This window comes from Mesorhizobium sp. AR02, assembly GCF_024746835.1.
GTDB lineage: Bacteria > Pseudomonadota > Alphaproteobacteria > Rhizobiales > Rhizobiaceae > Mesorhizobium.
Window position 1 is genome coordinate 6029956 of record NZ_CP080531.1, and the last position, 55960, is coordinate 6085915.

Below are 55960 nucleotides of genomic sequence, written 5' to 3' on the forward strand. Positions count from 1 at the left end.
CATCGCCGTCGGCGCGGCAATCGCCGGCCATGTCTATAATTTCTGGCAGGACAAGACCAATGCGCTCGGCCTGTGGCGCCGCACGACCGTCGCTTCCTACAAGACCGAGAAGCCGGTCTGGGAAACGATCATCGACTTCGACCAGCTTGCGGCGAAGGAGGGGGTAAAATGGGTGTTCAGCGGCGCCAGCCGGCTCTACCCGGACTTCAGCCGCTGCCTGCTGTCGATGTCGCCGGACGGCGGCGACGCCAGCGAGATGCGCGAGTTCGACATCGAAACCAGATCGTTTATCGAGGGCGGGTTTCGCGCCCCGGCCTCCAAGTCGAGTTTCGGCTGGCTGGACAAGGACACGGTCATCGTCTCGGCGGCCTTCGAGGAAGCCGACAAGACCGAGTCCGGCTACCCACGTGTGATCAAGCTCTGGAAGCGCGGCACGACGCTGGAGGAGGCGAAGCCGATCTTCGAGGCGCAGAAAGAGGATCTCGCCGCCGGAGCCGGCGTCGAGTTCGACGGCGAGAAGCGTCACGTGTTTCTGGCGCGTGCGATCAATTTCTTCGCGTCGCACAGCTTCCTGCATCTCCCGTCTGGTGAAAACAGGCGCATTCCGCTGCCCGACGACGCCACCGATACATCGCTTTTCAAGGACCAGTTGGTGTTCGGCGTGCGCACGCCATGGACGGCGCCGGACGGCACGGTGTGCCAGCCGGACGGACTCTATTCACTCGATTTCGCGCACTGGATCGAAACCGGCAGTTTTGGCGCCATCGAAACCCTGTTGGCGCCGGCCTATCGGGTGTCGATCGCCGGCATTGCCCGCACGCAAGACCGGCTGTTCATCGGCCTGATGGACAATGTGCGCGGCAAGGTCGTCGTCTGCGAGCGTAGGGATGGCGCCTGGTCGATGAAACCGGTCGCGCTGCCTGAAAACGGCACTGTCGGCATCAGCCATGCCGAGCATTTCGGCTCAAGCGTGTCCTTCTCCTTCACGGATTTCCTGACGCCGAGCTCGATCATCTGGTCTGACGACAATGGCGAGACGCTCGCCACCGTGAAGTCGCAGCCGGCGCGTTTCGATGCCGCGCCACTGATCTCGGAGCAGTTCGAGGCGCGCTCGAAGGACGGCACGATGATCCCTTATTTCGTCGTCAGGCGGCGCGACCAGAAGGGACCGGTGCCGACGCTGCTCTATGGTTATGGCGGCTTCGAGGTACCATTGCTGCCCGGCTATGCCGGCGTGCGCGGCAGGCTGTGGCTGGAGAAGGGCAACGCCTATGTCCAGGCCTGCATCCGTGGCGGTGGCGAGTTCGGCCCGGCCTGGCATCAGGCGGCGCTGAAAGGCAATCGCCAGAACGGTTATGATGATTTCGCCGCGGTGGCCGAGGACGTCGTCAGGCGCGGCATCGCCACAGCAAGCTCGCTCGGTATCCAGGGCGGCTCGAATGGCGGCCTGCTGACCGGCGTTTCCCTGACGCAGCACCCGGAGCTGTTCGGCGCCGTCATCATCGAGGTGCCGCTGCTCGACATGCTGCGTTACACCGAATTGCCGCCCGGCGCCTCATGGATGGCCGAATATGGCGATCCGTCGAAGCCGGAAGACGCAAAGTGGCTGTCCGCCTATTCGCCGTACCAGCACGTCCGGGTCGATGCGGCCTACCCGCCGATCCTTCTGACGACTTCGACCGCCGATGACCGCGTCCATCCCGGCCATGCGCGCAAGATGGCGGCACGCCTGCAGGAGGCAGGCCATGCCAGGACGCTGTTCTTCGAGGAGACCGAAGGCGGGCATGGCGGGCGTGGCGACCGCCGGCCGCAGGCGGCGCAGACGGCGATGAAATATGTCTTCCTGCAGCGGGCACTCAGCGCCAAGGCATAGACGTATTCCGTCATGGGCCAAGCAAAGGGTGGTTCACCTCGGCCAGCCTTTGCTCTAAGGTGCCTTCCATGGCTCCTGCTATGACCTTTGTCTGCACGTTCGGGGTCGCGGTGACACCGTCACCGCGCACGCTGCGTGCGGAGCTTTTGCGGCTGTGCGCCCGCATCGGTTATTCGCCGCCTGCCATCCTCTGACGAATTCGCCCCGGCGCCAGCCGGACTGAATCCAGAGGAAAGATCCAGACATGACCTATCAGAATTATTCGCTGAAGCAGCTTCAGCAGATCGACGCCGCGCATCATCTGCATCCCTTCACCGACCACAAGGAATTGCGCGAGGCGGGTTCCCGCATCATCACCCACGCCAATGGCCCGTTCATCTACGATTCCGAAGGGGCCGAACTGCTCGACGGCATGGCCGGCCTGTGGTGCGTCAACATCGGCTATGGCCGCGACGAACTGGCCGAGGCCGCCTATGCCCAGATGAAGGAACTGCCTTACTACAATTCCTTCTTCAAATGCTCGACGCCGACGCCGGTGCTGCTGTCCAAGAAGCTGGCTGAAATCGCGCCACGCAACGTCAACCAGGTGTTTTATGGCTCCTCCGGTTCGGAGGCCAATGACACCGCATTGCGTCTTGTCCGCCACTACTGGGTGCTGGAGGGCAAGCCGGAGAAGAACCGCATCATCTCGCGCAAGATGGCCTATCACGGCTCGACCATCGCCGGCACTTCGCTCGGTGGCATGGATGCCATGCACAAGCAACTGAATGGGGCCGTGCCCAACATCGTCCATGTGATGATGCCCTATGCCTATGAACTGGCGCTGCCTGGCGAAAGCGATCATGATTTCGGCCTGCGCGCGGCCAAATCGGTCGAGGACGCCATCCTCGAAGCCGGCGCCGACAAGGTCGCGGCTTTCATCGGCGAGCCGGTGATGGGTGCGGGCGGCGTCAAGATCCCGCCGGCCAGCTACTGGCCGGAAGTGCAGCGCATCTGCCGCAAATACGATGTGCTGCTGATGCTCGACGAGGTCATCACCGGCTATGGCCGCACAGGCGAGTGGTTCGCCGCCCAGACATTTGGCATCGAACCCGACACCATCACCACGGCCAAGGCGCTGACCTCAGGCTACCAGCCGCTGTCGGCACTGCTGGTCGGCGACCGCATCACCTCGACGCTGGTCGAGAAGGGCGGCGAATTCAACCACGGCTACACCTATTCCGGGCACCCCGTGGCCTGCGCCGTGGCCTTGAAGAACCTGGAGATCATCGAGCAGGAAGGGCTGGTCGACCGCGTCAGGAACGACACCGGGCCTTATTTCGCCAAGGCCCTGCAGGAGCGCATTGCCGGGCATGACCTGGTCGGCGAGGTGCGCTCGATCGGTCTGATGGGCGCGATCGAGATCGTCAAGGACAAGGCGACCAAGGAACGGTTCCTGCCGTCGGGAAGTGCCGCGGTGACGGTGCGCGATCATGCCATCGCCAACGGCATGATGCTGCGCGCCACCGGCGACACGATGATCCTGTCGCCACCGCTGATCTGGACCCGCGACACGATCGACATGGCCTGCGAGCGGATCGGCAAGGCGCTGGATCTGGCACAGGCAGATTTGCGCAAGCGCTAAGAGCGAACCTCGACCGGGCGTTCTTCAAGGGACGCCCGGCCTCGAGAAACATGCTGCCGCGATGGGGAACAAACTTCATCCTCCGCGCGTAGTGTGTGAGGCAGCGGCCGGCCTGGCTGCGACAAGGGGTTCATTTCCATGAGAAAAACCGGCAAGAGCCGACGCGCGCAAGAAGCAGCCAGCATCGGCGCGGATCTGATGCTGGCGCCGCTGGTGGCAATGATGCGCCTGCCGCTGATGGCAATGGACGCCGGCAGCAGCCAGCCCTGGGGCACCGAAATCGCGCGTGCTGTGAACGAGAAGACCGCGGCAATCGCCGAGGGCGCATTCGCGGCGCAGATGTCCTTCCTGCAGTCGACATTGCGGTTCTGGCCGGAAGTCCTTTCCGGTCGAACGCCGTCGCTGTTTAACGGCGTCGCGGCTGAACGGTCGATGAGCGCTGCGCTGAAGCCGGCCAGCCGCGCGGTGAAGGCGAATTTTCGCCGGCTTTCGTCAAAGGCGTGAATTGGGCGCTGCGGAACTTTGATTTTGCGCATTGTCGGGATCATGCGCTAGAACCGATCGGCAGGCGCACCGATGGGGGACATCATGGCCGGACAACCGCTCAACCAGCCGGCTGAAATTCCGGCCGAGCTCGATCGCTGGAACTGGGGCGCCTTCTTCCTCAACTGGATCTGGGGCATAGGCAACAGCACCTTCATCGCGCTGTTGATGTTCGTCCCGCTGGTCAACATTGTTATGCTCTTCGTGCTGGGCGCCAAGGGCAGCCGTTGGGCGTGGCAGAATGTTTCCTGGCGCGATGCCGAACATTTCCGCAGGGTCCAACGCAACTGGGCGATCGCCGGGTTCATTGTCTTCGTGGTCGGGCTTGTCGGCATTGCCGCCGTGGTCGGCATCGTCCCTCGTCTGCTGAAGAGCAGCGACGCCTACCGGCTAACCATGGAGACGGTGCGCGCCGATGACCGCGTCAAGACGGCCCTCGGTGACGATGTTGACGCCGGTTATTGGGTGCTTGGCAGCGTCCAGACCGGTTGGAACGGCTCGGGCGACGCCCAGCTCAGCATTCCCATCCATGGCAGCCACGGATGGGGTTGGGTGATGTCGCATGCCGTGCGCAGCGCAGGAAAATGGAACCTGCGCCTGCTTGTCGTCATGGCGGGAGGGGCACCAATCGTGCTGGTCGATGAGGACCATTTCGCCAGTCCAGATGCGGTAACCAAAATATAATCGGACGACGCAGCAATAGTTCCAGAAACGCAAAAACCGCGCTCCATCGGGAACGCGGCTTTGCCAGATACGCATGGCGTTTCGCTACGCAAACACTTGGCGAAACTTACGGGCTCCGGTACGCGAGACCTGATCCGGAGCGCCGGGCGGATGCGATATGTCCGCCTCGCAATCCGTTTTATAGGGACATCGTTACCGCAGAGTTATCGAGAGCTTAAGCAAATCTAAATTTGCGGCTTTTCGGCCGGACGGATCCGGAAAAGCCCATTAAATCCGTCGGTTACGCTGGGTTACCCCTGAGAAAATTAATTATGCCGGAGAAATCGGCGCCGCCATGCCCCTGGGCGTTGAACAGGGCGTAGAGCTGCGCCGCCTCGGCGCCGAGTGGGGTCACCGCGCCCGCGCCAAGTGCTGCTTCCTGGGACAATTTCAGGTCTTTCAGCATAAGTGCCGCGGCAAAACCCGGTCTGTAATCCCTGTTGGCGGGCGAAGTGGGCACCGGGCCGGGCACCGGGCAATAGGTGGTCAAAGACCAGCACTGGCCTGACGAGGTCGAGGCGACATCGAACAGCGCCTGATGCGACAGGCCGAGCTTTTCCGCCAGCACGAAGGCTTCGGCGACGCCGATCATCGAAATGCCGAGGATCATGTTGTTGCAGATCTTTGCCGCCTGGCCGGCACCGTCGCCGCCGCAATGGACGATGCGGCCGGCCATCGGCTTCAGGATCGGCTCGGCGACGGCGAAGGCATCGTCGGAGCCACCGGCCATGAAGGTCAGCGTTCCGGCCGCGGCACCGCCGGTGCCGCCGGAAACGGGTGCATCAATCGATAACAGGCCGTGCTTTGCGGCTGTCGCATGCGCCTTGCGCGCTGATTCAACGTCAATGGTCGAAGAATCAATGAACAGCGCGCCCTTTTTTGCCTTGGGCGCGATGTCCTCATAGACCGACAGCACGTGCTTGCCCGCCGGCAGCATGGTGATCACCACATCCGCGTCTTTCACGGCGGCTGGCGCGTTGGCCATGACGACGATGCCGTGCTCGCGCGCGACCGTCAAATTCTCTGGCATCAAGTCGAAGCCATGCACCGTATGGCCTGATTTGACGAGGTTGGCTGCCATCGGATTGCCCATGTTGCCAAGGCCGATGAAGGCGATCGTCGTCATTGTCTCACTCCCAAGTTCTTGCTGACTCTCGACTTCTTGCTGGCTTCAGCGGCCGATCAGGGCGCGGGCGATGATGACGCGCATGATCTCGTTGGTGCCTTCGAGGATCTGGTGGACGCGCAGGTCGCGCACCAGTTTCTCGATGCCGTAGTCATGCAGATAGCCGTAACCGCCCAGCAATTGCAGCGCGTCGTTGGCGACGTTGAAGCCGGTGTCGGTGACGAAGCGTTTGGCCATTGCTGACCATTTGCCGGCATCCGGCGCCTTGCGGTCGAGTTTGGAGGCTGCCGCATAGAGGAAGATACGCGCCGCCTGCAGCTCGGTCTCCATGTCGGCCAGCCTGAACTGCAGCGCCTGGAACTGATTGATCTTGGAGCCGAAGGCCTTGCGTTCGGCCGTGTAGGACAGCGCCTTGTCGAGCGCCGACTGGGCGCCACCCAGCGAACAGGCGGCAATGTTCAGCCGGCCGCCATCGAGGCCGGCCATGGCGATGCCGAAACCGGCGCCTTCACCCGACAAGAGGTTTTCCGCCGGCACCTTGCAGTCCTCGAAAATGACCTGCCGGGTCGACTGCATATGCCAGCCCATCTTGTGCTCGTTGGCGCCAAAGGAGAGGCCGGGCGCATCTTTCGGCACGACGACGGTGGAAATGCCTTTCGGTCCATCTGCGCCGGTGCGCACCATGACGGCATAGATGTCGCTGTCGCCGGCGCCAGAAATGAACTGCTTGGTGCCGTTGAGGATATAGTCACCGCCGCTCTTCACCGCGCGCGTCTTGAGCGCCGCGGCATCCGAGCCGGAGCCCGGCTCGGTCAGGCAAAAGCTCGCCAGCCATTCCATAGAAGTCAGCTTCGGCAGGAAGCGCTGGCGCTGCTCCTCATTGCCGAAGCGGTCGATCATCGAGGCCACCATATTGTGGATCGAGATGAAGGACGAAAAGCCCGGATCGGCATGCGACAGCGCCTCGAAGATCAGCACGGCGTCGAGGCGGCCGAGGGCGGAACCGCCGACGTCGTCCCTGACATAGATGCCGCCGAGGCCGAGCGGTCCGGTCTCGCGAATCACATCGGCGGGAAAGTGTTTCCGGCGATCCCAGTCGAGCGCATTCGGCGCGACGCGGTCGGCGGCGAAGGCCTGCGCCATCTTCTGGATGGCGCGCTGCTCCTCGTTGAGTTCGAACTGGCTGGTGCTCGCATCGACCGCGGCGTCCATGGCGTTCTCTCCCTATGTGCCAGCTAGCCCGCTGGCCTGTCGTTTTTGGCTTTGCGCGGGCATCAATCTAGACCAATGATGCCGCCGCGCAACCCGATCCCTGCGGAGCAGTTGTGCGTCAATGCATGTCCGGAGCGAGATGTGACGACAAAATTCGATGAACTGTTGGGACGGCTCCACGCCTATCTCGCTTCTATAGACAATGCCCTGGTACGCGACGCCGTGGCGCGGATCGGTTGGGACATGCCGGCCCGTGCGCTGGAGCCGCGTCCGCTCGGCTGCCTGCGTCATCTCGATCGTGCAGTAGACTTGGCGCCGACGGCTGCGAAACCGTTGGTGCAAGTGCTGGCGGAGCAGCGCAACGAATTGCACTGGGGGCAGACCTACACCGAGGCGGATTTCGGCAAAACCTTCATCGACAATTACGGCTGGCTGGAAGTGTTCGGAACGCGCGGCCATTTCGCCGATGACGCGGTGGCGGCCGGGCTGCTGATCCTTGGACCTGATATCGTTTATCCTGATCACCACCATGTCGCCGAGGAGATCTACATTCCTTTGACCGGCGGCACCGAATGGCGCATGGGCGAGGGCGGTTTTCGCAAGCGGGAGGCCGGCGAGGTCGTGCACCACGCCTCGAATGTCAACCACGCCATGCGAACGGCTAGGGAACCATTGCTGGCGCTCTACATCTGGCGCGGCGGGCCGCTGGCGCAGAAATCCACGATCACCGGAACCGCGACGCAGGGCCGGAACTGATGGCCAAGGCGATCATGCTGCAAGGCACGGGGTCGGATGTCGGCAAGACGGTGCTGGTCGCCGGCTTGTGCCGCGCCGCGAAAAAGCGCGGCCTGAAGGTGCGGCCGTTCAAACCGCAGAACATGTCGAACAATGCCGCGGTCGCCGACATTCCCGGCGACAACAACCATGGCGGCGGCGAGATCGGCCGCGCGCAATGGCTGCAGGCGATCGCTTGCGGCGTGGCGCCATCGGTCCACATGAACCCGGTGCTGCTCAAGCCGCAGACCGATGTCGGCGCGCAGGTCATCGTCCAGGGCAAGGTGTTCGGCGAGGCGCGGGCGCGCGACTACCAGGCACTGAAGGGCCGGCTGATGGACGCCGTGCTGGACTCCTGGGCGAAGGTGGGCGAGGGCGCCGATCTGGTCATCGTCGAGGGGGCCGGCTCGCCGGCGGAAATCAACCTCAGAAACCGCGACATCGCCAATATGGGTTTTGCCACGCGCGCCAATGTGCCGGTGGTGCTGGTCGGCGATATCGATCGCGGCGGCGTCATCGCCTCGGTCGCCGGCACGCATCTGATCCTGCCGGAAGAAGACCGGCGCATGATCGTCGGCTATCTCATCAACAAGTTTCGCGGCGATGTTTCGCTGTTCGATGACGGTTTGAAGGCGATCGAGAAATTCACCGGCTGGCGCTGTTTTGGCGTCGTGCCGTGGCTGAAGGCGGCGGCGCGGCTGCCCTCGGAGGATTCGGTGGTGCTGGAGCGGCTGGCGTCCGGTGAGGCGCGTGCGCTGAAGGTGGTGGTGCCGATGCTTGGCCGCATCGCCAATTTCGATGATCTCGATCCGCTCAAGGCCGAACCGCAGGTCGAAGTGGTGTTCGTGCCACCCGGCAAGCCGCTGCCGGCCGATGCCGGGCTGGTGGTCATTCCAGGCTCGAAGTCGACGATCGGCGATCTCATAAAGTTCCGCGAGAATGGCTGGGACCGGGATCTTGCCGCGCACCGCAAGCGCGGCGGCCATGTCGTCGGCATTTGTGGCGGCTATCAGATGCTTGGACGCACGGTGCGCGATCCCGACGGCATCGAAGGCAGCGTCACCGAAGCCGAAGGGCTTGGCCTGCTCGATATCGAAACGGTGATGGAGCCGGAGAAGATGGTGCGCAATGTGAGCGCCCGCTCGGTCCAATTCGACCTGCCGCTCGAAGGCTACGAAATCCATCTCGGCCGCACCACCGGCCCGGACACGATACGGCCGTCGGCGATCATCAATGGTGTCGCGGACGGCGCGATCTCGGCCGATGGCAAGGTGTCGGGCACCTATATGCATGGCCTGTTCGGCGCCGACGGCTTTCGCGGGAAATTTTTGGAAAGCCTTGGCATCAAGGGTGGCGGCATCAACTATCGCGCCGACGTCGAACAGGCGCTGGACGACGTCGCGGCCGAGCTGGAGAGCCACCTCGACTGCGACGCGATTTTTGGGCTGGCGCGGTGATTTTACGGCGCTAGTGATTAGCAGGGAGCACCCATCGCTTCGTCATCCTATGGCGAAGCAAGGAGCGAAGCGACGCGGCGCAGACCATAGGATCCATGCCGCGACTTCGAAGCGTTGCTTCGGTGCAGAATTCTGCACCGCTGCACCCCACGACTGAGGTAGCGGCATGGATCCCAGGGTCTCCGCGACGCCGCTACGCGGCTGCTCCGCCCTAGGATGACGAAGTTGGGAGGCTTCGGCCAATCATCGATGAAGGTTCGCCGAAACGAATGATGTTCAGCCCTTGTCTCCCGCCTTCGGCCAGTAAGTGCCGAACGACCAGACGCTGCCTTCCGGATCGCGGCAGATGAATTCGCGGCTGCCATAGTCGCGGTTCGTCAATTCCTGGATGATGGTAGCGCCGGCTTTCCTGGCCTTGGCATAGGCGGCATCGGCATCGTCGACGGCGATATAGATCGACTTGCCGCCGCCTGTGCCGGGTTCGCCGACCATCTTGCCGTAGTCGTCATCGCGCGTGCTGCCCAGCATGATCATCGAGGCGCCGAAGACCAGTTCGGCATGGTGCACGACATCGCCTTCGCCGTAGCGGGCGCGGACGCTGAAGCCGAAGGCTTCGCAGAGCCAGTCGATCATTTTCGCCGCGTTTTTATAGCGCAGGGCAGGGTAGAGGCGGGGGGCTTCGTTGCTGGTGGTCATGTTGATCTCCTTCAGTGGGGTTGGTCGATGCCCCAATCTGGGCGAAGGCCGTTCCAGCGTCTTGAAGAAATGTTACCTGCTGAGAAGTGCCGTTGGCGTCTCGCCGGCAAAGTCGCGGAACTCCCGCACCAGATGCGCCTGGTCGGCATAGCCGCAATCGGCGGCGATATCGGCCCAGTCGGCCGTCGGCTGCCGCGACAGGCCGAGCGCCCGGTTGAAGCGGACGATGCGCGACAGTGTTTTCGGGCCGATGCCGGTCGCGTCGGTGAATTTTTCGGCGAGGTGTTTGCGGCTCCAGCCCAGTCTTTCAGCGATCGATGCAATCCGGGTCCGGCCACCTGATGTGATGATGCGGTCATAGGCCCAGGCGATTTCGAGCGGCGTTTCGGCGGTGCTCGCAAGCCGGGTGGTAACGAAGGCTTCGGCCAGATCGAAACGCGTCGTCCAGTCCGGCGCGTTGCCAAGCTGTTCGCGCAGTGCCATGCCCTCGGCGCCCAGCACGTCATCGAGGACGACCATGCTGTCGGTCAGTTCGCTCATCGGCAGGCGGAAGAAACGGCGTGCCCCAAGCGGGGTGAAGTTGATCTGCACACAGCAGGCAGCGCCGAAGGATTCGATCATCACCGGCCCTGCAAAAAGGCCGGCGGCGAAACTGGCGAAGCGGTCATTGTCGCCGGGCGCCTTGCCGAGGCCGATGGCGAAGGGCTCGGCGAAGCTGATCACCAGCGGCACCGTCAGCGAGGCGTATTCGACATTGCGGAAATGGCCGACCGCGATTTCACGATAGCCGCAAATGTCGGTGATGATGCCATCAAGCGCAGGATCGGGAAGGCGCCGGCGCATCTCGAAGCGCCCTGCGATGGAGCGATCCTGTTCCTTCCGGCGCTGCGTCTCGATCGGCATTGGCCATCCTTCCGCCGAGATAAATCTATCAGCCGTCGGCCGGAATCAAAAGCGCCCGGCTTTTTTGGCCGGGCGCTCTCTGTCCCCACTTCAAGGGAAACTTGTCAGGCGCCGCGCATCAGGCAGCCGGCGGCGAGCACGATGTAGGCAATGAGAACGATCCACACCGATGCGAGCGGGATAAATGCGAGAACGCCAAGCGCGGCGAGAATGCCGATAATGGCGATGACAAGGGAAATGATGAAAACAATCTGGGTAGGCGCACTGAGATTCATGCGTGGCTCCTCCAACATGATTCGAACAGCGTCATTGTAACAGGCGCGTGATCACACACCAATCATGACACGCAGCGGGTTGGCCGGATCGGCCAGCAGTTTCACCGCCAGCGCCACGCAGACGATCACCAGCAGCGGCTTGATCAGTTTGGCGCCGATGCGCATGGCCAGGCTGGCGCCGACGCGGGCGCCGAGGAACTGGGCAACGCCCATCATCAGGCCGATCTTCCAGGAGATGACGCCGACAGCGGCAAAGACGATGAAGCCGCCGATGTTGGAGGCGAAGTTGAGCAATTTGGTGTGCGCCGTCGCCTTGAGCACGCCGTGGCCGGCAAGGGCGACGAAGGCCAGCATATAGAAGGAGCCGGCGCCGGGGCCGAACAGGCCATCATAGAAGCCGATGGCCGGCACCAGGGTCAGCCCGAACAGGAATGGCGACAGGCGCTCGGCTCGATCGACATCGTTCATGTTGGGCTTGAGCGCGAAATAGAGTGCAATGGCGATCAGCACCAAGGGCAGCAGGGCGCGCAGGAGATCGCCGGGCACGATCGTGGCCAGCAGCGCACCGATGGCACTCCCCACAAGTGCCAGCAGCGCCGAGGGCAATTGCCGGCGGAGATCGACATGGCCCTTGGAGGCATAATGGATGGTCGCCGATCCGGAGCCGAACATGCCTTGCAGCTTGTTGGTTCCAAGCGCCGCGACCGGCGAGAAACCGGCAAGCAGCAGTGCGGGGATGGTGATCAGCCCGCCGCCGCCGGCGATCGAATCGACAAAGCCCGCGGCAAAGGCGGCGAAGGCGAGCATGGTGATTGTCTGGGTGGTGAGGGCGATCATCTGATGTGCGGAGACGTCCGGTCGGCGGGATAACGGCGTTCGACCACGACCGCCCTGTTTGCGCAAGGCCGATTCCGCGCTACCTCTATCCAAGCGCATCGCGCTTGGATTTTCATTTGTGCGCAGTTAACCCGGAAAGAGACCCTGATGGCATTCGCATTGCTGGACCAGATACGCTCGATCTTCGACGGCGACCCGGGCGTGCGCAAGGTTGCGGACGATCCAGTCCTGTCGGCGGAACTTCTGATGCTGTTCCGCATGATCCTGGCCGACGGGACGGTCAGCGAGAGCGAGATGGTTGCCTTCCGGCGCATCTGCAAGGACGCCTTCGGCATTCCGGAAACCAGCATCGACGCGGTCATCGAATATCTCAACGAGTTCGGCTACGAGACCAATGGCTCGCAGGCGATTGCGCTGTTTCGCGATCTCGACGTCGAACGCCGCAAGCAATTGGCCCAGCATATGGCGGAGATCGCCAAGGCGGATTCGCAATTGGCCGAGAGCGAGGTGCGCCTCTTGCGCCGCACGCTCGACCTGCTCGATATCAGTCCCGTCGATGTGGTGAAGCCGGAAAGCTGAGGCCTTGCGTGGATAGCGAATCGCCGAAGCTTGGGGGTATCTGAGTGAGCTTTGCCGACAGCTACCTAGGACAATTGCGGGCGTTGATCGGGGATCGCCTGGTGCTCATGCCTGGCGCGCGCATCGTCATCGAGCGTGCCGACGGTTGCATCCTGTTGCAGAAGCGGACCGATTTTGGTTTGTGGGGCCTGCCCGGCGGCAATGCCGAGGAAGGCGAGGGGCTGGAAGCGGTGGTGATCAGGGAGGTCATCGAGGAGACCGGACTGGTCGTCAGCGACGTCGAGCCGTTCGGGTTCGGCTGCGACCCGGAATATGAAACCTTCCAATTTCCGAATGGTGACCGCACCCAGTTTTTCGCGCTGATGTTCTACGCGCGCTCGTTTGAAGGCGAGCCGGCCGTCACCGACGACGAGAGCAGCGCCGTCGGCTGGTTCGCTGTCGACGGCTTGCCCGAAATGCTGCCCAACATGGCGCGCAGCATCGAGGCCTATCTCCGGTTCAAGGCTACCGGAAAATTCCAGATGATTTGACCTGCATTCTTCGACAGGATTGCTGGTGACGTCCAGGTGCTCCACGAACGTTCACGGCGGCGTTCACCCCTGTGTCACCCGCCCATCTTCGTCAGTTCGTCCTTCGCCTGCGCACTCCAGCGTGCGGCACGCTTCAAAAACGCGACCGCCTTGGCCTTGTCCGCTTCGTAGCCTCCTCGACCCTCCGCCATGTCATGGGCGAGGGCGACAACGGCGTCTTCGTTGCCTTGATCAGCCGCCAGCTTGTAAAGGCGTGCCGCCTCACGCGAATCTTGTGGCAACCCGCCTTTGCCGTCCTCGTAGAACCCGCCGAGGTCGTACAGCGCGTATTTGTTGCCAGCATCGCTGGCCTGCCTGAAGAGCCGGGCAGCCTGCTTGTCGTCCTTCGGCAGGCCGTAGCTGCCCCGCTCATAGGCCTTTGCCGCGAAGTCCCACGTCTGGGGATCGTCGCCGGCCGAGGCTTTCTGGATCAGTCGCAGCGCCTCTTCCGGGTTCGTCGACAGGCCGCCTTTGCCCCTGAAATACATCCTTGCGAGATCAAACGCTGCCTGGGCGCTGCCGAGCGCCGCCGCCTGGTGCCAGAGCTGGACGACGTCTGCTTGCCTGTCTTCAGCCAGGCTCAACGGCAGGCCGAGCGCATGGAGTGCGTCCGCGTCGCCGGCGTCGGCTGCCTCCTTGATGAATTGGATCTGCGCTTCGCGGGGGTCGGTGGCGAAGGTCGTATCCGCGAACAGGTCGCGGCGCTGCGACTTGGCTTCCGTGGCGTCCGACGCCATCGCCTTTTCCAGAAGGAGGATGGCCTGCTTGCTGTCCTGTTGGAAACCATCGCTGCCGTGCCAATAGAAGGCGGCCAACGCGACCTGCGCCGCGGGATAGTTCTGGTCCGCGGCGCTCTTATGGCTTCGGCCGGCCAGTGCCATTTCATCGGCCGACGACGACCCGACACTCCCGCTCGCTTCATGCGCCCGGCCGAGGTTGAAAAGCAGGCGCGGATTGTTCGGGTCGGCGGCCAGCGTCTTTTCGCAAGCCGCGATGGCGTCGACCGCTTCGATCCCGTAGAGGCCAATCCCCGTGCCGACCCGATTCGGATCGGTGGGCGAGCCCGCAAGACGGTCGCACTCAGTCGGTTGATCGGCAAAGGCCGCCCGCGCCATCAGCAATCCGAACACGCCGGCGACAATCATTCGACGCGACCGCATGGAGCCTCCTGCTTGTTTGGTTCTCCAAACCATATTTGGATTTTTGCGCTTGGTATATGCGTTGCGAGCGAGGTTTGTGGGGCCTTTACCCCTGTTCCTGCATCCGTTTCGCGATTGCCCTGTGCAGGTCCGGCGCGGCGGTAACCAGCGCCCTGGCGGCCTCGGACTGCGGATGGTCGAGCACCTCGTTCGTCTTGCCGCGCTCGACGATCTTGCCGTCATGCATGACCAGCACCTCGTCCGTGATGGCGCGGGCGACGGTCAGGTCGTGGGTGATGAAGAGATAGGCGATGCCGAGTTTCTGGTTGAGCTCGGCGAACAGATCGAGGATTTGCGCTCGGATCGAGACATCGAGCGCCGAGACCGGCTCGTCGGCGACGACCAGTTTCGGACGAGTGATGATGGCGCGGGCGATCGACAGGCGCTGGCGCTGGCCGCCGGAAAACTCGTGCGGATACTTGTCCATGTCGCGCTGGTCGAGGCCAACCTCATGCAGCGCCTGCGCCACCATCTCGCGGCGCTCGGCACGCGTCGGCTTGTTGTCGAGCACATGCAAGGGTTCGGCGACCAGTTTCTCGACCTTCTGGCGCGGATCGAAGGAGCCATAGGGATCCTGGAAGACGACCTGCATGTCACGCCGGGCTGGCTTCAATTCGGCTTCGCTCTTGCCGGTGATGGTCTCGCCGCGAAAGCGGATCGTGCCCGAGCTTGGCCGGTCGAGCGCCAGGATCATGCGGGCAAGCGTTGACTTGCCGCAACCGGAGCGGCCGACCAGCGCTACCGACTGACCCGGCGCCATCGACAGAGAGACATCGTCGACGGCGCGGATCGGTGCGGCGCGTCTGAACAGAGAGGTGCGCCGGCCCGGATAATCGCGCGTCACGCCTTCGACCTCAAGCAGCGGCTTGGCCGATCCGGCGGCGTGAACCTTGGCACGTGCCGGCACATGCATCGAGGCCTGCGCCAGCTGGCGCGTATAGGGGTGGAGCTGTTCGGACAGTGTGCGCGCAGTATCGCCGGCCTCCATCACCTCGCCATGGCGCAGGATGGTGATGCGGTCGGCCATCTCGGTCACGACGGCGAGGTCGTGCGAGATCAGCAGCAGGCCCATGCGGCTCTCCGCGACGAGGTCGCGCAAGAGGTCGAGGATCTGCGCCTGCAGCACCACGTCGAGCGCGGTCGTCGGTTCGTCGGCGATCAGGAGCTTCGGCTTCAGCGCACAGGCGATGGCGATGACGACGCGCTGGCGCTGGCCGCCGGAGAGTTCATGCGGATAGCGCGATAGCGGGAATTTTGCTTCGGGCAGGCCGACGCGGTCGAGCATTTTTCGCGCCCGCTCTTCAGCCGCCGCGCGCGTGGCCTTGGTGTGCCAGCGTATGCCTTCGGCGACCTGCTCACCGACGGTCTTGACCGGATTGAGCGCCGTCATCGGCTCCTGGAACACCATGCCGATGTCGTCGCCGCGCAGCGCGCACATCTGGTCCTCGGTTGCCGCGAGAATGTCGATGCCATCGAAGGTGACGCGACCGGTGGCGCGCGCGGCGTGCGGCAGGAGCTGCATCATTGTCAGTGCGGTCATCGACTTGCCGGAGCCGGATTCGCCGACCAGTCCCATCACCTCTCCGGGCTCGACGGAGAGTTCGATGCCTTTCAGGATCGGCGTGTCGCCGATCGCCAGCGACAGGTTCTCGATCTCCAGCAGGCTCATCGCTGCCGCCGCGATTTCGGGTCGAGGATGTCGGCGATACCGTCGCCGAGGAGATTCAGGCCGAGCACGGTGATGACGATCGCCATGCCGGGAAAGATCGCCATCCACGGCGCCACCACCATGCGCGTCTGCGCGTCGAACAGCATGCGGCCCCAGCTCGGCATTGGCGGCTGAGCGCCGAGGCCGAGATAGGAAAGCCCGGCCTCCGCCAGGATGCCCAGCGCGAACTGGATGGTGCCTTGCACCAGCAGCAGCGTAGCGATGTTGGGCAGCACATGTTCGATCGATATCTGCGTGCTGCTTTTTCCCGCGGCGCGCGCGGCAAGGATGAACTCACGCGGCCAGATCGCCAACGCGCCGGCGCGGGCGACGCGGGCAAAGACCGGGATGTTGAAGATGCCGATGGCGATGATGGCGTTGACGGCGCCGGGTCCGAAAATGGCTGTTATCATGATCGCCGACAGCAGCGCGGGGAAGGCGAAGACGAGATCGTTGATGCGCATCAGCGCCTCGTCGACGAGGCCGCCGCGCGCCGCGGCGAAAGCGCCGAGCGGCACGCCGACTCCCATGCCGATGCCAACCGCGACCAGCGCCACCGCGATCGAATTGCGGGCGCCGACCATGATCATCGACAGGATATCGCGGCCGAAATGGTCGGTGCCGAACCAGTGCGCCAGCGAGGGGCCTTGCGTCTTGTCCGCTATGACCAGCTTCGTCACGTCGTAAGGCGTCCAGATATAGGAGATGACAGCCATCGCCAGGATCAGCAAGGTGATGACGAAGCCGGTGACGAAAGCCGTGTTCCGGAACGCCTTGGCCAGGATGCCACTGAGCGTCTCCTCGGGGATGTCGATGTGCAGCGTCATTGCCGGCTTCTCAGGCGCGGATCGACGACCGCATAGGAAAGGTCGACGACCAGGTTGACGGCAATGACGGCGGCGACCAGCAGCATGACGACACTTTCGACGACGATCAGGTCGCGCTGGGTGATCGCCTGGAACACCAGCCGGCCGAGGCCGGGCAGATAGAAAACATTCTCGATGATGATGGTGCCGGCGAGCAGGAAGGCGAATTGCAGGCCGAGGATGGTCAGCACCGGGATCATGGCGTTGCGCAGCGCATGCCGCCACAGGACAGTGCGGTAGGGCAGGCCCTTGGCGCGGGCGGTGCGGATATAGTCCTCGTTCAGCACCTCGATCAGCGCCGAGCGTGTGACGCGCGCCAGGATCGCCGCCTGCGGCAAGGCAAGCGCTACCGCCGGCAGCAGCAGCGATTTTAGCGCAGGCCAGATGCCAGCGCCCCAGCCGGGAAAGCCGCCGGCCGGGACCAGCCGCAGCCAGACGGCGAAGACATAGATCAGCATCAGCGCGAACCAGAAATTGGGCACGGCGACGCCGAGCTGTGCCGCGCCCATGGAAATCGTGTCGCCGGCCCGGCCGCGCCGGCTGGCGGAAAACAGGCCGACGGGAATCGCGATGAGGGTGGAGAGCGCAAGCGCGATCAGTGCCAGCGGCAGAGACACGGCAAGCCGTTCGCGCACGAGGTCGATGACCGGTACCGAATAGGTGTAGGAGCGGCCGAAATCGAGGCTGAGCAGGCCGCCGGCCCAGTGCAGATAGCGCAGGGCAAGCGGCGCGTTGAGACCCATCTGGTCGCGCAGGAGTTCCACCTGGTCGGCGCTGGCATTCATGCCCAGCATCAGCCGCGCCGGGTCGCCGGGGAGGATTTCGAGCACGGCGAACACCACGATGGAAGCCAAGACCAGCGTGGCGAGGGAGATGGCCAGGCGCTTGAGGAGATAGGCGGTCATGGACGCCCGACGCTGGTCGCGTCGTCATCCTGGGGCGAAGCAGGAGCGAAGCTCCGTCGCGGAGACCCTGGGATGCATGCCGTGAGGGAGTTCGAAGAGTGCGACGGTCCAGAACCAGCGTCGCCTCTTTCTGTCTTCACTGCGAAGTCTCCCAAATTCAGCACCGCAGGGGCGCTCATAAGTCACGGAATGGATCCTAGGGTCTGCGCAGTCGCTGCGCGCCTGCTTCGCCCTAGGATGACGAAACGAACCTCACTCGCTCCACTTCACCTTGGTCAGGTCGTTGGCGGGGATCGGCGCGTTTTCCCACAACCCTTGCAGCTTGGCGTCCCAGACCCCGACCTTGGGCAGTTCGTAGAGGAAGCCGACCACGGCATCGTCGGCCAGGATCTTTTGCGCCTGGGCATACAATTCCTTGCGTTTGGCCTCGTCGGACGTCAGTTCCAGATCGGCGATGACCTTGTTGAAGGCAGGGTTGTCGTAATTGAAGTAGTAGTCCTTGCGCGCGTAGATATCGATGTCGTTCGGCTCGGTATGGGAGACGATGGTCAGGTCGTAGTCCTTCTTGGTGAATACCTGGTCCAGCCACTGCGCCCACTCGACGGGGATAATCTCGAGGTTGATGCCGACGTCGCGGAGCTCCGAGGCGATGATCTCGCCGCCGAGCCGCGCATAGGACGTCGGCGGCAGCTTCAACGTGGCCTTGAAGCCGTTCTCCAGTCCTGCCTCCTTCAGCAGTTCCTTGGCCTTGGCCACGTCGTGCGGATAGCGGCCGGTGAGGTCGACATAATATTTATTGGCCGGCGACATATGTGAGCCGATCGGCAGGCCGAGCCCAGCCGAGGCGCCGTCGATAATCGCCTTGCGGTCGAGCGCATAGGAGATCGCCTGCCTCACCTGCAGCTTGTCGAAGGGTGGCTTCTTGTTGTTGATGGACAGGATGGTCTCGCCTTCGGTCGCGCCGACCACGACCTTGAAGCGCGGATCATCCTTGACCTGAGAGACGCTGTCGGGATCGAAGAAGGGGAAAGCCTGTATATCGCCGGAAAGCAGCGCCGGCACCGCCGCTGCGGCATCGGGAACGATACGGAACTCGACCTTTTCGAGGAAAGCAGGAGCGCCCCAGTAATGATCTGATTTCACCAGGGTGATCGATGAACCCTTGGCCCAGCTTTCGAACTTGAAGGGGCCGGTGCCAACAGGCTTTTCCTTGTTGGTGTCGGCGGATTTCGGCGACACAATCACCGCGTCGCCCCAGCCCATATTGTAGAGGAACGAGCCCTGCGGATGGGTGAGCGTCACCTTCACGGTGGCAGGGTCGACCACTTCGACCTTGTCGATGGCGGCAAACAGCTGTTTTTGCGCGTTGATTGAGTTTTCCGCGCGGGCACGGTCGAGCGAGAACTTCACGTCGTCGGCGCTGAAATCGGTGCCGTCGTGGAATTTCACGCCGGTGTGCAGCTTGAAGGTGTAGACCTTGCCGTCATCGGAAACGGTCCAGCTCTCAGCCAGATCCGGCAGGACTTCGCTGTTCGGGCCGATTCGGGTCAGGCCCTCGAACACATTGGCGTAGGTGACCTCCCTGATTGCCGCGGCCGCTCCCGCCGTCGGGTCGAGATGCGGAGGTTCAAGCGGGATGCCGATGACAAGATCGGTCCGGGCGGCAAACGCCGAGGTGGCGGTTGCGAACGCCAGCACGGCAGCGGCCAGAAGGGTCTTCCAAAGTTTCATCGCTGAACTCCCCATGTGCTCAAATGCTTAAGCCGGCGGATAGAAGCGTGATTTCGCGCGGGAGTAAATTGCGTTTCGTGCTGTCGCGCCGCGCCAGGAGAAATGTTTTTGCGCCGCAGGCCGCTCATCCAGTTGTGCCGCGCAGCAGCACGTTGAGGCCGATCGCCATCACCTTGGCCGATTCCACCATGTCCTCTATGCCGACCCACTCGTCCGGCCGGTGGGCGAGGTCGAGAATGCCGGGTCCATAGGCGATGCAGTCGTAGATATGGCCGATGCGGGCTATGTGCTTCTGGTCATAGGTGCCGGGCGAGATGACGTAGTCGGGCTCGCGGTCGAAGATCGCATGAATGCCTTGCGCCACCGCCTTGACCACCGGCGCATCGCGCTCGGTCATCAGCGGCAGCACTTCCATCAGGTCGCGGATCTCGTAATCGAATTTTTTGCGCTCGCGCTTCAGCCGCTCGAGAATACCGGTCACTTCGCCTTTGACCGTGGCGAGATCTTCCTCGAGCAGGAAGCGGCGGTCGATGGTCAGCCGGCAGGAATCGGGCACGTTGGGCGAGGGCAGGCCGGGCCGGAAATCCTCTGTCTGGCCGCCATGGATGGAATTGATGTTCATGGTCGAGCGTTTTGCGCCTTCGGGCACGACCGGCATGCGCGTCATCTTGCGGTCGAGCGCCGGGAACAGTTCGTCCTCGAAGGCCTGCAACACGGCACCCATATGGCGCACCGCATTGTCGCCGAGAAACGGCATCGAACCGTGCGCGATCTCGCCCTTGGTCTCGATCTCCGCCCACCAGACGCCGCGATGGCCAAGGCAGATGCGGTCCTTGTTCAGCGGCTCGGGGATGATGACGTGGTCGACCCTGGGTTTGGAGAAATAGCCGAGCCTGGCCAGATGGGCGACGCCGCCGAAACCGCCCGATTCTTCATCGACCGTGCCGGATATTTCGATGGCGCCGGGAAAGTCGGGATAGACGTCCATGAAGGCTTCGGCCGCGATGATCGAGGAAGCCAGGCCACCCTTCATGTCGCAGGCGCCGCGGCCATAGACCCTGCCGTCTTTGACGACACCGGCAAAGGGATCGACGGTCCAGCCGTCACCGGCCTCGACCACGTCGATATGCGAATTGAAGTGGACGCAGGCGCCGGGTGACCGGCCGTCGAAACGGGCCACGACATTGACGCGCGGGTAGCGATCGGTGTCGCCGGGCGTGCCTTCGGCGCGGATGAATTCGATCTCAAAACCACGCTTCTTCAGCCGCGCGCCGATAAATTCCGCACATGGCCGGTAGGCTTCGCCGGGTGGATTGATGGTCGGGAACCGGATGAGGTCGGTGGTGAGCGCGACGACATCGTCGCGCCTATCATCGATTGCTTTCAGGAGTCTCTCGTTCATCGGGAGAGTTGAGCAGCGATCGACGTTGCATTGCAAGCCCACCGGCAATCAAGTCCCTGCGACGTGTCGTTACGGCAACTATCGCGGGAAATCGTTCAAATTCGCTGCTTTGGATTGGCGAATTGATCAAGGAGTGTGTGCTATTTGTTCACTGCCATTAAAAAGGTGAAAAACAACGTGATGGCAAGCAGGCAAGGGGCAATCAAAGGGGTTTGATCGCATGAAGAAGTTCTTTCTCGTGGCAGCGGCGATGTTGGCAACCGCGCTGTTTGGTACGCCGTCCGCAAGTTACGCGGCGATGTTGGAAGCGAATATCGACGTGTCGTCGCAGACGATGACGGTGCGGTACGGGTCGGAGGTTTATCGCTGGGTCGTGTCGACCGCGCGTCCGGGCTATTTCACGCCGCGTGGCACTTACCGACCGCAGCGGACCGCGCGGATGTGGTATTCGCGCAAATACGACATGTCGCCGATGCCCTATTCCGTGTTCTTCCATGGCGGCTACGCCATCCACGGGACGGGCGCCGTCAGGCAGCTCGGCCGTCCGGCCTCGCATGGCTGCGTGCGGTTGCACACCGCCGATGCCGCGACCTTCTATTCGATGGTGCGGGAAGTGGGCTTCGGCAACACGCGCATTGTCGTCACCAACTAGTTTCCGCGCGAATTCTCGTTGCCGGGCCCGAGCCCGGCGCGAGACTTTCTACTGGCGGCTACAACAATCGGCCAGGTTCTACCTGTTCCGATACAGACGGCTATTGCCGAGGGATAAGCGGTGTGCTTTCCATGCCATTGCCTGACTGAGGACAATCAGCAGTACCGGGCTTTGAATTATTAGGGTTCGCTTAAATATTGCAGGCGGTCAATCGGTTCGCCGGGAAACTTGCCATTGCGTGCCGTTTGCCGGAATTGACAGATGCATCCCCAGCCAGAGATGGACGATCGTCTTCCCAGTCGGCCCGCCGGGGTGCTCATTCTCGGTGGGGCGCACGGTACTCTAGCGCTAGCCAGGAGCTTCGGCGTTCAGAAAGTGCCTGTCTGGCTGGTGAGCAACGACACCCCGTTGCCCAGCTTTTCGCGATATGCCCACCGGACAATGACGTGGCCCGGTCCCGATGACAGTGATGCCGTTGCCTTCCTGCTCGATCTGGCCAAGGTTCAGCGGCTTGACGGCTTTCTGCTGATCGCCGGCGGAGACCCGGAAGTTCGTTTCGTATCGCAGTCGATCGATCGGCTGTCCGCCGTATTCGACGTGGTGCTGCCGCCATGGCAGCAGCTGAAATGGGTTTGTGAAAAGCCGCTTCTCTACCGCCGGGCGCGCGAACTGGGGCTTGCCGTTCCACTGACCTATGAGATCACGTCGCTCGAGCAGGCAACGGCAGCCGAACTTCGCTTTCCCGTGATCCTGAAGCCGCACATGGGCGGGCGCAGCCGTTTTGCGCGCGCCAAGGCCGTTCTCACCAATGACAAGGCATCGTTTTTGACAGCCTACAGATGGGCTGCTGAAGAGATCGGCAGCGAGAATGTCGTGGTTCAGGAAATGATACCGGGCGGAGGAGAGAGCCAGTTCTCCTACGCGGCGCTCTGGGACAAGGGCGCGCCGGTGGCGGAATTCACCGCCCGTCGCACGCGCCAATATCCGGTCGATTTCGGCTATACCAGCACCTTCGTGGAGGTCGTTGACGAACCGCAACTGATCGAGGCCGCACGCCGGCTGCTTGGGTCGATCGCGCATCATGGACTGGTCGAGGTCGAATTCAAGCGCGACGCGCGCGATGGCTCGATGAAGGTGCTCGACGTCAATCCGCGGCCCTGGACATGGTTTGGGCTGGGCGCGGCCGCCGGCGTCGATCTCGGCGCCATGCTTTGGGCGATCAAATCGGGGCAAACGGTAAAGACGGCCGCAGCGCGGCCCACTACGTCCTGGATGTATCTGGTTCGGGATATTGTGGCGGCCGGCAAGCTGATCTCGAGCGGCCGGCTGACGAAGCGAGCCTATTTCAGCTCATTTGCCAAAGTGCGGGCATGGGCGACATTCCAGGCAAAGGACCCGATGCCGGGCCTGATCGACGTGCCCTTGACGGCCTGGAGAGTGCTGACGCGGCGGATACTTCGGCTCTTGTGAGACACCAGCCTGGGCGGCTGCCGGCCCGGCGAAGACAGCCTCCATTTCCGCAATCTTAACCGGGGAATGTTTAGGACGGCGGCGTGACTGAGTTCCCCGCTGCGATCCGGCTTACAGAAACAGACACGCGAGACCGCTGAGATGACCGCTTCCATGCCCAGGACCGACTGCGAGGTGGCTGTGATCGGTGCCGGTCCTTTTGGGCTGGCCGTTGCTTCTTCCCTTAAAGGGGCAGGCGTCGATACGCTCACACTCGGCGGAGCGATGTCGTTCTGGCGCGATCACATGCCGAGAGGCATGAGGCTGCGCTCGCCCTGGCATGCGACCTATATCGGCCACACCAAAGGTCCGCTCTCGCTCGATTCCTACGCCAAAGTCCTCGGAATCTCGCCGAGTGAGCCGCTGCGACTCGAAAACTTCGTCGACTATGGATTGTGGATTCAGGCCCAGGCGGTTCCGGATCTGGATACGCGCAGGGTCGGCCGCGTTGAGAAGGCGAACGGCGGATTTCGTCTGGCACTGGCCGATGGCGATGCCGTCAAGGCGCGCCGCGTCGTCGTTGCCACCGGCCTGATGAACCAGCAGCTGATCCCCGCCGCCTTCGACGGAATCCCGCGCGAACTGGTCAGTCATGCCAGTGAGCATACTGGTTATGAGGCCTTTCGTGGCAAGCGCGTCGCCGTCATCGGGCGCGGGCAAAGCGCTTGCGAATCCGCCGCGCTGCTCAAACGCAGCGGGGCCGATGTCGAGCTCATCTGCCATGGCGACATCCATTGGCTGGGGTACCGGGCGCTCTCGGGAAAGCAGAGCTGGAGCTTGCGCGACTTCCTGTCGGAGCGGCTTGCATCGCCATCCAGGGTTGGCCCGTTTCCGATTTCCTGGCTGGTCGAAGTCCCAGGCTTCGTGCACCGGTTCCCGGAAGCAGCCCGGGTGGGGCTCAACAGGCGCAGCCTCGGCGCCGGCGCGACGGGCTGGCTGAAGCCGGACTTCGACGGGATAAAGGTCAATGCCGGCAGCAGGATCGTCAGTGCGTCCGCCAAGAGCAATGCCATTGAACTGCGGTTCGAGAAAGGTGCCGCCACCTTCGACCACGTCCTGCTCGGCACGGGCTACCGGATCGATATCGCCAAGCTCGGTTTGTTCGCACCCGACATGCTTGCCGCGATTGCACGCCGGGAGGGATTGCCCCTGCTTTCCGCGGGGTTCGAATCCAGTATCCCCGGCCTGCATTTCGTCGGCGCGAGCGCGGTCGGCAGTTTCGGCCCGCTGATGCGGTTCACCGCCGGCACGCCGTTTGCCGCGCGCATGGTCGCCCGTTTCATTCAAGGAGCCAAAGACAGAAGCTACACTGCTGCCTGAACCTGAAAGACCGCATAGTCGATAGGACGGATCGCATCGAGGAAGCCGGGCATCGCCGGCACGGGCAGTTCCCTGAAAATACCGGTCTCGCGGATAGCGGGCCGCGCCCAATCGATGGCGCGGTGGCTTGAGCTTCCGTAGACGATGAGACAATCCCGCGGGTGGCGTTCGAGCGACGATACGAGATTTTTCAGGACGATATCGAAAACGTCCTTTGAAAAGGGGTTGTAGAAATAGACCACCAGCGGCGCTTCGGGAAAATCGTAAGCCGCCGCATCCGCCTCGACGACGCTGAGTGCCCGGCATTTCTGCGACGGGTCCCTGAAACGCTCGATGTTGCTTCGGGCGATGTCCACCAGTTCCCGTGCGAACTCCACGCCGATGACCTCGGCGAACGGATATCGCGACGCCAGCAACAGCGTTCGTGATTTTCCGGAGCCGATGTCGATGAATGTATGTTTGTGGAGATCGCGGGGCAGCGACTTCATGATGAAGTCGAAGGTTCTCGGCGACGTGCAGACGGCTTCATTGCCCATGGCGCGGTGCGGGCCGACGACATTAAGGGCGCCGAGCTGGATCGAGCCCGCCGTATCGACGCCGTGCCGGCGATCCCATTTCCGGGCGAGACGGTCCGCGAACATATGCCTGATGTTGCGCCGGACAAAACCAAGGCTTGCGCCGAGGCCATGCCGATGGACAAGCCTTACCGGCTCCAGCAGGCCATGCTGACGGAGATGGGACCATGCCCGGCCAAAACGGCCGAACGAACGATCCTCGAGGCCATCCCGATCCTGGCGTGGCATCTCGATATTCGTCATGCCACGGGCTCCATCCCAGTCGATGAACATCTTCTGGGGTATCTGCACCGCGCGCGTTTAAGATTCCCTAACCAGTAAAGTTACGAATGTCTGGATCACGAGCTTCGCGAGGGACCGTGTTGGACGGACGGGCTACTGAGCCGAGGCCTTTGCCGCCCGTTCGATCAAACGCGCCACTTCCTCCGGCTTGGAAAGGTAGACCGCGTGGCTGCCGGAAACCTCGATCGTTTCGCTGCCGGCCCGCTTGGCCATGCTGCGTTCGAGATCGGGGTTGATGTTGTGGTCTTTGCTCGCGACCAGCGCCCAGCTCTTCTTCTGGTGCCAGGCAGCCGCCGTCACCGGCGCGCCGGCGGCGGCCTTGGCCAGCATCGGTTGGGACCGTGCCATGAACTTCGCCTCGGCAGCCGGGACGTCGGCAGCGAAATCGGCGGGGAAGGCGGCCGGGTCAAGGTACAGGAAATCGTCCCTGGTGGCGCGCAAGTCATTGTTGGCGGCAGGAGCCTGCGAGAGCAGGGCGACTGCGCTATCGCCTTTGTCGGGGATGAAAGCGGCGATGTAGACGAGGCCGACGACGTCAGGCGCATCGCCTGCTTCGGTGATGACCACGCCGCCATAGCTGTGGCCGACCAGAATTGTGGGGCCTTGTTGCAGATCCAGCACCCGTTTGGTCGCGGCGACGTCGTCGGCGAGTGACGTCAGCGGCTCCTGCACCACGCTGACCGCATAGCCGTCCTTGCCAAGAATGTTGGTGACGCGCTGCCATCCGGAGCCATCGGCGAAGGCCCCATGGACGATGACGACGTTCTTGACCGGCGCGGCCCGCGCCGGGGCGACGGCAGCGGACAGAAGTGCGGCCGCCGCGGCCGCAGCGACAATGAATTTGTTTAGCATCGAGCTCTCCTTCGCTGTCAAAATTTGCTCAACCATTTGGTTGAATAAAGCGTCAGCTTGACAGATTGTCAACCTTTTGGTTGAGTATTTTTAGAGCGAAGAATCGAGCGGGCAGATCGCCGTGATTGAGATCGAAGCGTCGAAGGAAGCCGCGTCGCGCACCGCGCGCCTCGACGCGGTATTCGCCGCGTTAGCTGATCCGACGCGGCGGGCGATTATCGAACGGCTCTCGGGCGGCGAGGCGCGCGTGACTGAGGTTGCCGAACGCTTTCCGATGTCCTTGAACGCGGTGTCGAAACACATCCGCGTGCTGGAAGCGAGCGGCGTGGTCGAGCGGCAGAGGAAAGGGCGCGACCACATTCTCTCCATCAATAAAAGTTCGCTGGACGAGGTCGATGGCTGGATCGACAGGACGCGCCGCTATTGGGAGAAGCGGCTGGACGCCATGGAGCACCTGCTGGGCGAGCTCAACAAGGACCGTGTGAGGCCAAAGGATCGCTAGCATGGCTCACGGTGATATGACGGCTCCGGCCGTGCAGTTACGCCGGCGCGTGAGCTCCACAGCCGAGCAGATCTTCGACCTGTGGACCCAACCCGAGTTGATGGTTCGCTGGATGAGCCCCTTTTCGGGCGCGGTCGATTGCAAGGCAAGCTGTGACCTTCGCCCCGGCGGAGCCTTCAGCCTTTTCATGTCATCGCAGGACGCAAGCCGTGAGGTATCCGGCACCTATGTGCTGATCGACCGGCCGCGCAAGCTTGTCTTCACCTGGGTTGGTCCGTTGACGAACAATGTGACCACGCTGGTAACCGTCGAACTCGATCCGCGCGGCGATGAAACCGACCTCGTGCTGACCCACGAGCGTCTGCCGACGCAGGCAATTGTCGAAGGCCATACCAGGGGCTGGGGAAATATACTGGACCATCTGGCGGACACGGTTTCAAACGGCTTTTAAGCGAAATCCGTGTCGCGAAGTCCCGGGTTAGGTGCCCGGGACGGGAGCCGGCTTCGCCGGCTTTTTGCGCCGCCAGTTGGTGATCTCCCACCTTTTGTGGAACCACATCCACTGGCCGGGATCCTCGCGCACCCAGCGTTCGACCACGTCGTTCAGCATCTGGGTGGTGGCGTGGACGTCGACGCTGCCGTCAGCGGTGCGCGGCAAGATCAGCTTGTCCTCGATCTCGAGCCGGAAGCGGTTGCCCGGCAATCTGATGCAGCGCGCCGGATAGACGTCGCAGTCATAGTGGCGGGCAAGGGTGCCGAGAACGCGGTTGCTCTGGCAGGGGCGGCCGAAGAAGGTCGTATCGAGACCGTTGGAGAATTTCTGGTCGACGAGGACGCCGATGTTGCCGCCGTTTTCCAGGACGCCTGCCAATGCGAACGAGGCACCGGCCATGGACGGCAGCAGCGATCCCATGGTCGAGCGGCGTGTCGAAAGGATGTAGTCGGCGAGGTAGGGATTGTTGGGCGGGCGAAACAGCGCCGTGATGTTCATGCCGAAGGTGGCGGCCGCCACCGGCAGCAGCTCGAAATTGCCGAGATGGCCGGTGAAGACGATGTGCGGCTGCTTTTCGGCCGCGATCTCGACGAAATGCTCTGTTCCCTTGACCTCGACGCGGCCGGGTTTGGTTGCCGCGGGGTCATAGTCGAACAGGGCGTCGAGGAAAATGTACTCGGCTGCGAGGCGAGCCATGTTGCCCCACATATCGGAGGCGATGGCCTGGATTTCGTCTTGGCTCTTTTCCGGATAGGCCTTGCGCAGATTGTCGATGGCGACCTGATGACGCCCGACCCTGGGGCCAATAAGGCGCGCCACGCGGTCGGCGAAATTCAGAGCACTGTCGGCCGGCAGCAGGCGCAGCACCGAAATGATGATCATCGCCGCGCGGGCAACCAGCCAGTAGTTCAGCTGGCGCAACTGCCTGCCATAGCGAAATCTGAGATCGCGGCGAAACTTCTTGAGCACCGAAGTCAAGGCCTTAGGCGACGCGCAGGATGATCTTGCCGAAGACGTCGCGACCTTCCATGCGCTTCAGCGCGGCGTCGATATCGTCGAAGCCGACTTCCGTGTCGATGACCGGCGCGACCTGTCCCGCCGCCATCTTCTGCATGGCATTCGCCATATTCTCCATGCGGCAGCCGAAGGATCCCAGCAGCTTCAATTGCTGCTGGAAGAGCTGCATCAAGTTGATCTGCGTCGACACGCCCGAGGTCGAGCCGCAGGTCACCAGGCGGCCGCCGCGCTTCAGGCACAGCATCGAGCCGGCAAAGGTGTCGGCGCCGACATGTTCGAACACGACATCGACGCCCTTCTTCTTGGTCAGCTTGCGCACGACGCCTTCGAAACGGTCTTCGCGGTAGTTGATGACATGGTCGGCGCCCAGCGCCTTGGCCTTGTCGATCTTGTCGTTCGAGCCGACCGTGGTGATGATGGTGCAGCCCATCCGCTTCGCCAGCTGGATGGCGGCCGAGCCGATGCCGGAGCCGCCGGCATGGACGAGGATGGTTTCGCCGGGCTGAAGCCTGGCATTGTCGAACAGCATGTGCTCGACGGTGCCGAAGGTGACAGGCGCCACCGCGGCGCCAATGTCGGTCACGCCGGGCGGGGCGGGGACCAGCAGGCGCGCTGGCAGATTGATCTTCTCCTGCGCGAAGCCGTCGAGATGGAAGCCGTGAACGCCGGAAACATGTTCGCAGAGATTGTCGCGGCCTTCGCGGCAGGCGCGGCAAAGGCCGCAGGTGCGCGCGCCATAGATCGACACCAATTGTCCGGGCAGCAGGCTGGAAACGCCGGGACCGACCGTCTCGACCTCGCCGGAGGCCTCGGCACCGACGACCAGCGGCAGTTTGCGCTTGGCAAAGGCCATGCCGCGCCAGCCCCAGACGTCGATATGGTTCAGCGCCACCGCCTTGATGCGCAGCGTGACTTCGCCGAGTGCGGGTGGCGGCGGGGGCGGCAGGTCCACCGTTTCAAGACGGCGGTCCTCGATAAGTTGCAGTGCGCGCATAAGGCCTGTCGGTTCTGTTCGAGAGGAAGTGGCTCGCTTAGACCGGTTCCCGCGCCATGACAAGGCAAGTGTTCTGGCCGCCAAAGCCGAAGGAGTTCGACAGAACGCTGCGAACCTCGGCGTTGCGCTTCTTGTTCGGCACCACGTCGAGCACGATCGCCGGGTCGGGATTGTCGTAGTTGATGGTCGGCGGAATGACGCTTTCACGCATTGTCATCAGTGAGAACGCCGCCTCGACGGCGCCCGCCGCCGACAGCGTGTGGCCGATCATCGACTTGTTCGACGAGACCGGCATCGAGCCGATCCGCTCGCCAAACACCGTCGACAGCGACAGATGCTCCATCTTGTCGTTTTCCGGCGTCGAGGTGCCATGGGCATTGACGTAGTCGATCTCGTCCTTGCTCAGGCCGGCGTCGGCAAGGGCGGCGCGAACCGCCGCGATAGCCGGCGAACCGTCAGGCTTGGAGCGGGTGCGATGGAAATCGTCGGCCTTTTCGCCGCAGCCGCGCAGGATGCCGAGCACGCTGGCACCGCGGGCGAGCGCCGCTTCCAGCGATTCGAGCACCAGCGCACCGGAGCCCTCCGCCAACACGAAGCCGTCGCGGTCCTTGGAAAAGGGTTTTGATGCCTTTTCCGGGATGTCATTGTGGGTCGACAGCGCCGACAGCAGCGAGAAGCGGATCAGCGCCTCGGCGGTCGCCGAACCGTCGGCGCCGATCGACAGCGCCCGGTCGCATTCGCCACGGCGGATTGCCTCGACACCGAGCTGGATGGCGGTGGCACCCGAAGCACAGGCGGTCGACAGCGTGATCGGCAGGCCGCGCGTGCCGAAACGGTCGGCGAGCCGGTCGGCGATCGAACCGAACTGGGTGGTCTCGAAAATGTCGAGTTCCTTCAATCCGCGCGCCACCCGCAGCAACCTCTCGGCGCCAGCGTCCTCACTGTCGGAATTGTAGAGCGAGAAGCGTTCGTGCCAGTCGAGCTCGACCGGGGGCGAGGCGAGGAAGAGCGGACCGCCGAAATCGCTGGAATCGAGGCCGGATTCGGCCACGGCCTCACGCGCGGCGGTTTCGGCCAGCTCGTAGGTGAGGGGGCTGGCGCCCTTCGAACTTGAATCCAGGAAGTCGACCATGCCGGAAATGCGGGTGTTGAGGTGATCGACCGGAAAGCGGGTGATCGGGTGGATGCCCGACTTGCCGGAGGTCAGCGCCGCCCAATTGTCTGATTTGCCGACACCAAGCGAGGTCACCACACCGATGCCGGTGACGGCGACGATCGGCCTGCCCATGTGATCTCTGAATTTGGTCATCGGGAAACCCTCGGGCGGTTTATCTCTAACGACATGGCGGGTGCCGCCTTACGCTGACTTGACCAGCGCCATGCCCTCGAATTGGTGATAGCCGATCGCCGTTGCAAGGACGCTGCCGGGAACGCCGTCAAACGGCTTCTCGGCTGCGGCATCAAAGACGGGGTAGGCGGCCTTGCGGTCGACGGCGAGTGCCGCCAGCGCCACGGCGAACGGAAACTGCGCTTCTTTCATATGTCCGGTCAGCGTCGAGAAGCCGCGTACTGATATCGTCGGATTGGCATCGAGCGCTGTTTTCTCGGCAGTGGTCGCCGTATGCGCGCCCGAAGCGCCTGAAAGTGCCAGGAGCTTGCCGTTCGGCAACGCAGCTTGGCCGAGCAGTGCGGCTATTTCGGCGTCGAGTTCTCCACGCGACCGCCTGGCGCGGCCGGAAACGACCGGTCCGAGCTCGGCATAGATCTTGCGCCCGCGACTCATTGCGTGTTCGCGCTGTTCCAGCACCAGGAAGGCTCCGCCGGAGCCGGAGACCACGCCACCGCCTTCGGCACCCTGCCTTTGCCAGACGGGTTTCCACGGGCCGCGATGCAAATAACCAGCCAGTTCGTAGCCGAGCAGCATGTCGGAATGTTCGGTCTGGAAGGCGCCGCCGACCAGGACGTGCGTCGACTGCCCAGAGCGGATGCGGGCAGTGGCCGTCTCGACGGCGGAGACGCCAGCACCTTCCTCGCCCATGAAGGTGCGCGACGAGCCCGTCACCTTGTGGACGATGGAGATGTTGCCGGCAAGCAGGTTGGAAAGCTGCGCCAGGAACAAGGTCGGCCGCAGTTCGGTGGTCAGCTTCTCGTTGAGCAGCACGTCGCGGTCGTTGCGGCTTTCCGAAGCGGCGAGAATGGCGGCATCGACAGCCTCGTCGCGCTCGCCGCCGCCGGCGGCGACAACCATGTCCATGGTCGTGCAGAGCTCGTCATTGCCCTTGATGCCGGCGTCGTCCAGGGCAAGGCCGGCGGCATAGGTGCCGAGCCGCTGCCAGGTTTCCATCTGCCGCTGGTCGCCGCGCTTGGCGATCTGCAGGTTCCAGTCGATCTCCGGCAGCGGGTGGACGGTGTAGGGCGCAAAGCGCGCGGCTTCGAGCACCGGCTGCAGGCCTGGTTGCGCCAGCTTCTGCCAGTGGGCGTCAGGGCCTTCTCCCAGCGAGGAGACAAGGCCGATACCAGTGATGACGACGTCGCGGGGGCTGCTCATGAGCGGCTTTGTGTGTCAGGCGGTGGAGCGCGTCAAGGTCGCGCGCTCAACTGACGTCAGGCGGTCTTGGCCGCAACCAGCGCGTCGATCTTGGCGCACAGGTTCTTCATGACGAAGTAATCGTCGGTCGAAGCCTTGCCGTCATTGACTTCCTGGGTCCACTTTTCCAGCGGCACCTTGATGCCGAATTCCTTGTCAATGGCAAAGACGATGTCGAGGAAGTCGAGGCTGTCGATGCCGAGATCGTCGATCGTGTGGCTCTCAGGCGTGATGGTGTCGATATCGATCTCGCTGGTGTCGGCAATGATCTTGGCGACTTTGTCGAACGTGGTGGACAAGGGCTTTTCCTTCTTTGCGGGCGGAATCTGTCCGCATCTTGTTTGGGCGCTGTCTAATCGGTTTTTCCCGGCAGGAAAAGGCCTGATAAGCCGGGCGCAGATGGGTAGCGTGCCCAAGAAACGCAAGAAGGGCCGCCGGTCAACCCGGCGGCCCTTCCCATTACGTCACGTTAGTCTTTGTTTCGATGCATGTCGTTTTCCCAAACCAGAACCACTTCTGGGCGACATGCATCAGCTGTCACGGAGCTTGACCAGATCGTTCAGCAGTCCGCTCGTTCCGTTGTGGACGGTCAGCCGCTCGACCTTGCCGGCGATGGTTTCCAGAGCCTCGAGCTCCTTCAGCCGCAGCATCACCGGGTTCTCCGCCATCACCCTGGCCGTGTTGAGCAGGGAACGCGTGGCGTTCGTCTCCTCGCGGCGGCGGATGACATTGGCCTCGGCCTGCTTTTCGGCCGACACCACTTGGTTGAGGATCTCGCGCATCTCGCCCGGCAGGATGACATCCTTGAGCGTGATGTCGCTGACCTCCACCCCGATCTCGGCCATGTCGGCGCGGACCTTGGCCGCGGCTTCCTCATCGACCGTCACCTTCTTCTCAAGGATCTGGTCGAGCGTCAGCCCGCCAAGCGTCTTGCGGAAGGCATATTGCAGGGCACGGTAGAGGGCCTCGGAGAAGTCCTTCACAGCGCTCACCGCCTTGACCGCGTCGACGACCCGGTATTCGGCGGCAATGTTGACGCGGATCGTTACGCGATCCTTGGTCAGCACTTCCTGCCCGGCGACGTCGAGCGACTGGCGCTTGAGGTCGACGACCTTGACCTGCACCATGCGGCCGACGCTCCAGAAGGCGTGCACGCCCGCCGTGAGCGTCCGCACAAGGACACCATCGACGAACAGCAGCCCGGCCTGACCATCGACGACCGGATGGACGGACATCAACTCCGCCTTCCGGGCCTGGCCGAGACGGCGCATGACCGCGGGATCGATGGCGAGGTCGGCCGACGTGTCGACCATCGTCACCTTCCACGGACCGGCATCCGTCCACAGCACCAGCTTGCGGTCCGGCGCCAGCACGGCATGCAGGTTTCCGTCACGCTCGATGATGGCGACATCCGTGCGCCCGGTGCGAACGACGGTGAGATGACGCGCGGCCACATCCGGGATCTTGTCGAACAACGCCTTCTCGTATGCCGAAACGAATTCCGGGTTCTTCAGATCGTGCCGGGATACTTCCAGGCTTCCGCGCCGGTTGGCGAGCGAGTGCTCGCCCGGCAGCAGGACAGCCTTGATCTCCCCCTTGTAAAGGGTGAGGGCACGTTCGTTTTCCCTAACGAGGACGCGCTCGCGTCCAAGAACCTTGTCGAGAACAGTCATTGTCTTACTCCTGTCGGGCATGGCCCCATGCGAGGCGTCAACTCATGCGTCGATCTTCCCTTCGTTTCTCGTTTCGTCATGGTCCGGGCACGAATGATCCGGGGACCGGTGGCATCAATCCGTGGCGGGCCTTCGGGAGCGGATCGCGGGGCAGTGAAGCGGGCGCCGGAAGCCGTGGCCTCCCTTGCCGGCGACACTGCGCCTTGATCATCACCGCGGGCCTGGCCGCGAACCGATGGCGTCGGACCTTTCGAAACGAACTCGGCCCGAAGGCTTCGGCCATCCGTCAGGTCTTCAGCATTCCATTCCCCGGACCGTTTTCAGATAACACCTGGCAGGGTGCTGGCTTATCAGGCCAATGGAGAAGGAATCGAACCTTCGACAGTCAGATTAACAATCTGATGCTCTAACCAAACTGAGCTATCCGTGGTGCAGAAGGCAGGATTCGAACCTGCGACCTCCGGACCCAAATCCGGCGCTCTCCCCCTGAGCTACATCCGCGATCCCAATCCCCAAAGCGGCGCCGTATACAGGGCGGCAAGGCCGCCTGCACGGGCGGAGACGAAAGCTCCAACCGTTGTGCTCACTTCGGTTCTCGTGACCGGGAGCGCGCCTATAGCCCCTGCGACGGGTTGTCGCAAGCGGCATTGTCGCGGCGAATTTGCGGCTTCTTTCGGCGGTGGCATTTCGGCAACACTGCGTCCAGCGCCAGCGACCAAAATATCGGGTGTCAAAAGGTGACGCGGCCGAGTACGCGCAGGCCGTCGCCCTGCGGCTCGACCACCACGGCCTCACCCTCGCGCGGCGAGATGCCGGTGAGCGCGACGATGTCTTCCAGATGGGTGACCATGACCAGATTGTCGGAGCCGGAATAGGCGTGGATTTCCTTCATGATGGCGGCGATCTGCGCCGCCTTCTGCACATCGTCGCCCTTCAAGAGATCGAGCGGCGCAAAAAGCTCCGGCTCGGCCTCGAAGGCGATGCGCGCGGTGTCGAGGCAGCGGCAATAGCGGCTGGACAGCACGCGCTCGATCGGGGCGGCGCGAGCGGCAAACAAGGCGCCGATCTTGCTCGCCTGCTGCTTGCCGCGCGCCGACAGGTTCATCTGGGTGGCACAGCTGTCGATGTCGAAATTGGCCGGATCGGTGGTGCCGGTGACCATGGCATGGCGCAGCAGCACCACATGGCCGCCATCGCGCAGCAACGCCCAGCCAGCATCCGTGGCATGGGCCGTGACGGGAACAACGAGCAGGAACAAGGCCAGGGCAAATCGGATCATCGCGGTCCTTCCAGGAGCCCGACGTCGGGTTCCGGTCTTTCGCATATAGGGATCGGAAGGCTGGCACAAAGACAAGCTAGGCCCGCGGCCCCGGCAACCTCATTTTTTGGCAAGCTGCTGTTTCACCAGATCGATCTTCTGGTCAGTGAGGGGGATGGGGATAGTGTAGCCGGCTTCGGTGAAACCCAGCTTGGCGTTCTCGAAGAACTCGATGGCTTTCAGATATTCCGGCTTGCCGCCGCCATAGCTGGCGCGGTTCCAGTGGATGTCGCCAAGATTGTTCTGTTCGAAGGCCCACTGCATGGGCTGGTTTTCCCTGGTGAACACTTTCAGCGTCGCGGTGAAAGCAGCCTCCGCCTCGTCGAGATATTTGCCGGTCCGTTCGATGTTGCCGAGGTTGAGCAGGCTCATGCCGATGCCGTTCTGGGCGTTGGCCCAGTCGACCGGTGCCGTCTCGATGGTCAGCACTTCCAGTGCCGCCCGACGGGCTGCGATCGAATCCCGCAGGGTTTTGGGATCGGCATTGCTCATACTCAACCAGTGCAGCGTCGAGCCGAGACCTGCCTGGGCCAGCGCCCATTGCCGCGGATTTGTCTCGCGCTTGTACTCGCGCAGCGCATTGCCGTAGGCGTCGACCGCCTCGCTGTAGTGCTCGGGCTTGTCCGTCACACCGCCAAGCAACTGCAGCGTGTTGCCGAGATTGTAGTAGCTCATGGCCCAATCCTGCGGGAATTTTCGCCTGACATAGACCTGCCGGGCTGCCTGGAAGGCTGCTGCCGACTGCTCCAGCTTTGTCGCGTCACGAGTGCGCTGGCCAAGCGTCTGGTAGATCGAGCCGAGATTGTTCTGCGCCGACGCCCAATCCATCGGGAAGCGCTGCCGGGTAAACACCGTCAGCGCGTCGTCATAGGCCGCGGCGGCCTCTTCGAGCGTGGTTGTGCCCATGTCGAAACGAGCAACGCCACTCAGCGCGTTGCCGAGGTTGAGCCGGCTGGTCGCCCAGGAGACCGGGAAGGTCTCGCGGGTTCGTACCTTCAGCGCGGCGCGGAAGGCATCGGCCGCCTCGTTGATCTTGGTCTTGTCGTTGAGCTGGATGCCAAGCGTCACCAGCGTGTTGCCGAGATTGTTCTCGACCATTGCCCATTCCACGGGGGCTTTCTCGCGCGTGTATTCCTCGAGCGCCAGCCGGTAGGCGGCTTCCGCGTCCTTCAGATGCTCGCCGGCGGGTTCACGCTCGGAGAGCGCGTAGAGCGCCAGGCCGAGATTGTTCTGCGAAGCGGCCCAGTCGAGCGGCAGCTTGTCGCGCGGGCGCTTTTCCAAGGTGGCGCGCATCGCCGCCACGGCTTCATTGAGGCGCTTCGGATCGCTCTCGCGTTCGCCGATCTTCAACAGCACATTGGCGAGGTTATTCTGCGCGGCCGCCCAGTTGGGGTCGTCCTTCTCGCGCTCGAAGACGACGAGCGAATCGCGGAAGATCTGCGCTGCTTCTTCGAGATGCGTGGTTTCGGTCTCGCGCTCGCCGATGGTCTGCAGCACAACCGCCATGTTGTTGCGGGTGATTGCCCAGTCACTGTTCTGCTCGCCATCGGGAATGAAATTCAGGATGACGTGATAGGCCTCGATTGCATGCCGCAACGCATCGAGATCGCCGGTGGCGTAACCGTAAGAGTTGAGTGCCTCGGCTTCCTGGTTCTTGTAATTCCAGCGCAGCTTGTCGTCCCATTTCTCGACCAGCGAGAAGGCCTTGGCATAGTCGTTGGCGGCGGATTTGTAGTCGAAGACCAGTGCGGCGGCGTCGGCGCGTTTGGCATAGATGGCAGCGTCGGCGACGCGTTTCTGCCTGACCAGTTCCTCGGCCTCGTCGACCGCACCGCTGTTCTGCTCGACCCTGCCGACCGCGTCATCGAGGAATTTGCGCGCCGTCACCATGGCGCCCTGGCCGATGGCCTTGTCTGCGGAGGCGACCAGCCGCTTGATCTCCGGATCGTCGGTGCGCAGTGCGGCTCGCTCGGACATCATCTTCTTCAGGCGCTCGGCCTGGGCGTCGAGCACCTTCTGCAGGTCGGTCGGATCTTCGGGGATCTTGTCCGTGCCGAGGGCCCTCAGCACGCCATAAAGCGCGTCGAGCGGCACGCCGTCCTGCAGTGAGGCCAGTTCCACCTGCGCCCGCTTCGGGTCGGGCAGGTCGGAAATGGTCAAGAGCAGCTGCCGCCTTTCACCGGTGATCAGCCCGTCATCGCCGGTCGGTTCCGGTGGCACGACGCCGAAATAGAGCAGACGGCGCAGGCTTTCGTTGACCCAAGGGCGCTGCTTTGCCTTGGTGTCGAGATAGACTTCCTCGGTCACCATGCGCATGACCGAGCCAAATTCCGTGCCTTTCATCGCCGCGAGATGGCGCAGCAGCGCGGCCGCATAGGGGCTGTTTTCGCCGGCCGCACCGTCCAGCGCCGGGCGGCCCGGCTCGGCGGCGAAGCCGACCACGGTGCCCAGGCTTTCGTCCGCCGCCGGTGTGTTGCCGAGCGCCTTGGCGCCACGCACCGGCTCCAGTCCGCCAGTGCCAATCGGCTCGGCGGAGGCGGTCGGCGCGCGCCGGACCACCGCGTCTGACGGAAACGGATTGGTGCGGCAGGCATCGAGCAGCACGATCGTCACCGGCACGGTCTTCTTCAACGCATCCATGACGGCGGAAATCGGCACCAGCGCATTGTCTGCGTCTTTCAGAGACGAGACGTCGGCATCGACCGGAACCAGATAATTCTCGCCACCGGCTTCGATGCCGTGGCCGGAGTAATAGATGAAGGCGACGTCGGCCCCCTCTGCATCCTCGACGAAGCGTTCGAGGTCGCGCTTCAGCTTGGCGGCATCGCGGTCGGTGACGTTGCGGGCGTCGAAGCCGAGGTCGGTCAGCATCTTGGCCATGTCGCGGGCGTCGTTGGCCGGGTTGGGCAGGGCGGCGATGTGCAGGTAATTCGACTGGCCGATGATCAGCGCCACGCCCTTGAGGCTTTTCGTCTCGGCAGACGCAAACGCCGTCGCGGCAAGACAAAACAGTGCGGCGACGAAAGCCGTCAGCCACATCCGCGCAAAAAGATTGCGTCCTGAGGTTTCGACAAAGGTCATTTGTCGTTCGTGTCCGCCCTGATACTCCAAGCCCTCTATAACGCTGCCAGTCTACCATGATCAAATTTGGGCATGATCAAATTCGGGCATGATCAAAACCGGGCATGATCAAAACCGGGCGCGATTGCGCCGCGGGCGTGGCTCGCCTATCCCTGAAAAATGTCTCCACTCACAGAAACCGTGCTTTTTGTCTTCAGCCTCGTAGCGCTCGGCTATCTCGCCGGGCTCACCGGCTATCTCAGACCGGCGAGCGGCGAGGGGATATCGGACTTCGCGGTCTCGGTGGCGATGCCGCTGCTTCTGTTCCAGACGATGGTGAATGCCGATTTTCACGGCGTCGCACCATGGCCGCTATGGGGGGCTTATTTCACGGCGGTGGCGATCACCTGGGCCGCCGGCCATCTCGTCACCACGCGGATATTCGGGCGCGACGCGCGCGCCGGTGTCGTCGGGGGCGTGTCGTCGGCCTATTCCAATGTGGTGCTGCTGGGCGCCCCGTTCATTCTTGGCATATTCGGCCCGAGCGGCTTCGAGGTGCTGTCGCTGCTGGTTTCCGTGCACCTGCCGGTCATGATGATGGCTTCGATCGTGCTGTTCGAGATGTTCGGCCGCGGCAGCGACGAGCATGTCCATCCGCTGCGGGTGCTGCGCAGTTTCCTGCGGCGGCTGTTCATCAACCCGCTGATCATCGGCATCCTGCTCGGGCTGGCGTGGCGGCTCAGCGGCGTGCCGCTGCCGGACCTCGTCATGCGGCTGGTCGATGCGCTTGCCGACACGGCAGGGCCGGTGGCGCTGTTTGCCATGGGGCTCAGCCTGCGTCGCTTCGGCGTTTCCGGCAATGTGCGGCCGGCACTGGCGCTTTCGGTGCTGAAACTGTTCCTGATGCCGGCGCTGGTTCTCGCCTTCGTCTGGCTGCTTGGCCTGCCGCCCTTGACGGCCAAGGTAGCGGTGGTGGTCGCGGCGCTGCCATCCGGTATCAATTCCTACCTTATCGCCGTGCAGTTCAACACCGGCCAGGCGCTGGCGTCGAACCAGATGACCATCGCCACCGCCTGCGCCGCCGTCACCACGGCCTTCTGGCTGACGATTGTGTTGCATGTCTTTGGGTAGGCCGTGCGCAAATCCAGGCGAGGCGGTACAGTCCGCTCTCGCCTTAGGCTGGCCCAACCCCTATATGCCATCTTGCGATTGCTTGCGGGCCTTGCCCTAGGTAAAGAGCACTGGCTCCAGCGTGCCGGCTTCAGCCCACTGCGCACGCCCACCGAAGAATTCACAGACCGGCCCGTCAGGGCATCGAAACGGAGGATAGACCATGCTTCAGAAAACCAGCCATTTCATGCGGCAGGCCAATCTCATCAACGGCGAATGGGTGCAGGCCGACAGCGGCCAGACGGTCGACGTCAACAACCCGGCCACCGGCCTCAAGATCGGCACGGTGCCGAAGTCGGGCAAGGCGGAGACCCGCCGTGCCATCGAGGCCGCGGACGCCGCCTTCAAGACCTGGCGCAAGACGACCGCGCTCGAGCGCTCGAAGCTGCTGCGCAAGCTGCATGACGCGATGATGGACAATCAGGACGTGCTGGCCGAACTCTTGACCATCGAGCAGGGCAAGTCGCTGTTTGAATCGAAGGGCGAGATCGGCTCTGCCGCGGCCTACATTCTGTGGTTCGCCGAGGAAGGCCGCCGCACCTATGGCGACGTCGTGCCGTCGCCATGGGCGGACCGCCGCATCCTGGTGACGAAGGAGCCGGTCGGCGTCATCGCCGCCATCACGCCGTGGAATTTCCCGTCCTCGATGCTGGCCCGCAAGCTCGGCCCGGCTCTCGCCGCCGGCTGCACCGCCGTGGTCAAGCCCGCCTCGCAGACGCCGTACTCGGGTCTCGCCTGGGGCGCGCTTGCCGAGGAAGTCGGCTTCCCCAAGGGCGTCGTCAACATCCTGACCGGTTCGGCCAGCGAGATCGGCGACGAGATCTGCGCCAACCCGCTGGTGTCGAAGATCACCTTCACCGGATCGACCGAGGTCGGCAAGCTGCTGATCCAGAAGTCGTCGGTGACCGTCAAGAAAGTGTCGATGGAGCTCGGCGGCAACGCGCCGTTCATCGTCTTCGACGACGCCGACATCGAGCGCGCGGTCGCCGGCGCGATCACCGCCAAGTACCGCAATTCCGGCCAGACCTGCGTCTGCACCAACCGCTTTCTCGTTCAGGCCGGTGTCTACGACAAGTTCGTCGAGAAACTGGCCGCCGCCAGCAATGGGCTGAAGGTTGGCTCCGGCCTCGAAGACGGCGTGCAGCAAGGACCGCTGATCGACGAAAAGGCGGTCGAGAAGGTCGAGGAACTGATTGCCGATGCCACCTCAAAGGGCGGCAAGATCGTCGCCGGCGGCAAGCGCCATGCGCTGGGCGGTTCGTTCTTCCAGCCGACGGTCATCGCCAACGCCACGCCCAAGATGCGCTTCATGAAGGAAGAGATCTTCGGCCCGGTCGCTCCGGTGTTCAAGTTCGAGACGGAAGCGGAAGCAATCGCGCTCGCCAACGATACCGAATTCGGCCTCGCCTGTTATTTCTACACCGGCGATCTCGGCCGCGCCTTCCGCGTCATGGAAGGGCTGAAATACGGCATGGTCGGCGTCAATGAAGGCCTCATCACCACGCCGGAGGCGCCGTTCGGCGGCGTCAAGGAATCGGGCCTTGGCAAGGAAGGCGGACATCAGGGCATCGAAGACTATCTCGATACCAAATATGTGTGCATCGGCGGCCTCGGCCTCTGATAGACTGCTCCTGAGATGGGGAGGCCAATCGCCTGCCCATCTCTTATGGGAAAACCAGCCGAAGTCCTCTGGATCTACTGGCATTTGCGGGCATGGCGATGAAGGACGGCGAGGTTTTCGGCACGACGCAGGCGGGCGAGGCGGTGCGCCGTTTCACCATCAGGGGCGGCGGTATAACCGCCAACATCATCGGACTCGGCGCCATTATCCAGGATTTGCGCCTGACCGGGCACGATGCACCGCTGGTGCTCGGCTACAACACTTTGCAAGCCTACGAAGCCGACAACGCCTTCTTCGGCGCGGTGGTCGGCCGCTATGCCAACCGCATTCGCGATGGCCGCTTCACCATTGGTGGCAGCCGCTACCAGACTGAGCAAAATTTCCTCGGCAAGCACACGCTGCATGGCGGCTCGCAAGGCTATTCGCACCGGCCATGGACGGTTTCGCTGCACGGCCGGGATTTCGTCACGCTGACGCTGCATGATCCCGACGGCACGATGGGCTTTCCCGGCGCGCTCGACGTCACATGCACCTACCGGCTGAAGATTCCCGGCACACTCAGCGTCGAACTGACGGCGACCTGCGAGGAGCCGACGCTGTGCAATCTCACCCAGCACTCCTATTTCAACCTCGATGATGGCGGCGCCGGCGACATTCTCGACCACAGAATGATGTTGAATGCCGGCGCCTATCTGCCTGTCGACAGCGACATGATCCCGACCGGCGTGGTCAAGCCGGTCGACGGCACGCCCTTCGATTTTCGCCAGGCGCGGCCGCTGCGCATGGAAACCGAGGGCGAACAGCTGCCCTATGACCAGAATTTCTGCCTTGCTTCGACGCGCGGGCCGCTGCGGCAAGCGGCATGGGCGCAAGGGGCCAGTTCCGGCGTCGAGATGGAGGTCTGGACCACGGAGCCCGGTGTCCAGCTCTACACCGGCCAGTATGTGACGCCGCGCAAAGGGCTGGAAGGGCGGGACTACAAGGCTTTTTCCGGTTTCTGCCTGGAGCCGCAAATATGGCCGGATGCACCGAACCGGCCCTATTTCCCGCAAGCAACGCTGTGGCCGGGCGCGATCTACCATCATGTGACGGAATACCGCTTCCGTCTGCCTTGATCTTATCCCGCGAACGCCGCCCGTAGCGTTTCGAACGGCGCCAGCGCGCCGCGAACCTGGACCACGGCGGCGGCGACGCGATGGGCTCGGCGGACAGCTTCCTGCGGGCCATGGCCGGCGAGGCGCGCCGCGAGGTAGCCGCCATTGAAGGAATCGCCGGCGCCGGTGGTGTCTACGGGGGCCGCGACATGGATCGCCGGCACGTTGTGCAGTGTCCCGCTTTCGGCAATCAGCGCCGGCTGCTCGCCGTTCTTGACGACGACCTCGCCGACCCATTGCTGGAGCCGCTCGGCCGTCGCCTGCGGCGTTGCATCCTCAAACAGCATCTGCTCGTCGGGGAAGGTCGGCAATGCGATGTCCGTGACACCTAGCGCTTCGACGATGGCCGCTTGCGCGTTCTCGCGGTTGCGCCAGAGCCGTGGCCGGTAGTTGGGGTCGAAGGCGATCAGCGAGCCCGCTGCGCGGGCTCTGGCCACGGCGGCCAGCAGTGTTTTGCGCGCAGCATCGTCCAGAATTGCCAAAGTGATTCCGGAAAAGTACACAAGTGCCTGATTTTCAAGGCTTTTCGAAAGTGCTTCGGGATCCGAAGCAAGCTGCCGGGCCGCAGCGTCGCCGCGCCAGTAGGTGAAGGAGCGTTCGGCGCCGGTCAGCGTGATCGCATAGAGGCCGGGCCGCGCGCCAGCTATCACCGGGCTGGAACCGATGCCGATGCCGTTTTCGGCGAAGAAGCCGATCTGGCCTTGCGAGAAGGGGTCGTCGCCGAAGGCCGAGACATAGGTCGCCGGCCGGTCTTCGCTCAACGCATGCAGCGCCCACAGCGTGTTGAACGTGTCGCCGGCAAAACCCATGCGCCAGTTCGGGCCGGTCTGACCCGACAGTTCGAGCATGCATTCGCCGATCGAGGCGACGCCGTTTCCCGCCATCTGCAATCCTCCAGTGATTTCGGTGCTGTAGCTTTTTGCCGGCGGCGGCGCCATGCTTGGCAAGCAGGCATTTTTGCGCCACAGCGTTTTCCCACAGGCTGGCGGGATGCGATCCACCCGGCAGAGCGTTATCCGCAGAAGAGGAACCGGTTTGGCATCGTTATGGCGTTATCTCTTGGCGGGTCTTGGTCTGGCTGCTCTGCTCGTCGGCATCCTCGCGGTCGTCTATCTGACCGCGCCGCAATCGGCGCAGCCAGTCGGCCCGGATGTCTCGCGCACGAAGAACACGGACAACGGGCTGTTCGTGGCAAGTTTTTCGCCAGAGCGGGGTGTCGTGCGGTTGGGCGAGCTGGAATCCTGGCTGCTGACCTTGAAGACAAAGGCCGGCGCGCCGGTGGAGGGGGCAGCGATCGCGGTCTCCGGCGGCATGCCGCAGCACAATCACGGCCTGCCGACCAGTCCGCAGGCGACCGACTATCTCGGCGATGGACGCTACCGGATCGAAGGGATCAAGTTCACGATGAGCGGCTGGTGGCAGCTGCATTTCGCCATCTCTGCCTCCGCCGGCTCCGACACGGTGCTGTTCAACGTGGTGCTGTGAGCGGCCGATGAAGCGCCTTGTCTGCATTCTGGCGCTGATGGTAGCCGTTGTCCTTGGCGGTTGCGGCAAGCCGGATTTTTCCGACACCGAGAAGAAGACCATCGCTTCGCTGATGCTGTCGGCGCTGCCGTCGCTGAAGCCGGACACCACCAATCGCTTCGCCGATGTGCCGGCCGCCGCGGCCCTTGGCTCGACGCTTTTCTTCGATCTGGGCATGAGCCGCGACGGCACGGTGTCCTGCTCGACCTGTCACAAGATCGACCGCCAGTTCCAGGACGACCTGCCGCAAGCGGTGGGCGTCGGCCGCACCAACCGCCGCACAATGGCATTGGCGGGCGTGGCGCGTGACCCCTGGTTCTTCTGGGACGGCCGCCGCGACAGCCTGTGGGCGCAAGCGCTGACGCCTTTGGAAAACCCGCTGGAGCAGGCGGGAAACCGCGCTGCCTACGCGCATTACATTAAGGCGCGCTTCGGCGAGCGCTATGAGCGCATTTTCGGACCGCTGCCTGATTTTTCCGGCATTCCGTTGAATGCCAGCCCGCTGGGAACCGATGCCGAGAAGGCTGCCTGGAACACGATGAGCGATGCGCAGCGCGATGCCATCAACCGCGTCTATGCCAATATCGGCAAGGCGATCGCCGCCTTCGAACGCTCGATCGAGCCGTCGCAGACGCGCTTCGACCGCTTTGCCCTGGACCTCGTCACCGGCGCCGAGCCGAAGGGCGATGCGGTCTTTACGCGGGAAGAAATCCTTGGGCTGAAACTGTTCATCGGCAAGGCCAATTGCGTGACCTGCCACAATGGCCCGCGCTTCACCGACAACGGCTTTCACAACACCGGCGTGCCGCCTGTTGCGGACTTGCCGCCGGATCGCGGGCGCGTCGACGCGGTGAGCCAGGTCGAGGCCGACCCGTTCAACTGCTTCGGCGCTTATCGCGATGGCGACGTCAGTGCCTGCGGCGAACTGCGTTTCATGGTCAAGGATGCGCCGCAACTGATCCGCGCCTACAAGACACCCTCACTGCGCGGAGCCGCCACGCGACCGCCCTATATGCATGCTGGGCAGTTTTCGTCGCTCGACGAGGTGGTGGCACACTACGCCAAGGCTGCGCCCAGTGCGGAAGGGGTATCCGAGATTCACCCGCTGGAACTGTCGGACCGCGAGCGCGCCGCGCTGGTGGCGTTTTTGAAGACGCTGGCGGAGTAAAGCCGTCGACGAAAAGATGGTTGAAGGCGCGAAGCTAGGTGAGGTGGTGCTTCGGCGATTGGCAAACATCCATCGCTTCGTCATCCTGGGGCGAAGCAAGGAGCGAAGCGACGCGGCGCAGACCCCAGGATCCATGCCGGGACTCGGAAGCGCTGCTACGGTGCAGAATTCTGTCCCCGCTGCACTCCACGGCTAAGGTCGCGGCATGGATCCTCGGGTCTCCGCGACGGAGCTTCGCTCTTGCTCCGCCCGTGGATGACGAAGGTGGAGGGGGCTTCGGCTGATCCCGAGGTTCTATCGATCCTTCACCGTCTCCATCGCCACGAAGGTCGAGGTCTGGGCGACATGGGGGAGGGCCGAGATGCGCTCGCCCAGAACGCGGCGGTAGGCGGCGATATCCCGGGTGCGGACCTTCAGCAGATAGTCGAAGCTCGATGCCATCATATGGCACTGCTCGATCTCCGGCACACTCTGCACGGACCGATTGAAAGCGTCGAGTGCGGCGGAACGGGTATCGGACAGTTTCACCTGGACGAAGGCGACGTGGCCTTCGCCCATGCGCTCGCGATCGATGATCGCCTGGTAGCCCCTGATATAGCCGTCCTTCTCCAGCCGCTTCACCCGCGCCTGCACCGGTGTCTTCGACAGACCGACCTTTGCAGCGAGTTCCGACATCGAAAGCCGCCCGTCGCTTGCCAGCGCCGCCAGGATATTTCTATCGATGCGGTCCAATTGGTCTTCTGTCATCGAAAGTGCAGTCCATATTTTGACATTTCAGGCGCCACGATAGATTGATTGACCTATGATGTCGATTTCTTTGGACCGACTGAAATCTGCGCCTATGCTAGCTTGCGCCATTCGGTCCGGTGACCGCCGGCCCGCTCGTTGATGTTCGCTCCACAGGACCCGCCATGCCGCTCGATACCATCCGCCAGCAGATCCGTGCCAACTATTTGCCTGACGAAGACGAGGCCGTGAAGCGGCTGGCCGAAGCGACAGGGCTTTCGGCCGGGGATCGCGATGCGATCTCGGCGCGGGCCGCCGATCTGGTGCGGGCGGTGCGCGGCTCGTCCGATCCCCGACTGATGGAAGTCTTCCTCTCCGCCTATGGCCTTTCCACAAAGGAAGGCGTGGCGCTGATGTGCCTGGCCGAAGCGCTGCTGCGCGTGCCTGACACTGAGACGATGGACGATCTCATCGCCGACAAGATCGCGCCGCATGACTGGTCGGCGCATTCCGGCGGTTCAAGCTCGATCTTCGTCAACGCCTCGACCTGGGCGCTGATGCTGACCGGCCGTGTGCTGGACGAGGGTGAGGGCGGCATCGAAGGCACGTTGCGCTCGATGGTGCGGCGGCTGGGCGAGCCAGTCATCCGCAAGGCGGTGGCAGCGGCGATGCGCGAAATGGGCGAGCAGTTCGTGCTCGGCCGCACCATTGCGGAAGCCGTCAAGCGCGGCCGGCCGATGACGCAGAAGGGCTATCTCTATTCCTTCGACATGCTGGGCGAGGCGGCCCGCACCGAGGCCGACGCGCTGCGCTACCACAAGGCCTATGCCGACGCGATTTCTTCGCTCGACGCCGGCTCCAACGGTCCTGACATCCGACAAAACCACGGCATTTCGGTGAAGCTTTCGGCGCTGCATCCGCGCTACGAGGTGGCGCAGAAGGAAGAGATGCTGCCTGTGATGGCCGAGCGGCTGTTGTCGCTGGCGCTGGCAGCCAGGCATTCGCGCATGGGCCTCAACATCGACGCCGAAGAAGCCGACCGTCTCGATCTGTCGCTCGACGTCATCGAGCGCGTGCTGGCCGAGCCGGAGCTCGCCGGCTGGAACGGTTTTGGTGTCGTCGTCCAGGCCTATGGTCCGCGCGCCGCCTTTGCCATCGACTGGCTCTATGCGCTGGCGAAGAAGTACGACCGCACCATCATGGTGCGGCTGGTCAAGGGTGCCTATTGGGACACCGAGATCAAGCGGGCGCAGACGCTCGGACTATCCGGCTATCCCGTCTTTACCCGCAAGGCCAACACCGACGTCTCCTACATGGCTTGCGCGAAGAAACTGCTTGGCATGACCGACCGCATCTATCCGCAATTCGCCACCCACAACGCCCACACGGTCGCGGCCATCCTGTCGATGGCGGGAAATCGTGACTCCTTCGAGTTCCAGCGCCTGCATGGCATGGGCGAGGCGCTGCATGAGACCGTGCGCCAGGCCGAAGGCACGCGTTGCCGCATCTATGCGCCGGTCGGCGCGCATTCCGACCTGCTTGCCTATCTGGTCCGTCGGCTGTTGGAGAACGGCGCCAACTCCTCCTTCGTGCACCAGCTGACCGACGAGGATGTCGAGCCGGAAGACATCGCGCGCGATCCGCTGGAGACAGTCGAGGACCAGGGCCCTGCTGCCAATCCGGCGATCGCCCGGCCGTCGCAGATTTTTGGCGCAGGCCGCCGCAATTCGAAAGGCTTTGACATCACCGATACGGTGACGCTGGCGGCGATCGACAAGGCCAGGGCGGCGTTCGCCGGGCCGGATCGCTGGCATGCCAAGCCGATCACGCGCGCCGCCGGCTACGGCAAGCAGCGCCCAATCGTCAATCCGGCCAAGCCTGATGAAGTGGTCGGCACGGTTCACGAGGCGGCCGCCAAGCAGGTCACGATCGCCGTGCGCATCGCAGTGGAAGCGCAGCCGGCCTGGGCAAAACGGCCGGTCGCGGAGCGCGCCGCCATCCTCAACCGCGCCGCCGACCTCTATGAGGCCAATGCGGTCGAGTTCTTCGCGCTCGCCACCCGCGAGGCCGGCAAATCGCTGGCCGACGGCGTTGCCGAGGTGCGCGAAGCCGTCGACTTCCTGCGTTACTACGCCGCCGAGGCGGCCAACGCCGAGGCAGGCACGCAAGCCCGCGGCGCCATCGTCTGCATCTCGCCATGGAATTTCCCGCTCGCCATCTTCACCGGCCAAATCGCGGCGGCACTGGTCACCGGCAATTCGGTGATCGCCAAGCCGGCCGAGCAGACGCCGCTGATCGCCTTCCGCGCTGTCGAACTGCTGCGAGAGGCCGGTGTGCCGGAAGACGTCATCCAGTTGCTGCCCGGCGACGGCCCATCGGTCGGCGCGCCGCTGACAGCCGACCCGCGTATCGCCGGCGTCTGCTTTACCGGCTCGACCGAGGTCGCCAAGCTGATCGAGAAGCAGCTGGCGGAGACCGCGGCACCCGACGCCATGCTGATTGCCGAGACCGGCGGCCTCAACGCCATGATCGTCGATTCCACCGCGCTGCCCGAGCAGGCGGTGCGCGATATCCTGGCCTCGGCCTTCCAGAGTGCCGGTCAGCGCTGCTCGGCGCTGCGCGTGCTCTACGTCCAGAAGGACGTCGAGAAAAAGATGCTGGAGATGCTGAAGGGTGCCATGGAAGCGCTCAACATCGGTGATCCCTGGCAGATTTCGACCGATGTCGGTCCGGTCATCGACGATGAGGCGCAGGCCTCGATCCGCGACTATTGCACGAAGAAGGGCCTCGAGGGCCGGCTGATCGCCAAGCTCGAAGCGCCGAAAGACGGCCGCTTCGTCGCGCCGCATGTCTTCAGGGTCAAGGGCATCGAGGAGATGGAGCGCGAAGTGTTCGGGCCGGTGCTGCATGTCGCCACCTTCGACGCCGATGAGATCGACGCGGTCATCGCCGCGATCAACCGCAAGGGCTATGGCCTGACCTTCGGCCTGCACACCCGCATCGAGGGCCGCGTCCAGCATTTCGTCGACGGCATCCATGCCGGCAATATCTATGTCAACCGCAACCAGATCGGTGCTGTCGTCGGTTCGCAACCCTTTGGCGGCGAGGGGCTGTCGGGCACTGGTCCAAAGGCTGGTGGGCCGCACTATCTCAGGCGTTTCCGCAAGGGGCCGGAGGCGGGCACCCATTTGCAGGATGGCCACAAGGTGACGGCGACCAAACTGGCCGACAATCTGCCCGATCCGGCACTTGGCGGCTGGTCGACGCGTCCGGACCGGATCGCCATTCTGAGGAAGCATCTGCGCGGCAAGGGGGCCGCCGCCATTGGCGCCGCCGCTGCGATCGATTTCGGCCAGGTCGACCTGCCCGGGCCGACCGGCGAAGCCAACACGCTGTCGTTGTCGCCGCGCGGCCGCGTGCTGTGCCTGGGGCCGGATGCCGACACGCTGCTTGCCCAGACGATCCAGGCGCTTGCCGCAGGCAATGCGGTGCTGGCTGTGGCCCCGGGCGCACCGGCCGCACTCTCCGCATTGACCGGCAAGGGCTTGCCTTTGGCCGCTATTGATGGCCGGCCTGATCCGGTCGAGGCCCGCTCGCTGCGCGTCGATGTCGTCGCTTTTTCGGGCACACCGGAAGCTGCGCGCATCGTGCGCAAGGTCATCGCCGAGAGGACTGGACCGATCGTGCCGCTGGTCAGCGAGGTGCTCAACCCGGCCGCCTATGCGCATGAGCGGGCCGTCTGCGTCGACACGACCGCCGCGGGGGGCAATGCCAGCCTGCTCGCTGCGGCATAAAGACTATTCACGCCTCGCTTGCCTTGTGTCGAGTTGCCGGGGATAAGCATGGGCGGCAATTCGAGCGGGGCGACCGATCAGATGGAAGACAAGTCCCCACCGTTTGAGCTGCCGCGCGTGGCGGTGGTCATCACCTGCTACAATTACCGGCCCTACGTCGAACAGGCGATCCGCTCGGTGTTGGCGCAGACCTACCGGAACTGGGACTGCGTCATTGTCGACGACGCCTCGACCGACGGCTCGGCCGACCATATCCGCCAGCTTCTGGCAGCCATAGACGATCCGCGCCTGCGCCTGCTGGCGCGCTCCCAAAATGGGCGGGCAGATCGCGGGATTCCGCGATGGCTTTGCCGCGACCGACGCGCCTTTCGTGGTATTTCTCGATGCCGACGATGCTTGGCTGCCGGATTTTCTCCTGGCGCATCTGTCCGCCCACCTCAACGCGACACATTCGGCCGCGCTATCGAGCTCCGATGTGTTCCTGGTCGATGGCAGCGGCACCTTGCTCAGCGGCACTTTCCTTCCCTTGCGCAAACCGCGCTCCGGGCCAGATAGTAATGGCGTCGCCATCGCGCCGGGTGGCCAGCTTGCCGGCATAGCGTCCGGGATTGCCTACGCATCGGAGCATCCGGTGACCTATTTCGCGCCTGCGACAACCGGCTGGCTATGGTCACCATGCTCGGCGATCATGTACCGGCGTGGCGCGTTGGAACCGATCTTGTCCTTCCCGTTCAAGGCCAAGGTGGGGACGGATTATCTGACGGCCACATGCGCGCATCTGGCCGGCGGCAGCCTCATCCTTTCCGAAGGGCTTGGCCTCTATCGCCTGCACGGGTCGAACCAGTCCTCCACCGGCAGTGGCTTTGCCGGCGGCCATGTGCGGCAAACACCTGCCTACCGGGCCTACAGGAGCACATTGGCGGCGGATGTCGTCGACTATGTGCTGGAGAATTCAGCCTGGCTCAGTGATGTCAACGGGCGCAATTTCATACCCGCATTCCTGACGCAGCATGTGCGTCAGTTCAGGGAGCTGGCCGACGATCCGCGGCTGATGCGACACCTGATCCGGGGGCGGCCCTGGCAATGGCTGCGCATGCATGTTGGCCAGTGGCTGCGTCGGCTGGGTGGGCGCGGTTCCACGTGATCATGACAAGGGTGCCGGAGGTTCTCGTATTTGCTCGGGCAAAGCCAGGTCAGGCGCCTTCGACGACCGAAAAACCTTCGAACTGCGGGTGGCCGAGATAGTGGACCTTCGTCGTGCCGACATTCCTGTGCGCGGCGCGGAAGTTTTCCGATTTGGTCCAGGCGACGAAATCATCCTGGCTCGCCCACACCGTGTGCGAGGCAAACAGCGTGTAGCCTTCGGTCTCGTTGACCGGGCCGCGCAGCAGATGGAATTCCCGAAAACCCTTCATCTCGGCAAGGCTGGAATCGCGGTTCTTCCACACGGCCTCGAAATCGGCCTCCGAGCCGTTCTGCACCTTGAAGCGGTTCATGGCGATGTACATGGAGTTCCTTTCGGCTATTCGCGAGCGTTGATGTTGGGTAGTTGCTTGAGCGGTCAAGGCGAGAAGGGGCCGATTGGCGCTTTGAACCGCCAATTCATCAGCCCGGTCTCGGGAGGAATCGGCGGGAACGGTGCCTGCTTTCGCACCAGCTCCAAAGCGAACTGATCGAGTTCGGGCGAGCCTGAGCTTTTGGCAAGCTGCAGGTCGACAATGTTTCCATTGGCCAGCACGACAAATGCCACCAACGCGTTGTTGCGGGCTGTCGTTTGTGCGGATTTCGATACGCGGCGATTGGCGCGAGCCAACTTGCTGGCTACCTCGCCGCTGTAGCGGGACGCCGCCGCGTTCCCGGTATCGGCTTGCTTTCGGCCCTTGCTCGCAATTGCCGCCTTGATTTCGTTGCCGTCCGCTGTGCCGCGGTCCTCATATGCTTCGCTTGCAGTTGCCGGGACGGCTGTCGGAGTTGGCCTTGCACTGGGGATCGGCGGCCGCTCGGGAATGGCGACAGGCATTACGCTGCTCTCGGCCTGGACGCTCGGCTGTGTCGGTGTTTCGGTCTTGGCAGCCACACTCTGGTTATCGGGGCGCGGGGTTGTCGCCATCAGTATGTCCGGCGTAGCCGCTGGCTGTTTGACAGCTTCCGGCAAAGGCTTGGCTGCTTCCTGGGTGGGTTCGGCAGCTTGCTTCACAGCTTGCCGCTCAGGCTGCGAAGGTTTTGTCGGCGGCCGCGGTTTCGGCTCCAGCGTGACATTGATTGCCGCCGGATCCTTGTCCAACGCGCTGCCAGCCACCTTGTCTCCGGTCTGATCGCTGCCTTCCGATTGCACCGAATCCCTGGGATTGAATGGGCTGGAAGGTGAGATCAGAAAGAATGCCGCCGCTGCGCCATGGAGCAGGCCGGAGACGACAATAGCAATGGGCCATCGGGCCGCGGGCCGCACGAGTGCAAGCGGCTCGGCCGGCGCTATCGCCAGCTCGCTGCCAGCGTCGGGGAGGGGACTGATTTCCTGCATGTCGCGGGCTGGAAATTGCAGCGACCAGCGGGCAAAAGTCAAATCAAGATCGTTCGCCCCTGGTATCAGCGAACCGTGGCCGGCCAGCGGCCAGGCCACGGTCTTTCGCGTGAATGCGGGATGCAGTCCCAACGCCGTTCTCAGACGCCGAAAGCGATGCCGGTCTTGGTGTCCGTCTTCAGCTTGCGCATGCAGGCGTTCGGTTCGACGCCGGTGCCGGCGCATTCCGTCGCGCTGTTGATCAGCACGCGGCTGATCTTGGCGCAATCGGTGCCGGCGAGATCAAAGCGTGTCACCTTGGTCTTGCCTGCCGGCAGGTCCTTGAAGTCGAGCACGGTCAGCCGGTCGACGACGCCGGCCTCGTTGAACAGGGCGATCTCGAACGCCGCCTTGGAGAGGTCGGCGCCGAGATTGTTGTTGACCACGAAGGTCAGCCGGCAGCCCTTGTCGGAAGGTTGCGCGGCATTGAGCTCCAGCGTGAGCGCGGGGACCGGCGCGGACCCTTCAGCCCACGCCGGAACCATCGCAAGCGACATCGCCAGCGTCGAGGTCAGCAGACGAAGAGATGTCGTCAAGCTCTTCATAATCATCAGCCTCCAAATCGCATTGTTGCCGCCAGCTTCAGCGTGATGCCCGGCTCATAGACCGCGACTGTCGTGGTGCCGTTCAGCGGGTTGGCGTATTTGACATCGAACAGATTGTCGGCGCGGAAATCGACCTTCACATTGTCCGTCGCCTGATAACTGGCGAAGGCATTGACCAGTGTGTAGTCCTCGGCCACCGCATTGCCCTTCGGCTTGCCGTTGTATTGCACCTCGCCGCCGACGGTCAGCTTGTCCTCGAGGAAGCGCAGGCCGAGCTGGGCGGTGACCTGCGAAGAGGGGATTGTGGCGAGATCGGCTTCCACACCCTTGTAGGAAATGGTGTGGCCATTCGTGATCGATGCCGAAAGCCCGGCATAGCCCCACCCGGCGTCGTAGACGCTTTCAAACTCAAAGCCGTGGATCTTGGCCTTGGCGAAATTCTGGTACTGGTAGCAGATCGGAATGCCCGGGCCGAACGGGCAACCACTGCCTGGGGCGAACGGCGACAATGTCACGCCTTCGATATAGTCGTCGACGTCATTGTTGAAATATGCCGCCTTGATGCGGACGGCGTCGCCAGCCTCCAATATATCGTTCTGCTTGTAGTTGATGCCGAATTCGGTCGTCTTGCCGGTCTCAGGTCGCAGGTTCGGATTGGGCAGGAACGGGAAGGTGACACCTGCCGGATGGTTGCCGCTGATCAGAGTCTCCGTGAGGGAAGGCGAACGGTAGCCTTCGGCATAAGTGCCATAGAATTGCAGGCCGGCAAGGCTGGCGTTGTCGAAGGGCGAGACGCCGACGGTGATGCGCGGCGACAGCCGGTCGCCCGATGTATCGTGGGTGTCATCCTTGAGGCTGTAGCTGTCGTAACGCAGCCCGGCGATCACCTCGAGCCAGTCCCAGGTGAGCTTGTCCTGGACATAGGCGCCGGACACATTCCGCTTGCCCGACGGCGTGTAGAAACTGTCGCCACCGGCGGTGCCGCCAGTCTTGACGTCGTCATTCACCCAGTCGCCGCCATAGGTCAATTCGTGCGCAACGCCACCGGTCTCGAATCGTGAGGTGTTCCAGATGTCGATTGCGGCCGTGCCGACATCGAAAGTCGACGTCGAGCCTGCTGGCAGCACCACCGGAAGACCTGTGACCGGATCGAAGCGGTTTTGCGGAACAAGGCTGGTCAGGTCGAGATTGGTCTTGTTGTAGGAGGTGTTGATGTGGAGATCGAGCCAGCTCTTGTCTTCGTCCGTGATGTTGTAGCGGGCCGTGAAGGTGTTCGACTTCAGGTCGACATCATTCACCGGCACGCCGCCGCTGGTTTCGTCCCAGCTGTCGCTTGAGCCGACCCAGCCGAGCTTCAGCTCGCTGTTGTCGGTCGGGCGGATGGTGGTCTTGAGCAGGCCGCTCAACACGTCGAAGCCGGTGCCGTTGACGGTGTCGCCGCCGCCATCCTTGTAGTTGTCATAGTTGCGGTAGACGATGTTGCCGAGCGCGTCCCAGTTCTCATTGAAACGGTAGGCGCCGGTGGCGCTGGTGGTCCAGCCCTTGCCGTTGCTCTCATAGCGTCCGGTTACCGAAGCGCCCCATGTTTCCTCCGGCTTGAGGAAGTCCGCGGCGTCCTTGGTGTCGAAGAAGACGACGCCGCCAATGGCGCCCGAACCATAGGTGTTGGCGACAGGACCGCGGATCACATCGACGGATTTGACGAGCTCGGGGTCGATGTAGAAGGTCGACTGCGTGCCATGGTCTGAACGCTGGAAATCCTGGCGTGCGCCGTCGACGATGACCGCGACGCGGCCGAAATCCTGCAGGCCGCGGATGTTGATGCTGGTGCTGACGCGTCTGGCGTCGGCCTGTGTCGTGACACCGGGCACACCCAGCAGCATCTCGTTCGGTGTCGTCGCCATGCGGCGGTCGAGCTGTTCCTGATCGAGATGGCTGGCCGAGGCCAGTGATTCGATCGCCGTCTCGCCGGTGCGGCTGAGCACCAGGATCTTGTCGAGCAGCGTCGCGCCTGCGGGGGCTGCCTTCTCCTGGTCAGTCTTCTTCGATTGGTCCGTCTGCTCGCCCGCCGGCTGCGTTGCCTGTTGGGCATGCGCCGATGGCGCGGACAGGGCGATCGCCGCCACGCTTGCCAACAAAGCCGCCACACCGTTCGCCGCCGACCGGCCGCGCCATTCCCAGTTCACCAACAACCCCATGCCCCAACTCCAGATTCCAGGTTTCGTGCTGGCTGGCCCGTGGCTCGCCGGCATTTTTGATCGTGTCCGGCGTGTTAAATGTTGACTCATTTAATCCGGTATTGCACTGACTAATAAACATGATTATTCAAGTCAAGAAATGAATCGGATCTTCGCAACGCCTAGCTAGACGCCCGGCACAGGAAAGGGATCGACCCGGATGAACACGCACAATCCCAATGACTTTCGCTACCGCGTCCGCCGTTCCGACGAGGCCCCCGTCACCCGTTTCGATCGGGTTCCGCTGGCGGTCAGAACATTGTCCAGCAACACGCTGTTCCAGGGCGAGCACGAGATCGGCATCGAGCATCATGGCGCGCTCTACCGGCTGAAGATCACCCGGCAGGGCAAGCTCATTCTCAACAAGTAAGGCAAGGCAGTAGGGACGAGACATGGACCAGCGCGTAAAACCCGCCCCGCATGAAATCCGGTGGGCACGGACGGAAAATCCGAAAACGCGCGAGCGTGACCTTGCCGCCCAACTCGGCATTTCGGAAGCCGAGTTGGTCGCCGCGCATTGCGGCGACGGCGTCGTCCGCGTCGAGCCGCGCGTCAACGACCTCTTGACCGGTCTCGAGGCCGTCGGTGAGGTGATGGCGCTGACCCGCAATGAGAGCGCCGTGCACGAAAAGATCGGCGTTTATGACAAGGTCGTCACCGGCAACCACAATGCCATGGTGCTTGGCGAGAACATCGACCTGCGCATCTTCCCGAAAGTCTGGGCGTACGGTTTTGCCGTGGAGAAGCGCGACGGCGACGACATCCGCCGCAGCCTGCAGTTCTTCGACGCGGCGGGCGAGGCAGTGCACAAGGTGCATTTGCGTCCGGCCTCCAGTCTCTATGCCTACCAGAAGCTGGTCGCCTCGCTGGAATCGTCCAACCAGGAACCGACGGTCGCCATCTCAAGACAAGCCCCCGACGATGAGGGCGAGGCCATTGCGACGACCGCCAACCTTGACGATCTGCGAGACCGCTGGAGCCGGCTGACCGACGTGCACCAGTTCTTCGGCATGCTGAAAACGCTGAAGCTCAGCCGCCGCCAGGCGGTGCGCATGGTTGGAACGGACTATGCCTGGCTGCTCGACAATGACGCGGTTCGCGCCATGTTCCACCATGCCGCCGAAGGCGAGATGCCGATCATGTGCTTCGTCGGCAACCGCGGCTGCATCCAGATCCATTCCGGACCGGTCAAGTCGATCAAGCCGATGGGGCCGTGGATCAATGTGCTGGACGAGACCTTCCATCTGCACCTGCGCACCGACCACATCCACGAGGTCTGGGCGGTGCGCAAGCCGACCAAGGACGGCCATGTCACATCGCTCGAGGTCTACGCCGCCGACGGCAACATGATCATCCAGTTCTTCGGCAAGCGCCACGAAGGCGAAAGCGAGCGCGACGACTGGCGCTTCCTGGCCGAGAATCTGCCGCGCATTCCAAGCCCGACGGCAGCCTGAGGAGAAACGACAATGGGCTGTTTTTCCAAGATCATCGCCGGTCCGATGGTTGGCCTCGCTTTGGCCTTCACAGCGCTGCAGCCGGCTGCCGCCACCGAGGGCGTCTCGGTCTTCTCCGATCCGTCCAAGATCGCCGCCATAGGCGGATCGATCACCGAAATCGTCTATGCG

53 protein-coding genes, 2 tRNA genes and 1 pseudogene (2 of these 56 running past the window's edge) are annotated in these 55960 nt (G+C 63.3%); 26 read left to right on the forward strand and 30 right to left on the reverse strand.

Annotated elements, in window-relative coordinates; genetic code table 11:
* From DBIPINDM_RS33380 to DBIPINDM_RS33400, 5 genes are all read left to right on the forward strand, one after another.
* On the forward strand, positions 1-1873 hold the 3' portion of the coding sequence (locus tag DBIPINDM_RS33380; RefSeq protein ID WP_258583206.1) for a prolyl oligopeptidase family serine peptidase. Its footprint begins 191 nt before the window's first position; the window shows 1873 of its 2064 coding nt (coding positions 192-2064); the start codon falls outside the window, past its left edge; the stop codon is at positions 1871-1873.
* 68 nt (positions 1874-1941) lie between these two features.
* Entirely contained in the window at positions 1942-2067 is a 126-nt protein-coding gene (locus tag DBIPINDM_RS33385; RefSeq protein WP_258583207.1) for a capsid protein, read from the forward strand.
* Between the two features lie 50 nt (positions 2068-2117).
* On the forward strand, positions 2118-3497 hold the full coding sequence (locus DBIPINDM_RS33390) for an aspartate aminotransferase family protein (RefSeq protein WP_258583208.1): 1380 nt from the start codon (positions 2118-2120) through the stop codon (positions 3495-3497).
* Between the two features lie 138 nt (positions 3498-3635).
* Positions 3636-4001, forward strand: coding sequence for a hypothetical protein (locus DBIPINDM_RS33395; protein ID WP_258583209.1), 366 nt, complete (start codon positions 3636-3638; stop codon positions 3999-4001).
* Between the two features lie 84 nt (positions 4002-4085).
* A complete protein-coding gene (locus tag DBIPINDM_RS33400) occupies positions 4086-4724 on the forward strand; it encodes a cytochrome c oxidase assembly factor 1 family protein (protein ID WP_258583211.1) in 639 nt (212 codons plus the stop codon).
* Positions 4725-5004: 280 nt separating this feature from the next.
* Here the strand turns inward: DBIPINDM_RS33400 and mmsB are convergent, their stop codons facing one another.
* Both mmsB and DBIPINDM_RS33410 read right to left on the reverse strand, forming a co-directional pair.
* Positions 5005-5889, reverse strand: a complete 885-nt coding sequence (gene mmsB / locus DBIPINDM_RS33405; RefSeq protein ID WP_258583212.1) for a 3-hydroxyisobutyrate dehydrogenase — start codon at positions 5887-5889, stop codon at positions 5005-5007.
* Positions 5890-5934: 45 nt separating this feature from the next.
* The gene (locus DBIPINDM_RS33410) at positions 5935-7101 is read right to left on the reverse strand and encodes an isobutyryl-CoA dehydrogenase (RefSeq protein WP_258583213.1); all 1167 of its coding nucleotides are present in this window, start codon (positions 7099-7101) and stop codon (positions 5935-5937) included.
* A gap of 141 nt (positions 7102-7242) precedes the next feature.
* Here DBIPINDM_RS33410 and DBIPINDM_RS33415 point away from each other — a divergent pair, with 141 nt between their 5' ends.
* Together DBIPINDM_RS33415 and DBIPINDM_RS33420 are read left to right on the forward strand one after the other, a co-directional pair.
* On the forward strand, positions 7243-7857 hold the full coding sequence (locus DBIPINDM_RS33415; RefSeq protein ID WP_258583214.1) for a dimethylsulfoniopropionate lyase: 615 nt from the start codon (positions 7243-7245) through the stop codon (positions 7855-7857).
* Complete coding sequence (locus DBIPINDM_RS33420; protein ID WP_258583215.1) at positions 7857-9332, forward strand: cobyric acid synthase; 1476 nt, start codon at positions 7857-7859, stop codon at positions 9330-9332. Before DBIPINDM_RS33415 ends, DBIPINDM_RS33420 begins: the two co-directional genes overlap by 1 nt.
* A 276-nt stretch (positions 9333-9608) precedes the next feature.
* On the opposite strand, the gene DBIPINDM_RS33425 is transcribed toward DBIPINDM_RS33420, so the two are convergent.
* The 4 genes from DBIPINDM_RS33425 to DBIPINDM_RS33440 form a co-directional block, all read right to left on the reverse strand.
* Positions 9609-10028, reverse strand: coding sequence for a VOC family protein (locus tag DBIPINDM_RS33425; protein WP_258583216.1), 420 nt, complete (start codon positions 10026-10028; stop codon positions 9609-9611).
* A 72-nt stretch (positions 10029-10100) separates the two neighbouring features.
* The gene (locus tag DBIPINDM_RS33430; protein ID WP_258583217.1) at positions 10101-10931 is read right to left on the reverse strand and encodes a helix-turn-helix domain-containing protein; all 831 of its coding nucleotides are present in this window, start codon (positions 10929-10931) and stop codon (positions 10101-10103) included.
* Positions 10932-11035: 104 nt separating this feature from the next.
* Positions 11036-11206: a hypothetical protein gene (locus DBIPINDM_RS33435; protein WP_080511798.1), complete on the reverse strand. Its 171-nt coding sequence runs from the start codon at positions 11204-11206 to the stop codon at positions 11036-11038.
* Between the two features lie 51 nt (positions 11207-11257).
* Positions 11258-12043, reverse strand: coding sequence for a TSUP family transporter (locus DBIPINDM_RS33440; protein WP_258583218.1), 786 nt, complete (start codon positions 12041-12043; stop codon positions 11258-11260).
* A gap of 147 nt (positions 12044-12190) precedes the next feature.
* On the opposite strand from DBIPINDM_RS33440, the gene DBIPINDM_RS33445 reads away from it, so the two are divergent.
* Together DBIPINDM_RS33445 and DBIPINDM_RS33450 are read left to right on the forward strand one after the other, a co-directional pair.
* Positions 12191-12622 (forward strand): TerB family tellurite resistance protein, encoded by a 432-nt coding sequence (locus DBIPINDM_RS33445; RefSeq protein ID WP_258583219.1) that lies wholly within the window; start codon positions 12191-12193, stop codon positions 12620-12622.
* Positions 12623-12666: 44 nt separating this feature from the next.
* Positions 12667-13152: an NUDIX domain-containing protein gene (locus DBIPINDM_RS33450; RefSeq protein ID WP_258583220.1), complete on the forward strand. Its 486-nt coding sequence runs from the start codon at positions 12667-12669 to the stop codon at positions 13150-13152.
* 74 nt (positions 13153-13226) lie between these two features.
* On the opposite strand, the gene DBIPINDM_RS33455 is transcribed toward DBIPINDM_RS33450, so the two are convergent.
* The 6 genes from DBIPINDM_RS33455 to DBIPINDM_RS33480 all read right to left on the reverse strand — a co-directional run bounded on the left by DBIPINDM_RS33455 (position 13227) and on the right by DBIPINDM_RS33480 (position 21002).
* Positions 13227-14336, reverse strand: coding sequence for a tetratricopeptide repeat protein (locus DBIPINDM_RS33455; RefSeq protein ID WP_258583221.1), 1110 nt, complete (start codon positions 14334-14336; stop codon positions 13227-13229).
* 100 nt (positions 14337-14436) lie between these two features.
* A complete protein-coding gene (locus DBIPINDM_RS33460; protein WP_258583222.1) occupies positions 14437-16059 on the reverse strand; it encodes an ABC transporter ATP-binding protein in 1623 nt (540 codons plus the stop codon).
* Positions 16056-16925 carry an ABC transporter permease gene (locus tag DBIPINDM_RS33465; protein WP_258583223.1) on the reverse strand — a complete coding sequence of 290 codons (870 nt, stop codon included), beginning with the start codon at positions 16923-16925 and terminating at the stop codon, positions 16056-16058. Before DBIPINDM_RS33465 ends, DBIPINDM_RS33460 begins: the two co-directional genes overlap by 4 nt.
* Positions 16922-17869: an ABC transporter permease gene (locus DBIPINDM_RS33470; protein ID WP_258583224.1), complete on the reverse strand. Its 948-nt coding sequence runs from the start codon at positions 17867-17869 to the stop codon at positions 16922-16924. Before DBIPINDM_RS33470 ends, DBIPINDM_RS33465 begins: the two co-directional genes overlap by 4 nt.
* 252 nt (positions 17870-18121) lie before the next feature.
* Positions 18122-19600: an ABC transporter substrate-binding protein gene (locus tag DBIPINDM_RS33475; RefSeq protein ID WP_258583225.1), complete on the reverse strand. Its 1479-nt coding sequence runs from the start codon at positions 19598-19600 to the stop codon at positions 18122-18124.
* A gap of 124 nt (positions 19601-19724) precedes the next feature.
* Complete coding sequence (locus tag DBIPINDM_RS33480; protein WP_258583226.1) at positions 19725-21002, reverse strand: acetylornithine deacetylase/succinyl-diaminopimelate desuccinylase family protein; 1278 nt, start codon at positions 21000-21002, stop codon at positions 19725-19727.
* 220 nt (positions 21003-21222) lie between these two features.
* Between DBIPINDM_RS33480 and DBIPINDM_RS33485 the strand changes: the two genes are divergently transcribed.
* The 3 genes from DBIPINDM_RS33485 (at position 21223) to DBIPINDM_RS33495 (ending at position 24483) form a co-directional block, all read left to right on the forward strand.
* Entirely contained in the window at positions 21223-21654 is a 432-nt protein-coding gene (locus DBIPINDM_RS33485; protein WP_258583227.1) for a L,D-transpeptidase, read from the forward strand.
* 441 nt (positions 21655-22095) lie between these two features.
* Positions 22096-23124 carry an ATP-grasp domain-containing protein gene (locus tag DBIPINDM_RS33490; RefSeq protein ID WP_258583228.1) on the forward strand — a complete coding sequence of 343 codons (1029 nt, stop codon included), beginning with the start codon at positions 22096-22098 and terminating at the stop codon, positions 23122-23124.
* Between the two features lie 180 nt (positions 23125-23304).
* A complete protein-coding gene (locus tag DBIPINDM_RS33495; RefSeq protein ID WP_258583229.1) occupies positions 23305-24483 on the forward strand; it encodes an NAD(P)-binding domain-containing protein in 1179 nt (392 codons plus the stop codon).
* On the opposite strand, the gene DBIPINDM_RS33500 is transcribed toward DBIPINDM_RS33495, so the two are convergent.
* Positions 24468-24971 carry a class I SAM-dependent methyltransferase gene (locus DBIPINDM_RS33500; RefSeq protein WP_258583230.1) on the reverse strand — a complete coding sequence of 168 codons (504 nt, stop codon included), beginning with the start codon at positions 24969-24971 and terminating at the stop codon, positions 24468-24470. The genes DBIPINDM_RS33495 and DBIPINDM_RS33500 overlap by 16 nt on opposite strands.
* Between DBIPINDM_RS33500 and DBIPINDM_RS33505 the strand changes: the two genes are divergently transcribed.
* Positions 24939-25379 (forward strand): hypothetical protein, encoded by a 441-nt coding sequence (locus tag DBIPINDM_RS33505; RefSeq protein ID WP_258583231.1) that lies wholly within the window; start codon positions 24939-24941, stop codon positions 25377-25379. The genes DBIPINDM_RS33500 and DBIPINDM_RS33505 overlap by 33 nt on opposite strands.
* A gap of 54 nt (positions 25380-25433) precedes the next feature.
* Here DBIPINDM_RS33505 and DBIPINDM_RS33510 read toward each other — a convergent pair whose 3' ends face one another.
* Complete coding sequence (locus DBIPINDM_RS33510; RefSeq protein WP_258583232.1) at positions 25434-26192, reverse strand: alpha/beta fold hydrolase; 759 nt, start codon at positions 26190-26192, stop codon at positions 25434-25436.
* Positions 26193-26313: 121 nt separating this feature from the next.
* On the opposite strand from DBIPINDM_RS33510, the gene DBIPINDM_RS33515 reads away from it, so the two are divergent.
* Together DBIPINDM_RS33515 and DBIPINDM_RS33520 are read left to right on the forward strand one after the other, a co-directional pair.
* Positions 26314-26694, forward strand: coding sequence for an ArsR/SmtB family transcription factor (locus DBIPINDM_RS33515; protein ID WP_258583233.1), 381 nt, complete (start codon positions 26314-26316; stop codon positions 26692-26694).
* Between the two features lie 16 nt (positions 26695-26710).
* Positions 26711-27145: an SRPBCC family protein gene (locus DBIPINDM_RS33520; RefSeq protein WP_258583234.1), complete on the forward strand. Its 435-nt coding sequence runs from the start codon at positions 26711-26713 to the stop codon at positions 27143-27145.
* 27 nt (positions 27146-27172) lie between these two features.
* Here DBIPINDM_RS33520 and DBIPINDM_RS33525 read toward each other — a convergent pair whose 3' ends face one another.
* The 10 genes from DBIPINDM_RS33525 to DBIPINDM_RS33570 form a co-directional block, all read right to left on the reverse strand.
* The gene (locus DBIPINDM_RS33525) at positions 27173-28156 is read right to left on the reverse strand and encodes a lipid A biosynthesis lauroyl acyltransferase (protein ID WP_258583236.1); all 984 of its coding nucleotides are present in this window, start codon (positions 28154-28156) and stop codon (positions 27173-27175) included.
* 13 nt (positions 28157-28169) lie between these two features.
* A complete protein-coding gene (locus tag DBIPINDM_RS33530; protein WP_258583237.1) occupies positions 28170-29198 on the reverse strand; it encodes a zinc-binding dehydrogenase in 1029 nt (342 codons plus the stop codon).
* 37 nt (positions 29199-29235) lie between these two features.
* The gene (locus tag DBIPINDM_RS33535; protein WP_258583238.1) at positions 29236-30507 is read right to left on the reverse strand and encodes a beta-ketoacyl-ACP synthase; all 1272 of its coding nucleotides are present in this window, start codon (positions 30505-30507) and stop codon (positions 29236-29238) included.
* A 48-nt stretch (positions 30508-30555) separates the two neighbouring features.
* Entirely contained in the window at positions 30556-31746 is a 1191-nt protein-coding gene (locus DBIPINDM_RS33540; RefSeq protein WP_258583240.1) for a beta-ketoacyl-ACP synthase, read from the reverse strand.
* A gap of 56 nt (positions 31747-31802) precedes the next feature.
* Positions 31803-32084, reverse strand: a complete 282-nt coding sequence (locus DBIPINDM_RS33545) for an acyl carrier protein (RefSeq protein ID WP_010909964.1) — start codon at positions 32082-32084, stop codon at positions 31803-31805.
* A gap of 231 nt (positions 32085-32315) precedes the next feature.
* On the reverse strand, positions 32316-33458 hold the full coding sequence (locus DBIPINDM_RS33550) for a slipin family protein (RefSeq protein WP_258583241.1): 1143 nt from the start codon (positions 33456-33458) through the stop codon (positions 32316-32318).
* A 355-nt stretch (positions 33459-33813) separates the two neighbouring features.
* Positions 33814-33883: transfer RNA gene (locus tag DBIPINDM_RS33555), tRNA-Asn, on the reverse strand.
* A gap of 2 nt (positions 33884-33885) precedes the next feature.
* Positions 33886-33959 (reverse strand) — tRNA-OTHER (locus DBIPINDM_RS33560).
* Between the two features lie 229 nt (positions 33960-34188).
* Positions 34189-34737, reverse strand: coding sequence for a histidine phosphatase family protein (locus tag DBIPINDM_RS33565; protein ID WP_258583242.1), 549 nt, complete (start codon positions 34735-34737; stop codon positions 34189-34191).
* A gap of 99 nt (positions 34738-34836) precedes the next feature.
* Positions 34837-37857, reverse strand: a complete 3021-nt coding sequence (locus DBIPINDM_RS33570; protein ID WP_258583243.1) for a caspase family protein — start codon at positions 37855-37857, stop codon at positions 34837-34839.
* 159 nt (positions 37858-38016) lie between these two features.
* Here DBIPINDM_RS33570 and DBIPINDM_RS33575 point away from each other — a divergent pair, with 159 nt between their 5' ends.
* The 3 genes from DBIPINDM_RS33575 to DBIPINDM_RS33585 all read left to right on the forward strand — a co-directional run bounded on the left by DBIPINDM_RS33575 (position 38017) and on the right by DBIPINDM_RS33585 (position 41742).
* Complete coding sequence (locus DBIPINDM_RS33575) at positions 38017-38967, forward strand: AEC family transporter (RefSeq protein ID WP_258583244.1); 951 nt, start codon at positions 38017-38019, stop codon at positions 38965-38967.
* Between the two features lie 202 nt (positions 38968-39169).
* Positions 39170-40627, forward strand: coding sequence for an NAD-dependent succinate-semialdehyde dehydrogenase (locus DBIPINDM_RS33580; RefSeq protein WP_258583246.1), 1458 nt, complete (start codon positions 39170-39172; stop codon positions 40625-40627).
* Positions 40628-40719: 92 nt separating this feature from the next.
* A complete protein-coding gene (locus tag DBIPINDM_RS33585; RefSeq protein ID WP_258583248.1) occupies positions 40720-41742 on the forward strand; it encodes an aldose epimerase family protein in 1023 nt (340 codons plus the stop codon).
* A gap of 2 nt (positions 41743-41744) precedes the next feature.
* Here the strand turns inward: DBIPINDM_RS33585 and DBIPINDM_RS33590 are convergent, their stop codons facing one another.
* Entirely contained in the window at positions 41745-42665 is a 921-nt protein-coding gene (locus tag DBIPINDM_RS33590) for a sugar kinase (RefSeq protein WP_258583249.1), read from the reverse strand.
* A 151-nt stretch (positions 42666-42816) separates the two neighbouring features.
* On the opposite strand from DBIPINDM_RS33590, the gene DBIPINDM_RS33595 reads away from it, so the two are divergent.
* Together DBIPINDM_RS33595 and DBIPINDM_RS33600 are read left to right on the forward strand one after the other, a co-directional pair.
* Positions 42817-43266 (forward strand): FixH family protein, encoded by a 450-nt coding sequence (locus DBIPINDM_RS33595; RefSeq protein ID WP_258589404.1) that lies wholly within the window; start codon positions 42817-42819, stop codon positions 43264-43266.
* A 7-nt stretch (positions 43267-43273) separates the two neighbouring features.
* Complete coding sequence (locus tag DBIPINDM_RS33600; RefSeq protein ID WP_258583250.1) at positions 43274-44473, forward strand: cytochrome-c peroxidase; 1200 nt, start codon at positions 43274-43276, stop codon at positions 44471-44473.
* A gap of 294 nt (positions 44474-44767) precedes the next feature.
* On the opposite strand, the gene DBIPINDM_RS33605 is transcribed toward DBIPINDM_RS33600, so the two are convergent.
* Positions 44768-45220 carry an Lrp/AsnC family transcriptional regulator gene (locus DBIPINDM_RS33605; RefSeq protein WP_258583251.1) on the reverse strand — a complete coding sequence of 151 codons (453 nt, stop codon included), beginning with the start codon at positions 45218-45220 and terminating at the stop codon, positions 44768-44770.
* 164 nt (positions 45221-45384) lie between these two features.
* Here DBIPINDM_RS33605 and putA point away from each other — a divergent pair, with 164 nt between their 5' ends.
* The 3 genes and pseudogenes from putA to DBIPINDM_RS33620 all read left to right on the forward strand — a co-directional run bounded on the left by putA (position 45385) and on the right by DBIPINDM_RS33620 (position 50137).
* On the forward strand, positions 45385-48993 hold the full coding sequence (putA, locus tag DBIPINDM_RS33610; protein WP_258583252.1) for a bifunctional proline dehydrogenase/L-glutamate gamma-semialdehyde dehydrogenase PutA: 3609 nt from the start codon (positions 45385-45387) through the stop codon (positions 48991-48993).
* A gap of 81 nt (positions 48994-49074) precedes the next feature.
* A pseudogene (locus DBIPINDM_RS33615) lies at positions 49075-49248 on the forward strand (glycosyltransferase family 2 protein); the annotation flags it as partial.
* A gap of 58 nt (positions 49249-49306) precedes the next feature.
* Positions 49307-50137 carry a glycosyltransferase gene (locus tag DBIPINDM_RS33620; RefSeq protein ID WP_258583253.1) on the forward strand — a complete coding sequence of 277 codons (831 nt, stop codon included), beginning with the start codon at positions 49307-49309 and terminating at the stop codon, positions 50135-50137.
* A 49-nt stretch (positions 50138-50186) separates the two neighbouring features.
* On the opposite strand, the gene DBIPINDM_RS33625 is transcribed toward DBIPINDM_RS33620, so the two are convergent.
* The 4 genes from DBIPINDM_RS33625 to DBIPINDM_RS33640 are packed head-to-tail and all read right to left on the reverse strand — an operon-like array spanning position 50187 to position 54296.
* Complete coding sequence (locus DBIPINDM_RS33625; protein WP_019858631.1) at positions 50187-50501, reverse strand: antibiotic biosynthesis monooxygenase family protein; 315 nt, start codon at positions 50499-50501, stop codon at positions 50187-50189.
* Between the two features lie 53 nt (positions 50502-50554).
* A complete protein-coding gene (locus tag DBIPINDM_RS33630) occupies positions 50555-51613 on the reverse strand; it encodes a TonB family protein (protein ID WP_318036914.1) in 1059 nt (352 codons plus the stop codon).
* 41 nt (positions 51614-51654) lie between these two features.
* Positions 51655-52098: a hypothetical protein gene (locus tag DBIPINDM_RS33635; protein WP_258583254.1), complete on the reverse strand. Its 444-nt coding sequence runs from the start codon at positions 52096-52098 to the stop codon at positions 51655-51657.
* A 5-nt stretch (positions 52099-52103) separates the two neighbouring features.
* Positions 52104-54296, reverse strand: coding sequence for a TonB-dependent hemoglobin/transferrin/lactoferrin family receptor (locus tag DBIPINDM_RS33640; protein WP_258583255.1), 2193 nt, complete (start codon positions 54294-54296; stop codon positions 52104-52106).
* Between the two features lie 199 nt (positions 54297-54495).
* On the opposite strand from DBIPINDM_RS33640, the gene hemP reads away from it, so the two are divergent.
* The 3 genes in view from hemP to DBIPINDM_RS33655 are tightly spaced (at most 22 nt apart) and all read left to right on the forward strand, a layout consistent with a single transcriptional unit that may run on beyond the window.
* The gene (hemP, locus tag DBIPINDM_RS33645) at positions 54496-54705 is read left to right on the forward strand and encodes a hemin uptake protein HemP (protein ID WP_027043821.1); all 210 of its coding nucleotides are present in this window, start codon (positions 54496-54498) and stop codon (positions 54703-54705) included.
* Positions 54706-54727: 22 nt separating this feature from the next.
* Positions 54728-55789 carry a hemin-degrading factor gene (locus tag DBIPINDM_RS33650; protein ID WP_258583256.1) on the forward strand — a complete coding sequence of 354 codons (1062 nt, stop codon included), beginning with the start codon at positions 54728-54730 and terminating at the stop codon, positions 55787-55789.
* 12 nt (positions 55790-55801) lie between these two features.
* Positions 55802-55960: the start of a heme/hemin ABC transporter substrate-binding protein gene (locus DBIPINDM_RS33655; RefSeq protein ID WP_258583257.1), read on the forward strand. 732 nt of this gene lie beyond the right edge of the window; 159 of the gene's 891 nt are visible here — the first part of the coding sequence; it begins with the start codon at positions 55802-55804; its stop codon lies beyond the right edge, outside the window.

Bases quoted from the DNA above. Each gene is read 5' to 3' on its own strand.
- DBIPINDM_RS33385 (WP_258583207.1), top strand. From the start codon at position 1,942: ATGGCTCCTGCTATGACCTTTGTCTGCACGTTCGGGGTCGCGGTGACA.
- DBIPINDM_RS33390 (WP_258583208.1), top strand. From the start codon at position 2,118: ATGACCTATCAGAATTATTCGCTGAAGCAGCTTCAGCAGATCGACGCC.
- DBIPINDM_RS33395 (WP_258583209.1), top strand. From the start codon at position 3,636: ATGAGAAAAACCGGCAAGAGCCGACGCGCGCAAGAAGCAGCCAGCATC.
- DBIPINDM_RS33400 (WP_258583211.1), top strand. From the start codon at position 4,086: ATGGCCGGACAACCGCTCAACCAGCCGGCTGAAATTCCGGCCGAGCTC.
- mmsB (WP_258583212.1), bottom strand. From the start codon at position 5,889: ATGACGACGATCGCCTTCATCGGCCTTGGCAACATGGGCAATCCGATG.
- DBIPINDM_RS33410 (WP_258583213.1), bottom strand. From the start codon at position 7,101: ATGGACGCCGCGGTCGATGCGAGCACCAGCCAGTTCGAACTCAACGAG.
- DBIPINDM_RS33420 (WP_258583215.1), top strand. From the start codon at position 7,857: ATGGCCAAGGCGATCATGCTGCAAGGCACGGGGTCGGATGTCGGCAAG.
- DBIPINDM_RS33425 (WP_258583216.1), bottom strand. From the start codon at position 10,028: ATGACCACCAGCAACGAAGCCCCCCGCCTCTACCCTGCCCTGCGCTAT.
- DBIPINDM_RS33430 (WP_258583217.1), bottom strand. From the start codon at position 10,931: ATGCCGATCGAGACGCAGCGCCGGAAGGAACAGGATCGCTCCATCGCA.
- DBIPINDM_RS33435 (WP_080511798.1), bottom strand. From the start codon at position 11,206: ATGAATCTCAGTGCGCCTACCCAGATTGTTTTCATCATTTCCCTTGTC.
- DBIPINDM_RS33440 (WP_258583218.1), bottom strand. From the start codon at position 12,043: ATGATCGCCCTCACCACCCAGACAATCACCATGCTCGCCTTCGCCGCC.
- DBIPINDM_RS33445 (WP_258583219.1), top strand. From the start codon at position 12,191: ATGGCATTCGCATTGCTGGACCAGATACGCTCGATCTTCGACGGCGAC.
- DBIPINDM_RS33455 (WP_258583221.1), bottom strand. From the start codon at position 14,336: ATGATTGTCGCCGGCGTGTTCGGATTGCTGATGGCGCGGGCGGCCTTT.
- DBIPINDM_RS33460 (WP_258583222.1), bottom strand. From the start codon at position 16,059: ATGAGCCTGCTGGAGATCGAGAACCTGTCGCTGGCGATCGGCGACACG.
- DBIPINDM_RS33465 (WP_258583223.1), bottom strand. From the start codon at position 16,925: ATGACGCTGCACATCGACATCCCCGAGGAGACGCTCAGTGGCATCCTG.
- DBIPINDM_RS33470 (WP_258583224.1), bottom strand. From the start codon at position 17,869: ATGACCGCCTATCTCCTCAAGCGCCTGGCCATCTCCCTCGCCACGCTG.
- DBIPINDM_RS33475 (WP_258583225.1), bottom strand. From the start codon at position 19,600: ATGAAACTTTGGAAGACCCTTCTGGCCGCTGCCGTGCTGGCGTTCGCA.
- DBIPINDM_RS33480 (WP_258583226.1), bottom strand. From the start codon at position 21,002: ATGAACGAGAGACTCCTGAAAGCAATCGATGATAGGCGCGACGATGTC.
- DBIPINDM_RS33485 (WP_258583227.1), top strand. From the start codon at position 21,223: ATGAAGAAGTTCTTTCTCGTGGCAGCGGCGATGTTGGCAACCGCGCTG.
- DBIPINDM_RS33490 (WP_258583228.1), top strand. From the start codon at position 22,096: ATGACGTGGCCCGGTCCCGATGACAGTGATGCCGTTGCCTTCCTGCTC.
- DBIPINDM_RS33505 (WP_258583231.1), top strand. From the start codon at position 24,939: ATGTTTGTGGAGATCGCGGGGCAGCGACTTCATGATGAAGTCGAAGGT.
- DBIPINDM_RS33500 (WP_258583230.1), bottom strand. From the start codon at position 24,971: ATGAAGTCGCTGCCCCGCGATCTCCACAAACATACATTCATCGACATC.
- DBIPINDM_RS33510 (WP_258583232.1), bottom strand. From the start codon at position 26,192: ATGCTAAACAAATTCATTGTCGCTGCGGCCGCGGCGGCCGCACTTCTG.
- DBIPINDM_RS33520 (WP_258583234.1), top strand. From the start codon at position 26,711: ATGACGGCTCCGGCCGTGCAGTTACGCCGGCGCGTGAGCTCCACAGCC.
- DBIPINDM_RS33530 (WP_258583237.1), bottom strand. From the start codon at position 29,198: ATGCGCGCACTGCAACTTATCGAGGACCGCCGTCTTGAAACGGTGGAC.
- DBIPINDM_RS33535 (WP_258583238.1), bottom strand. From the start codon at position 30,507: ATGACCAAATTCAGAGATCACATGGGCAGGCCGATCGTCGCCGTCACC.
- DBIPINDM_RS33540 (WP_258583240.1), bottom strand. From the start codon at position 31,746: ATGAGCAGCCCCCGCGACGTCGTCATCACTGGTATCGGCCTTGTCTCC.
- DBIPINDM_RS33550 (WP_258583241.1), bottom strand. From the start codon at position 33,458: ATGACTGTTCTCGACAAGGTTCTTGGACGCGAGCGCGTCCTCGTTAGG.
- DBIPINDM_RS33565 (WP_258583242.1), bottom strand. From the start codon at position 34,737: ATGATCCGATTTGCCCTGGCCTTGTTCCTGCTCGTTGTTCCCGTCACG.
- DBIPINDM_RS33570 (WP_258583243.1), bottom strand. From the start codon at position 37,857: ATGACCTTTGTCGAAACCTCAGGACGCAATCTTTTTGCGCGGATGTGG.
- DBIPINDM_RS33575 (WP_258583244.1), top strand. From the start codon at position 38,017: ATGTCTCCACTCACAGAAACCGTGCTTTTTGTCTTCAGCCTCGTAGCG.
- DBIPINDM_RS33580 (WP_258583246.1), top strand. From the start codon at position 39,170: ATGCTTCAGAAAACCAGCCATTTCATGCGGCAGGCCAATCTCATCAAC.
- DBIPINDM_RS33585 (WP_258583248.1), top strand. From the start codon at position 40,720: ATGGCGATGAAGGACGGCGAGGTTTTCGGCACGACGCAGGCGGGCGAG.
- DBIPINDM_RS33590 (WP_258583249.1), bottom strand. From the start codon at position 42,665: ATGGCGGGAAACGGCGTCGCCTCGATCGGCGAATGCATGCTCGAACTG.
- DBIPINDM_RS33600 (WP_258583250.1), top strand. From the start codon at position 43,274: ATGAAGCGCCTTGTCTGCATTCTGGCGCTGATGGTAGCCGTTGTCCTT.
- DBIPINDM_RS33605 (WP_258583251.1), bottom strand. From the start codon at position 45,220: ATGACAGAAGACCAATTGGACCGCATCGATAGAAATATCCTGGCGGCG.
- putA (WP_258583252.1), top strand. From the start codon at position 45,385: ATGCCGCTCGATACCATCCGCCAGCAGATCCGTGCCAACTATTTGCCT.
- DBIPINDM_RS33620 (WP_258583253.1), top strand. From the start codon at position 49,307: ATGGGCGGGCAGATCGCGGGATTCCGCGATGGCTTTGCCGCGACCGAC.
- DBIPINDM_RS33625 (WP_019858631.1), bottom strand. From the start codon at position 50,501: ATGTACATCGCCATGAACCGCTTCAAGGTGCAGAACGGCTCGGAGGCC.
- DBIPINDM_RS33635 (WP_258583254.1), bottom strand. From the start codon at position 52,098: ATGAAGAGCTTGACGACATCTCTTCGTCTGCTGACCTCGACGCTGGCG.
- DBIPINDM_RS33640 (WP_258583255.1), bottom strand. From the start codon at position 54,296: ATGGGGTTGTTGGTGAACTGGGAATGGCGCGGCCGGTCGGCGGCGAAC.
- hemP (WP_027043821.1), top strand. From the start codon at position 54,496: ATGAACACGCACAATCCCAATGACTTTCGCTACCGCGTCCGCCGTTCC.
- DBIPINDM_RS33650 (WP_258583256.1), top strand. From the start codon at position 54,728: ATGGACCAGCGCGTAAAACCCGCCCCGCATGAAATCCGGTGGGCACGG.